Origin of the sequence: Aquibacillus sediminis, from assembly GCF_005870085.1 — a bacterium.
GTDB classification, from domain to species: Bacteria; Bacillota; Bacilli; order Bacillales; family Amphibacillaceae; genus Aquibacillus_E; species Aquibacillus_E sediminis.
On the sequence record NZ_SZNM01000012.1, the window covers coordinates 57,672 to 112,084 of the forward strand.

The 54,413-nt window shown below is 36.5% G+C and carries 61 protein-coding genes, 1 pseudogene and 1 riboswitch (1 of these 63 only partly in view); of the genes and pseudogenes, 11 read left to right on the forward strand and 51 right to left on the reverse strand.

The window, feature by feature from the left end:
* The 8 genes from FCI53_RS12475 to FCI53_RS12510 all read right to left on the reverse strand — a co-directional run.
* Positions 1–622 carry the 5' end (the start) of a DEAD/DEAH box helicase gene (locus tag FCI53_RS12475; RefSeq protein WP_138419360.1) on the reverse strand. Its footprint begins 2,573 nt before the window's first position, so only the first 622 of its 3,195 coding nucleotides appear in the window; its start codon is at positions 620–622; the stop codon falls past the left edge of the window.
* A gap of 393 nt (positions 623–1,015) precedes the next feature.
* Positions 1,016–1,747 carry an ABC transporter ATP-binding protein gene (locus FCI53_RS12480; protein WP_138419362.1) on the reverse strand — a complete coding sequence of 244 codons (732 nt, stop codon included), beginning with the start codon at positions 1,745–1,747 and terminating at the stop codon, positions 1,016–1,018.
* A 3-nt stretch (positions 1,748–1,750) separates the two neighbouring features.
* Positions 1,751–2,512, reverse strand: coding sequence for an ABC transporter permease (locus FCI53_RS12485; protein WP_138419455.1), 762 nt, complete (start codon positions 2,510–2,512; stop codon positions 1,751–1,753).
* Positions 2,513–2,578: 66 nt separating this feature from the next.
* Positions 2,579–2,872, reverse strand: a complete 294-nt coding sequence (locus tag FCI53_RS12490; protein WP_138419364.1) for a thiamine-binding protein — start codon at positions 2,870–2,872, stop codon at positions 2,579–2,581.
* 15 nt (positions 2,873–2,887) lie between these two features.
* Positions 2,888–3,925 carry an ABC transporter substrate-binding protein gene (locus FCI53_RS12495; RefSeq protein ID WP_138419365.1) on the reverse strand — a complete coding sequence of 346 codons (1,038 nt, stop codon included), beginning with the start codon at positions 3,923–3,925 and terminating at the stop codon, positions 2,888–2,890.
* Positions 3,926–4,072: 147 nt separating this feature from the next.
* A riboswitch (TPP riboswitch) is annotated at positions 4,073–4,182 on the reverse strand.
* Positions 4,183–4,398: 216 nt separating this feature from the next.
* Entirely contained in the window at positions 4,399–4,809 is a 411-nt protein-coding gene (locus tag FCI53_RS12500) for a DoxX family protein (RefSeq protein WP_138419367.1), read from the reverse strand.
* Between the two features lie 280 nt (positions 4,810–5,089).
* Positions 5,090–5,638 (reverse strand): NADPH-dependent FMN reductase, encoded by a 549-nt coding sequence (locus tag FCI53_RS12505; protein ID WP_425457179.1) that lies wholly within the window; start codon positions 5,636–5,638, stop codon positions 5,090–5,092.
* 63 nt (positions 5,639–5,701) lie between these two features.
* Positions 5,702–6,766: an LLM class flavin-dependent oxidoreductase gene (locus FCI53_RS12510; protein WP_138419375.1), complete on the reverse strand. Its 1,065-nt coding sequence runs from the start codon at positions 6,764–6,766 to the stop codon at positions 5,702–5,704.
* 220 nt (positions 6,767–6,986) lie between these two features.
* Between FCI53_RS12510 and FCI53_RS12515 the strand changes: the two genes are divergently transcribed.
* Positions 6,987–7,322, forward strand: coding sequence for a winged helix-turn-helix transcriptional regulator (locus FCI53_RS12515; protein ID WP_138419377.1), 336 nt, complete (start codon positions 6,987–6,989; stop codon positions 7,320–7,322).
* 67 nt (positions 7,323–7,389) lie between these two features.
* On the opposite strand, the pseudogene FCI53_RS12520 reads toward FCI53_RS12515, so the two are convergent.
* The 4 genes and pseudogenes from FCI53_RS12520 to FCI53_RS12535 all read right to left on the reverse strand — a co-directional run.
* Positions 7,390–8,391: pseudogene (locus FCI53_RS12520) on the reverse strand (MFS transporter); the annotation flags it as partial.
* Positions 8,392–8,403: 12 nt separating this feature from the next.
* A complete protein-coding gene (locus FCI53_RS12525) occupies positions 8,404–8,592 on the reverse strand; it encodes an MFS transporter (RefSeq protein ID WP_138419381.1) in 189 nt (62 codons plus the stop codon).
* Between the two features lie 267 nt (positions 8,593–8,859).
* Positions 8,860–10,032 (reverse strand): MFS transporter, encoded by a 1,173-nt coding sequence (locus FCI53_RS12530; protein WP_138419383.1) that lies wholly within the window; start codon positions 10,030–10,032, stop codon positions 8,860–8,862.
* Between the two features lie 125 nt (positions 10,033–10,157).
* Positions 10,158–10,742 carry a hypothetical protein gene (locus tag FCI53_RS12535; protein ID WP_138419385.1) on the reverse strand — a complete coding sequence of 195 codons (585 nt, stop codon included), beginning with the start codon at positions 10,740–10,742 and terminating at the stop codon, positions 10,158–10,160.
* Positions 10,743–10,918: 176 nt separating this feature from the next.
* Between FCI53_RS12535 and FCI53_RS12540 the strand changes: the two genes are divergently transcribed.
* Genes FCI53_RS12540 through FCI53_RS21460 form a run of 4 tightly spaced genes read left to right on the forward strand, consistent with a single transcriptional unit; the run spans position 10,919 to position 14,936 of the window.
* On the forward strand, positions 10,919–12,463 hold the full coding sequence (locus FCI53_RS12540; protein ID WP_138419387.1) for a spore germination protein: 1,545 nt from the start codon (positions 10,919–10,921) through the stop codon (positions 12,461–12,463).
* Positions 12,460–13,569: a GerAB/ArcD/ProY family transporter gene (locus FCI53_RS12545; RefSeq protein ID WP_138419389.1), complete on the forward strand. Its 1,110-nt coding sequence runs from the start codon at positions 12,460–12,462 to the stop codon at positions 13,567–13,569. Before FCI53_RS12540 ends, FCI53_RS12545 begins: the two co-directional genes overlap by 4 nt.
* Position 13,570: 1 nt before the next feature.
* The gene (locus FCI53_RS12550; RefSeq protein ID WP_138419391.1) at positions 13,571–14,761 is read left to right on the forward strand and encodes a Ger(x)C family spore germination protein; all 1,191 of its coding nucleotides are present in this window, start codon (positions 13,571–13,573) and stop codon (positions 14,759–14,761) included.
* Position 14,762: 1 nt separating this feature from the next.
* On the forward strand, positions 14,763–14,936 hold the full coding sequence (locus FCI53_RS21460; protein WP_171038163.1) for a hypothetical protein: 174 nt from the start codon (positions 14,763–14,765) through the stop codon (positions 14,934–14,936).
* A gap of 75 nt (positions 14,937–15,011) precedes the next feature.
* Here the strand turns inward: FCI53_RS21460 and FCI53_RS12555 are convergent, their stop codons facing one another.
* A complete protein-coding gene (locus FCI53_RS12555) occupies positions 15,012–16,976 on the reverse strand; it encodes an NAD(P)/FAD-dependent oxidoreductase (RefSeq protein ID WP_138419393.1) in 1,965 nt (654 codons plus the stop codon).
* Positions 16,977–17,829: 853 nt separating this feature from the next.
* Between FCI53_RS12555 and FCI53_RS12560 the strand changes: the two genes are divergently transcribed.
* From FCI53_RS12560 to FCI53_RS12570, 3 genes are all read left to right on the forward strand, one after another.
* Positions 17,830–18,594, forward strand: coding sequence for an SDR family NAD(P)-dependent oxidoreductase (locus FCI53_RS12560; RefSeq protein ID WP_138419395.1), 765 nt, complete (start codon positions 17,830–17,832; stop codon positions 18,592–18,594).
* A 110-nt stretch (positions 18,595–18,704) separates the two neighbouring features.
* Positions 18,705–18,914 carry a hypothetical protein gene (locus FCI53_RS12565; RefSeq protein ID WP_138419397.1) on the forward strand — a complete coding sequence of 70 codons (210 nt, stop codon included), beginning with the start codon at positions 18,705–18,707 and terminating at the stop codon, positions 18,912–18,914.
* Positions 18,915–19,258: 344 nt separating this feature from the next.
* Complete coding sequence (locus FCI53_RS12570; protein ID WP_138419399.1) at positions 19,259–20,485, forward strand: DUF438 domain-containing protein; 1,227 nt, start codon at positions 19,259–19,261, stop codon at positions 20,483–20,485.
* Positions 20,486–20,575: 90 nt separating this feature from the next.
* Here the strand turns inward: FCI53_RS12570 and FCI53_RS12575 are convergent, their stop codons facing one another.
* The 3 genes from FCI53_RS12575 to FCI53_RS12585 all read right to left on the reverse strand — a co-directional run bounded on the left by FCI53_RS12575 (position 20,576) and on the right by FCI53_RS12585 (position 22,736).
* Positions 20,576–21,061 (reverse strand): pyridoxamine 5'-phosphate oxidase family protein, encoded by a 486-nt coding sequence (locus FCI53_RS12575; protein ID WP_138419401.1) that lies wholly within the window; start codon positions 21,059–21,061, stop codon positions 20,576–20,578.
* Between the two features lie 73 nt (positions 21,062–21,134).
* Entirely contained in the window at positions 21,135–22,109 is a 975-nt protein-coding gene (gene bioB / locus FCI53_RS12580; protein WP_138419403.1) for a biotin synthase BioB, read from the reverse strand.
* A gap of 42 nt (positions 22,110–22,151) precedes the next feature.
* Complete coding sequence (locus tag FCI53_RS12585; RefSeq protein WP_138419405.1) at positions 22,152–22,736, reverse strand: biotin transporter BioY; 585 nt, start codon at positions 22,734–22,736, stop codon at positions 22,152–22,154.
* A 358-nt stretch (positions 22,737–23,094) separates the two neighbouring features.
* On the opposite strand from FCI53_RS12585, the gene FCI53_RS12590 reads away from it, so the two are divergent.
* A complete protein-coding gene (locus tag FCI53_RS12590) occupies positions 23,095–23,742 on the forward strand; it encodes a hypothetical protein (protein WP_138419407.1) in 648 nt (215 codons plus the stop codon).
* Between the two features lie 854 nt (positions 23,743–24,596).
* The gene (locus FCI53_RS12595) at positions 24,597–25,853 is read left to right on the forward strand and encodes an endo-1,4-beta-xylanase (RefSeq protein ID WP_138419409.1); all 1,257 of its coding nucleotides are present in this window, start codon (positions 24,597–24,599) and stop codon (positions 25,851–25,853) included.
* 677 nt (positions 25,854–26,530) lie between these two features.
* On the opposite strand, the gene FCI53_RS12600 is transcribed toward FCI53_RS12595, so the two are convergent.
* From FCI53_RS12600 to FCI53_RS12650, 11 genes are all read right to left on the reverse strand, one after another.
* Positions 26,531–27,040: a carbonic anhydrase gene (locus tag FCI53_RS12600; RefSeq protein WP_138419411.1), complete on the reverse strand. Its 510-nt coding sequence runs from the start codon at positions 27,038–27,040 to the stop codon at positions 26,531–26,533.
* Positions 27,041–27,097: 57 nt separating this feature from the next.
* Complete coding sequence (locus FCI53_RS12605) at positions 27,098–29,716, reverse strand: DUF2309 domain-containing protein (RefSeq protein ID WP_138419413.1); 2,619 nt, start codon at positions 29,714–29,716, stop codon at positions 27,098–27,100.
* Positions 29,717–29,737: 21 nt separating this feature from the next.
* Complete coding sequence (locus tag FCI53_RS12610; protein ID WP_138419415.1) at positions 29,738–31,255, reverse strand: NADH dehydrogenase subunit 5; 1,518 nt, start codon at positions 31,253–31,255, stop codon at positions 29,738–29,740.
* Between the two features lie 1,025 nt (positions 31,256–32,280).
* Positions 32,281–32,460, reverse strand: a complete 180-nt coding sequence (locus FCI53_RS12615) for a hypothetical protein (protein WP_138419417.1) — start codon at positions 32,458–32,460, stop codon at positions 32,281–32,283.
* Positions 32,461–32,571: 111 nt separating this feature from the next.
* Positions 32,572–33,108 (reverse strand): hypothetical protein, encoded by a 537-nt coding sequence (locus FCI53_RS12620; RefSeq protein ID WP_138419419.1) that lies wholly within the window; start codon positions 33,106–33,108, stop codon positions 32,572–32,574.
* Positions 33,109–33,226: 118 nt separating this feature from the next.
* Entirely contained in the window at positions 33,227–33,760 is a 534-nt protein-coding gene (locus tag FCI53_RS12625) for a hypothetical protein (protein WP_138419421.1), read from the reverse strand.
* A 106-nt stretch (positions 33,761–33,866) separates the two neighbouring features.
* Positions 33,867–34,142 (reverse strand): hypothetical protein, encoded by a 276-nt coding sequence (locus FCI53_RS12630; RefSeq protein ID WP_138419423.1) that lies wholly within the window; start codon positions 34,140–34,142, stop codon positions 33,867–33,869.
* A gap of 324 nt (positions 34,143–34,466) precedes the next feature.
* The gene (locus FCI53_RS12635; protein ID WP_138419425.1) at positions 34,467–34,799 is read right to left on the reverse strand and encodes a MerR family transcriptional regulator; all 333 of its coding nucleotides are present in this window, start codon (positions 34,797–34,799) and stop codon (positions 34,467–34,469) included.
* 102 nt (positions 34,800–34,901) lie between these two features.
* The gene (locus FCI53_RS12640) at positions 34,902–35,351 is read right to left on the reverse strand and encodes a hypothetical protein (RefSeq protein ID WP_138419427.1); all 450 of its coding nucleotides are present in this window, start codon (positions 35,349–35,351) and stop codon (positions 34,902–34,904) included.
* A 110-nt stretch (positions 35,352–35,461) separates the two neighbouring features.
* Positions 35,462–35,644: a DUF5320 domain-containing protein gene (locus FCI53_RS12645; protein WP_138419430.1), complete on the reverse strand. Its 183-nt coding sequence runs from the start codon at positions 35,642–35,644 to the stop codon at positions 35,462–35,464.
* Positions 35,645–36,253: 609 nt separating this feature from the next.
* Positions 36,254–36,811 (reverse strand): hypothetical protein, encoded by a 558-nt coding sequence (locus tag FCI53_RS12650; RefSeq protein WP_138419432.1) that lies wholly within the window; start codon positions 36,809–36,811, stop codon positions 36,254–36,256.
* Positions 36,812–37,133: 322 nt separating this feature from the next.
* Between FCI53_RS12650 and FCI53_RS12655 the strand changes: the two genes are divergently transcribed.
* The gene (locus FCI53_RS12655) at positions 37,134–37,610 is read left to right on the forward strand and encodes a spore coat protein (protein ID WP_138419456.1); all 477 of its coding nucleotides are present in this window, start codon (positions 37,134–37,136) and stop codon (positions 37,608–37,610) included.
* Between the two features lie 570 nt (positions 37,611–38,180).
* Here the strand turns inward: FCI53_RS12655 and FCI53_RS12660 are convergent.
* From FCI53_RS12660 to FCI53_RS21695, 24 genes are all read right to left on the reverse strand, one after another.
* On the reverse strand, positions 38,181–38,741 hold the full coding sequence (locus tag FCI53_RS12660) for a hypothetical protein (RefSeq protein WP_138419433.1): 561 nt from the start codon (positions 38,739–38,741) through the stop codon (positions 38,181–38,183).
* A gap of 137 nt (positions 38,742–38,878) precedes the next feature.
* Complete coding sequence (locus tag FCI53_RS12665) at positions 38,879–39,565, reverse strand: hypothetical protein (RefSeq protein ID WP_138419434.1); 687 nt, start codon at positions 39,563–39,565, stop codon at positions 38,879–38,881.
* A 419-nt stretch (positions 39,566–39,984) separates the two neighbouring features.
* Positions 39,985–40,200: a hypothetical protein gene (locus tag FCI53_RS21905; protein ID WP_246050098.1), complete on the reverse strand. Its 216-nt coding sequence runs from the start codon at positions 40,198–40,200 to the stop codon at positions 39,985–39,987.
* Positions 40,197–40,460, reverse strand: a complete 264-nt coding sequence (locus FCI53_RS12675) for a hypothetical protein (protein ID WP_138419435.1) — start codon at positions 40,458–40,460, stop codon at positions 40,197–40,199. Before FCI53_RS12675 ends, FCI53_RS21905 begins: the two co-directional genes overlap by 4 nt.
* Before the next feature lie 385 nt (positions 40,461–40,845).
* Positions 40,846–41,271: a hypothetical protein gene (locus FCI53_RS12680; RefSeq protein WP_138419436.1), complete on the reverse strand. Its 426-nt coding sequence runs from the start codon at positions 41,269–41,271 to the stop codon at positions 40,846–40,848.
* 1,144 nt (positions 41,272–42,415) lie between these two features.
* Positions 42,416–42,904 carry a hypothetical protein gene (locus tag FCI53_RS12685; RefSeq protein ID WP_138419437.1) on the reverse strand — a complete coding sequence of 163 codons (489 nt, stop codon included), beginning with the start codon at positions 42,902–42,904 and terminating at the stop codon, positions 42,416–42,418.
* Positions 42,905–43,066: 162 nt separating this feature from the next.
* Positions 43,067–43,264: a hypothetical protein gene (locus FCI53_RS12690; protein WP_138419438.1), complete on the reverse strand. Its 198-nt coding sequence runs from the start codon at positions 43,262–43,264 to the stop codon at positions 43,067–43,069.
* Positions 43,265–43,300: 36 nt separating this feature from the next.
* A complete protein-coding gene (locus FCI53_RS12695) occupies positions 43,301–43,537 on the reverse strand; it encodes a hypothetical protein (protein ID WP_138419439.1) in 237 nt (78 codons plus the stop codon).
* Positions 43,538–43,852: 315 nt separating this feature from the next.
* A complete protein-coding gene (locus FCI53_RS12700) occupies positions 43,853–44,155 on the reverse strand; it encodes a hypothetical protein (protein ID WP_138419440.1) in 303 nt (100 codons plus the stop codon).
* A gap of 127 nt (positions 44,156–44,282) precedes the next feature.
* Positions 44,283–45,041, reverse strand: coding sequence for a hypothetical protein (locus tag FCI53_RS12705; RefSeq protein WP_138419441.1), 759 nt, complete (start codon positions 45,039–45,041; stop codon positions 44,283–44,285).
* 170 nt (positions 45,042–45,211) lie between these two features.
* A complete protein-coding gene (locus FCI53_RS12710; RefSeq protein ID WP_138419442.1) occupies positions 45,212–46,312 on the reverse strand; it encodes a TDT family transporter in 1,101 nt (366 codons plus the stop codon).
* A 200-nt stretch (positions 46,313–46,512) separates the two neighbouring features.
* Positions 46,513–47,106 (reverse strand): DUF421 domain-containing protein, encoded by a 594-nt coding sequence (locus FCI53_RS12715; RefSeq protein ID WP_138419443.1) that lies wholly within the window; start codon positions 47,104–47,106, stop codon positions 46,513–46,515.
* Positions 47,107–47,677: 571 nt separating this feature from the next.
* Positions 47,678–48,931 carry an aminopeptidase gene (locus FCI53_RS12720; RefSeq protein ID WP_138419444.1) on the reverse strand — a complete coding sequence of 418 codons (1,254 nt, stop codon included), beginning with the start codon at positions 48,929–48,931 and terminating at the stop codon, positions 47,678–47,680.
* A gap of 154 nt (positions 48,932–49,085) precedes the next feature.
* Entirely contained in the window at positions 49,086–49,343 is a 258-nt protein-coding gene (locus FCI53_RS12725; protein ID WP_138419445.1) for a hypothetical protein, read from the reverse strand.
* A 468-nt stretch (positions 49,344–49,811) separates the two neighbouring features.
* Positions 49,812–50,336 (reverse strand): hypothetical protein, encoded by a 525-nt coding sequence (locus FCI53_RS12730; RefSeq protein ID WP_138419446.1) that lies wholly within the window; start codon positions 50,334–50,336, stop codon positions 49,812–49,814.
* Positions 50,337–50,462: 126 nt separating this feature from the next.
* Positions 50,463–50,642, reverse strand: coding sequence for a hypothetical protein (locus FCI53_RS12735; RefSeq protein ID WP_138419447.1), 180 nt, complete (start codon positions 50,640–50,642; stop codon positions 50,463–50,465).
* A 277-nt stretch (positions 50,643–50,919) separates the two neighbouring features.
* Complete coding sequence (locus tag FCI53_RS21465; protein ID WP_171038164.1) at positions 50,920–51,090, reverse strand: hypothetical protein; 171 nt, start codon at positions 51,088–51,090, stop codon at positions 50,920–50,922.
* Between the two features lie 105 nt (positions 51,091–51,195).
* On the reverse strand, positions 51,196–51,342 hold the full coding sequence (locus FCI53_RS21470; protein WP_171038165.1) for a hypothetical protein: 147 nt from the start codon (positions 51,340–51,342) through the stop codon (positions 51,196–51,198).
* Positions 51,343–51,441: 99 nt separating this feature from the next.
* A complete protein-coding gene (locus FCI53_RS12740; RefSeq protein ID WP_138419448.1) occupies positions 51,442–51,639 on the reverse strand; it encodes a hypothetical protein in 198 nt (65 codons plus the stop codon).
* Positions 51,640–51,696: 57 nt separating this feature from the next.
* Positions 51,697–51,972, reverse strand: coding sequence for a hypothetical protein (locus FCI53_RS12745; RefSeq protein WP_138419449.1), 276 nt, complete (start codon positions 51,970–51,972; stop codon positions 51,697–51,699).
* A 547-nt stretch (positions 51,973–52,519) separates the two neighbouring features.
* Complete coding sequence (locus FCI53_RS12750) at positions 52,520–52,804, reverse strand: hypothetical protein (protein WP_138419450.1); 285 nt, start codon at positions 52,802–52,804, stop codon at positions 52,520–52,522.
* A 519-nt stretch (positions 52,805–53,323) separates the two neighbouring features.
* Positions 53,324–53,776, reverse strand: coding sequence for an RDD family protein (locus FCI53_RS12755; protein WP_138419451.1), 453 nt, complete (start codon positions 53,774–53,776; stop codon positions 53,324–53,326).
* A gap of 107 nt (positions 53,777–53,883) precedes the next feature.
* Positions 53,884–54,060, reverse strand: a complete 177-nt coding sequence (locus FCI53_RS21475; protein ID WP_171038166.1) for a hypothetical protein — start codon at positions 54,058–54,060, stop codon at positions 53,884–53,886.
* Positions 54,061–54,207: 147 nt separating this feature from the next.
* On the reverse strand, positions 54,208–54,413 hold a 206-nt coding region (locus FCI53_RS21695; protein ID WP_210238498.1), incomplete at its 5' end, for a hypothetical protein.

Here is a 54,413-nt window from a genome sequence, read left to right on the forward strand (position 1 = left end):
GCTTGAGAATGGCATCCGTCGCTTCGTCAAAACAGTGTATTGCCGGATCGTATACAAACCCAGATGTAACCTCATGCTTGTTACCCTCTTTTACATTTTCAAGAAAGGCACGAATAGCTAGGGCTGGATGTGTTGCTACCTGGAGTTCGATGCCAAGCATAGCCTGTTTCTTATCGTTGGTATCAACTTTACAGATAAACGTGATCGGCAAAACTTGTCTGTTTTCAAAATGGCTTTGCTGACCACTTCCAGCAGTAGTTGGCTGCTCGAATAATTGCAGAATTCCTTCTGAAAGACCTCCGCTTGTGGTACGATCGCGTGGCTCTACCTGTTGATGCTTGTCTTCTTGCTGATACTGCCAAGCAATTAATACCGCTGCAACATGCTGGCAATCTCTTTGATAAGAAGCGAGCGTTGGGCAGCTGCATGTCGCCGTAAAGCCTTTAGGATGTTTCTCGATTTGGACATGGAAGTCTTCTATCCCTTTCACCGTAGCTTGTAAATAATCTGTTGTGATGTGCTCTAGCGTTACATTGCCTTTACGATAAAAGGCGTCCCCTTTTTTATAGGAGACAGCCCCGCATCGTTCTTGGATCATTTTTTTCGTTATTTTTAGTTGCATGAGGCCCTCTCCTATCTATGGAAAATTCTATGATGATACATATACAATCCGTCGGTCCCAATGAAAAGTCTCTATTAAATCTGGACATTTAGCGGAATCACCAACTGCTTTCTATCGCAAGGCGGTCTCTCATTCCACTATTCTCGCTTTTTATGCCCTTTTTGGCAGTTAGGCGGTTCCTCATTCCGTTATTAGCCTGATTCGAGGCTGTTTTCACTTAATTTTAGTGCATTAGCGGAATCAGAGACCACTTCGTCCATATTTTTACTGCTTTTTGAGCCGTTAGCGGAATCATGAACCGCTTGTATATTAACTTTAACACATTTGAGCACTTACTAGGAGAGACTAGATTTATCAAAATAAGGAAGCACGAGATTCGTCCCCGTGCTTCCTTTATGTCTGTAGTTCTTGGTAGATTTGTTTTTTCCATTGTAGCATCTCTTCTGATAATAAGAGTGCTTGGTCGCGTGGGCGTTCAAATGGGATGGTAAATTCCCGTTTTACTGTGGCTGGATTGCTTGATAACACGATAATGCGATCGGATAAATGGATGGCCTCTTCGATATTATGGGTAACAAATAACACCGATTTGCGGTTCTGTTCCCAGATCGATAACAGCCATTGTTGCATTTCTAATCTTGTAAATTCATCCAATGCCGAAAATGGTTCATCCAAACAAATGAAATCTTGTGGACTCAATAATGCACGAACAAACGCGACACGCTGGCGCATACCACCTGACAAATGATGGGGATAAGCATCTTCATAACCAGCTAGACCTGCTTTTTCCAGCATCATTCGAGCTTGTGGTCGATCAGGTTTCGCAAAAATCTCTGCACCAAGCACCACATTGTCAAGTACCGTTCGCCACGGCAAGAGTGATGGGCTTTGTGGGGTATAACTAATTGCTCCCCTTTTTCCATTAATTTTGTTCCCGTCTAAATAAAAGTTGCCAGCATCCGGTCCAAACAATCCACCAATTAAATGAAACAGGGTACTTTTTCCGCTTCCAGATGGTCCGAGCAACGAGACAAACTCCCCCTCTTGGACGGTAAATGAAATATTATCCAACACCTTTTTGCCTGAAAAAGATTTCGTCACACCTTCGACTACTAATTCACTCATGCCTCATTCCCCCTCTGTTGCACGCCATTTAATCAGTAACTTTTCCAACGCGATAATCAAACCGAAAAAGACTAAACATAGAATCATGATAAAGACAATCGCAACAAACACACGATCAGTACGAAACGAGGATTGTGCCAATGTCATATAGACCCCGATCCCTTGATTCGCTCCAAGCCACTCAGAAATCACCGCGCCCATTACGCTGTACGTTGCTGAAATTTTCAACCCTGAAAAGATCGATGGCAATGCATGTGGTAACTCTAATTTTCGAAAAATTTGCCCCTTAGTAGCACCAGCCATCCGCATATAATGAAGTAACTCTTGATTTGTTTGCCGAAATCCATCCAAGGTAGCTACCGCAATTGGAAAGAAGCAAACGAGTGTGATAATTAAGACTTTCGGCAATACACCAAAACCAAACCAAATCACAAGCAATGGCGCGAGGACAATGATCGGAATGTTCTGCGATAAAATTAATAATGGATAAAAGGCCTGCCTTACGGTTGGTAGTAAATGAAGAATAACCGCAATCAACAATCCAACACTAACCCCAATCACAAAGCCGATCACCGATAATTTTGTCGTTGAAAAAAGATGGTGCTGATAGTTTGCCCAACTCGTCACCCCTTCACGCGCAATTTCCGTCGGGGATGGCAGTAACCATGTTGGGATATCTAGTAATCGACTACTAATTTCCCATAGAATCAGTAAAAGGATGATGACCAGAACTGGCCGCCATCCTTGTGCTAGCATGTTTTTCATCTGTACAAGGGTGCTGCTGTTCAAAGCCAACACCCCTCACCTCCAATCGCCTCTTTATTTTATCGTTTAGCGATACTTCTCCGTTAACACATCCATCGATGCATCACCATCCGGCTTGTAGTAAACCTTCACTTGCGAAATGATGCTAGCACTACCGAGGTCCGCCATTTTTTGATTCATTTTTTCAATCACTGCAAATAAATCTGATAACTCCCCTTCCATGGTTGTTTCTAATGGGTGGACTTCGTATTTGACACCAGCTTGCTCGATCACATCAATCGCTGCATCCACATACGGAATCACGTCTTCCCCATTCTTTGTTTTCGGGATAATTTGAATACTTACAAGTGCGTTGGCCATCTTATTCACCTCTCGTTACTTTTCTGGTAAAAATTCATTCGTAAATGCTTTTTCTGCATCTAGTTCACGTTCTAACAAGTCATTTTCATACATCCAGTCTGCATAGTTTTCCCAAACTGCTAGATCTTGCATTCCCCATTGTTCTGCATCATCTTGGTATTTCGGTGACAGCCATTGTTGACTTGCTTTAACTAATTCCGGGTCCAAATCAGGTACAGCTTCAATTAAGATATCGGCAGCTTCTTCTGGGTTTTCGATCGCGTCGTTATACCCCTTAGTAACAGCAGCCATAAACGCTTCGACTGTGCCGGGATTGTCAGCAATCATTGTTTCATTCGTTGTAATAACAGGTGTGTAATAATCTAGTTTTTCTGAGTAATCGGTCAAGTATTGCATATTCAAATCAATTCCACGTAATTCCGCTTCTACACCGGTCCAACCATAGAAGATCCAAGCAAAGTCAACATCACGTTCAACGGCCGTGAAAAAATCTGTGTTGCCCATATTAACAATGTTCACTTCTTCTACATCTGCGTCTTCTTGTTTCATGATCGAGTCAATCACTGCTTTTTCCACTGGTGCACCCCAACCGCCGTATGTTTTTCCTTCATAATCAGCTGGTGTCGTAATCTCTTTATCTGCAGGGGAAGCAAACCCTGAGGTGTTCTGTTGAATTACCGCCGCAATCGACACGATCGGAATATCTTGAATGCGCGCTTCCGTCACACTTTCCTGTGCACCGATGCCAAAGTCCGATTGTCCAGATGCTACCATCGGATCCGCACCAGCCTCACCTGGCATCGAAATTTCCACATCTAAGCCTTGTTCTTCAAAATATCCTTGTGCTTGTGCCACATATAAACCAGTGTGATTCGTATTTGGTGTCCAATCGAGCACCATGGACACTTCTGTTAAATTCTCTGATTCTTGTGCGTTTTCTCCTGATTCTTGCGTGCTTGTGTTGTCTTGATTTGCTTCGTTCTCTTCGTTATTCCCGCATGCTGCTAACACCGTTAGTAGCAATAAGAGTGATACAGCTAGTAATTTTTTCATGTTCATCCTCCTCGTTTTATGTATTGATTGTTGGAACATACCGATTAAAATGTAGATTAGCTGCAGTGTTTGCTAGCAATCTATCACCTACATTTTCTATACACTAAAAAATGCGCCCCAGGCCTAAGCCAGAGCGCATACATCGTCAATTACGGTATATATGTTCCCTACGCTGGCATCAACCAGATCAGGTTCCAAGGGTCTGTATCTTTCGGATACGATCTCAACCAGCAACACTGGTCCCCCTACATTGAAACAGTTATTCTATTGTTTTACATTGTGTATATGGACCACTATGCCACAAACCGACAGAAAATTCAAGTGAAGAGGGTACACGAACCAGCTAAGACGCGGGCTCTCTCGGTCAATTCACACCAATCAGGCGGGCGAATCTACCATGATGCAGACCATAGAAAAAAGAAGCACGAGAACCGTTTTCATGCTTCGACGATCTCCGTGCTTCGAATCCTACTTCACGCAGCAGCTTCATTTTTTGTTTCTTTTCCTTTAGAAAGGATTTCATCAACAGCATATGCTTTTGAACCATTAATAGAAATAAATACCGCCATTGCCATTAATGCTAGGTCTAGTTCATATCCATCTAAAAATCCTGCAGCCAATTTTACTTTTATAATAGCTCCAACCATAATAAGTGCTAACAACGCCGATACAAATCTGCTAAACAAGCCAACAATTAACGCGATTCCACCAACGAGTTCCACTAGTGCAACGCCATAAGCTAAAAATCCTGGCAAACCAATACTTGCGAACCAGCCGGCAGTATTCTCAATTCCACCTTGAAACTTATCTAATCCATGGACAAAGAATATTAAACCTAATACGACCCTTAAAATTAACGTACCAATTTCAACTTTATTTATCATTTCAATTTCCCCCAATATCTATAATATTAAATGAGACGTCGTCCCCTTTGGCAAAGATTGTCAAAGGGGACAAATAACTAAGTTAGTCGCAACCCTTTTATTCTTTTAAAAAATAATATTTTCATATAGAAAAACCTTAAGTCACACTAATTATACCGCCTCACCAATTACAGTAAAACGTTCGTTTACATCACACAAATAAGCACAAACCTTAAAAAAAGAGTCCTACTCAATACAAATCTCACCTACATTACATCTACTATTCATAAACGATTCGTATTTAACGTAACGTTTTTAATGCTCCGCTCCAAGCAATTGTCTCATCAAGCATTGCATTTACGTTATCAAGATGTAGTTCTTGCGGGTTAAACTTACTCATTTCCTCAAAATCTGTGAAAAGTGATAAAGTTGGATGTGCACGAACATCGGCTACTTTTACTTCTCCTAGAATACCGCGTAAGTGTTCTGCTGCACGTGCTCCACCAGTGGAACCATAGCTAACAATCCCAGCCGCTTTGTTATACCAAGCTTCACGGGCGAAATCGATAGCGTTCTTTAACGCACCACTAATACTGTGATTGTATTCTTGAACAATAAATACAAACCCATCAAGGCTAGCTAGTTTCTCATTCCAAGCAGCTATACCTGGTTCCGTCCCATCTGTTGTTCCTAAAAATGGAAGATTATAATCGGTAATATCTACGATTTCATAATTAGCATCTCCACGTTTGTCAGCAATTCCTTTTACCCATTCTCCTACTTGCGGGCTTACACGTCCCTCACGAGTACTTCCTAAAATAATGCCAATGTTTAATTTTTCAGTTGTCATTGTTTCTTCCTCCTTTGATTGTTTACCAAATAAATTTTTAATAAAACCCAATTTTCACACCGCCTATGATTTACTTGTTTCTCTTCGTAAGACTGGAGCAACCTCTGTCGCTAACAACTCCATACTTTTTGCTACTTTGTCAAAAGGTTGGGCCCCTATATCTAACTGGGCCAAGAAGCGTTGGTGCCCAAAAAGTTCGTGTTGCTCGAGGATCTTCTCTGTGACTTGCTGCGGACTTCCTACAAGTAATGCAGTATCTGGGGCAGTCACCTGATCAAATTCAGTCCTTGACATCCTTCTTCCCATTCCACGCTGACGGTTTACATACCACCAATAATTCGCGTAATAAGGATAAAACTCATCCTTCGCTTGTTGGGTTGTCTCAGCTATATAAGCATGACCGGTTACACCGACCTTTAACTGCTCTGGTGCATGTCCAGCGTCTATTCCAGCTTGATGGTAATAATCAACAAGTGGCTTAAACCGCTTTGGATTTCCACCTAGGATCGCTAATGCCATTCCAACGCCAAACCTTCCAGCACGGCTAGCACTCTCAGGACTCCCCCCAACACCTAACCAAATTGGTAATTCTTCTTGCACTGGTCTTGGGGCAATGTCAGCATTCTTTAAAGAAGGACGGTACTTCCCTGACCATGTGACGGTTTCCTTTTGAGTCAGTTTCAATAGGAGCTCCAAATGTTCTTCAAACAATGCATCATAATCGTCTGTACGATAGCCAAAAAGAGGAAATGATTCAATAAATGCTCCTCTTCCTGCCAGTATTTCTGCGCGACCATCCGAAAGTAAATCCAATGTAGCAAAATCTTCAAATAAACGAACAGGATCAAGCGTACTTAAAACACTTGTTGTACTTGTTAATCTAATTTGTTTTGTCGCCTGTGCAATTGCCGCTAAGATGACAGCTGGAGAGGAAGCAGCATAATCGAGTCGATGATGTTCTCCTACACCAAATATGTCTAGCCCTGCTTCATCGGCAAGTTTTGCGGCTTGAATGATTTCTTTTACTCTTTCTTTAGCCGTCAATGTCTTTCCAGTTAAGGGGTCAGGACCAATATCGGCTAGTGTATACACTCCGATCTCTATACCGGCACGTTCTTTTTTTGCCAAATGGATTCCTCCTTCTTATACAGCCAACTCTAGTTTGTTTCATGATTCCATATTCTCTATCTCCTTTCTTTCATTTGGTGCAAATAATCTTTTTACATTAAGTTACTTTATGTAAGTTAGTATATTTATATTATTAAATATTGTCAAGTAAATAAGTATTAATTTGTTATAAAACGACTATTTTGTGGTACAATAGAATCAAGAAAGAGGTGAATGTAAAATGAAACAGCCTACAATTTGCCCAAAATTTGAAAAGGCAATTTCGCTGTTAAGTCAGAGATGGACAGCATTAGTTATTTATCAATTGCTATCAGGCCCACAAAGGTTTAATGAAATTCAATCCTCTATTGGTATAAGCGGAAAAGTATTATCCGATCGTTTGAAGGATTTAGAGTCCCAAGGAGTGATCAAACGTGAGGTTATACCAGATACCCCCGTCATTATTGAGTATTCTTTAACGGAAAAAGGTCAATCCATGGAACCCATCATAAGAGCAATTGAAAACTGGTCTCAGGTTTGGTATAAAGAAGAAACACCTTCATCTGATACCCCATAAAAAAAAGGTACCAGGTACTTTAAATAGACAACTGTCGTTTTAAAGTACCTGGTACCTTTATTGATTTTTAAGTTGCATTTCCACGCTTTGTTCTTACTATAAGAATAAATAAACCACACACAATGGCACTTATCCCCATTGCCAAAAATGCCACATTATAATTACTACCGAAAGCGGTAATTAAATAGCCAGTCACAATAGGAGATAAAAAACCGCCAAACGTTGAGCCCATATTAATAATGGCGATCGACGAACCAATTATTTTTTGTTCAATCAATTTATGCGGCCAGCTAAATAACGTGACGTAAACCGCATTTGATGAAAGGGTAAATAGAAACATCATACTAACAGCCATCACTAAATGATCGGTCATCGCAAACATGATACATGCTAGTGCACATATAACAATAGCAATTAAAGCAAACCGCTTATCATTCCCTTTAAACACCTTTTTAACCAAGAAGCTCGAGCTTAATGCACCAACACTCATTAAAATGGAATTGATACTTAAAATAATACTAATTGCTTTTAAGTCAAATCCAAAATTAGCCTCATACAGTGATGGCAACCAAGAAAGGTATCCGTATAGAACTACATTTAAAAATAATAGTGCGGCAAATAAAATAAATACATTTACATCTTTAAATACCTTTTTTAATGGGACATTATCCTTCTGTTTCTCCTGTTCTTGCTTCGAATCCTTTTTCTCTTTTGGAAAGAAGATCATAATCATAAGGATAGAAATAGCATATAATGCAGCTAACCCGTAATAAGCATAACGCCAGTCCAAGTTAATTAACGTGGTACCTAATGTAAAGGCAAGGATGCCACCAATACCAGAGGTTGACAAAATTAATGACTGAACAAACATCTTTTGTTTGGGCTCAAATTTATTGGCAACAACTTTCGTTGAGCTTGTTGGTACACCAGCATGACCAAGCCCTGCAACTAGTCGGATAATCATTAACAAGACTAATGAACTAACGAAGCCAAAGAAAAATGTTGCAACTAGAATAGTACCGATCGAAAGGATTAACACCTTTTTGGGCCCAATTTTGTCCGAGAGCCATCCACTTGGAAATTACATGACGGTATATCCTATGAAAAACATACTCATAAGTAGCCCTGATTGGCTAGCATTTATACTCAATTCTTCTTCAATTGGAATAATTGCTGTAGAAATCATACTTTTGTCCATGTAGGTCAATGCATAGCCAAACATGATGGATATGATTAGCATGATGTTATTCTTTGGTTTGGATTGCTCCATCAATTCCGCACCTCTTTCGTTTACAACCGCGCCACTCGTTATAATTTCACTTTTCCTTGTTCAAATTATTAATCCTTAACAAAAGTATTCCACCATATAAACTAAAATATGATTGGTTCATACATTTCACCTGTATGTCGCACCACATAAAAAAACCCTCCAAAACATGGTAAAATGTTTTGGAGGGTTTTTATTAGGCTGTTTCTAACTAATTGTTATTTTGCTCAAAACTTGGATATACTAACTTTTTCTATCTCCCAATGCTTGCTATGTTTGAGGGACAGTGCTTCTATCCTCAACCTTCTCTTGACTACGCATCGAAATTAGCGATGTTACGAGGGAAGCAAGGATTAATATTCCACCAATCACTGTTGTTTGTTCAACAGATGTTTGTTCGATCACAACTCCACCAATTAATGACCCAATTGCTACACCAAAGTGCAAGGAAGAGTTGTTTAAGCTTTGCTGAATGTCAGAGGTCTTTGGTGCCGTCTCAATCAGATAGCTTTGCATCGCTGGCGAGATGGCCCAGCTTAACATCCCCCAAATGACAACCATGGTAAGGAATATGACGAGATAGGTTGTTGTGTATGGAATAGCAAACATGACGACAGTAAATATAATAATCGAGATCAGAATGGTTCGCTTCGATCCGAACAGGTCAGCTAATGTTCCGCCAATTCCACCACCACTAACAGCAGCAATCCCGAATACGAAATAAATAATACTTACCCATGTGCCTTCAAGCCCAGTCGTTTCTTGTAGAAAAGGTTTTAAATACGCATAAAGGGCCGTGTGCCCCGCCATATATAGAAAGGTGGTCAGTTGTGCAAATACTATTTTTTTATTCTTTAATGTCGCGAGCTGTTCTCGGAGCGGAACCTGAGGCTTCGGCTCCACCTTGTCCATCATAAAGAAAATCCCAATAATCGAAATAGCGGTTAATACCGTGATCATCACAAAAGGGCCTCGCCAACCAAATGCATTCCCGATCGTTAGCCCAATTGGGATTCCTAATACAAGTGAACCACTAACTCCCATCGAAACAATTCCAATCGCTCTTGCCCGATATTTCGGCTCCACAATTGTTGGTGCTAACACCAGACATAGAATGATTAATAAAGCACCGCTTGTCGCAGTTATTATCCGACCTATAAAAAGAATCGTATAGTTTGGGCTGAACACCGTCACTATATTACCAAACAAAAAGATAAATAATGAAACGATCGTCAATCGTTTACGCTCTATTTTCGCCGTAGCAATTAATAGAACGGGAGACGCTACTGCAAATATGAAAGCAAAAACCGTAATTAGATAGCCTGCTTTAGCAAGGCTAACACCTAAATCTTCTGCGATTAAATCTAGTATCCCACTTATAATTAATTCAACCATCCCAATCACAAAGGAAATGGTCATTAAAAAGTAGACTCGTTTATCCATTCGATGACGTCCTTTCTATGAAGTTCTATTATTAATAGTAACCCTGTTATTTTTGGAAAACAAGCTTAAAAAATAGGAAAATAGACAGGAATCACATCTTAATTACTATCTATTAAACTGGATCACTAGACATCAAATCCAAGATTTACAATTTTCCAGTCGTTTCCTAGTTGTTCAAACGTTATATTGAGAAAAGTTGGTGGACTCACAGGTTCGCCATCTTCATCAGAGTAAAATTGTCTAATATGAACACGACATGTTTCCGTTTCATGGTCATAGTGATACCCTTGTATGACCCAATCATCAAATGTCTTATTACTTTGTGAATCGTGTAGAAGCCATTCAACGTCGTTACGATCTATGTTGACATATAATTTGTTGTCTTTCTCCACAAGCTCTACATCATCTGACAATATTGGCTTTAATTTCTCTTTGTCTCCAGTTGTTTGCACCTGTATAAATTTCCTTGATTGATGACTTATTACAGGAAAAAGTTCTTTTTCTTGAGTAAAGCTATCCACCTTATTTGTTAATTCCATATTATTTTGGGTTAATTCTTTGATTTGGTTTTCTTTCTCATTTAATCTTTCCGTTAATTCCTGAATTTCATTGTTAAACTCACTTTCCTTTTCGCTTATAACATCTTGATTTTGCGTACAAGCCGTCATAAAAACTAGGAAAATGATCATTAAATTTAACATCCCCCTCATCTTCTTCCCCTCCATTCTTTATAAATGATGTGCGACCTTTCCAGCTTGCTGTTATACTTCATAGTTTACCATAGCTTGTTGTGGTAGTTATGTGCAAAGGCTAACACCATTCCTAGTATAACAAAGCTCCTTATCGGGAATAATTGGAGCAACATAATGATTATTGAGGAGTTCGTATGAATAAGCGTTCAAAATTCAAAAGTGAAAATAGCAAGGCATCATCACCTCAGCAAGACGATTCATTCACCATCGAGATTGGAACTAATTTAGATAAGAATTTAACTAGTTTGAAGACAATGCTAGGGGAACCCACTGACTTAATCATTAGGGAAATAACCATTGGGCCAAACCAAGAAAAAATAGCCATGATTTATATGAGTGGGATGACGGACAATCAGCTCGTGCATAACAATATTTTAAAAACAGTATTATCCAGCCAACCACAAGCTGATGCTGACTTGTTAGACTATTTCTACCAAGAAATTATAGCGATTGCAGATATAACGAAGACAAACTCATTAGATGATGTTTCCTATGCGATTTTATCTGGTGATACTGCTATCTATGTAGATGGAACGAATACGGTATTACTGATGGGAACGGCAGGTGGAGAGGATCGAGCGGTTGAAGAGCCGCAATCTGAACGATTAATTCGCGGGCCTAGAGCTGGATTTATCGAAAATATTGGGACGAACCTATCGTTAATACGACAAGATATTAAAGATCCTAATCTTCGTTTTAAAACACATGAAATTGGTCGACGATCGAAGCAAAAGTTAGTCGTTAGTTATATCGAAGGAATTATCCATCCTGATCTAGTTGACGAAATCAATCGTCGATTAGCAAGTATTGATACCGATTATGCGGTTAGTTCAGGGGAAGTGGAACAGTGGATTCAGGATAGTTTTTTATCCCCGTTTCCACAACTCGTTGATACGGAACGGCCAGATCGAGCGGTTGAAGCACTTTTAAAAGGAAAAGTCGTTATTTTAGTTGATGGGACCCCATTCGTTTTAATTACACCTGTCACCTTAACGGAAACCTTTCATTCATTAGAAGATGACAATCAACGCTGGATTGTCGGCACCTCGTTAAGGTTTTTGCGTTACTTGTCTGCATTTATCGCCATTTTTTTACCGAGTTTGTATATCGCTATTGTATCCTATCACCCAGAAATGCTGCCAGCGAAGCTCGTGTTCTCGATTGCTGCTGCACGGGAGGGGGTTCCCTTTCCGGCATTTGTGGAAGCCCTCATGATGGCGATCACCTTTGAAATCTTACACGAGGCTGGGGTAAGGTTGCCAAAAATTATTGGTGCAACGATTGGAATTGTTGGTGGGCTAGTCATCGGTGAGTCTGCCGTAAGTGCGGGAATTGTAAGTCCAATCATGGTGATTATTACAGCTCTAACAGCAATTGCATCGTTTACCGCCCCACACTATAGTATGGCGATTAGTTTACGGTTACTTCGATTCACTTTTATGATCGCTGCTGCTTTCCTTGGTTTGTATGGCATTATTCTTGTGTATATAATGGTCAACATTCATATCGTTAATTTAAAAAGTGTCGGTATCCCGTATTCGGTACCTTTTGCTCCTGTAATAGGAAAAGACTGGAAAGACATGATTATTCGTGCCCCTTTAATGATGCTGATGAAGCGCCCTGCCTACTTGAACACAAAAGATGATACAGCCGCTAAGAAGAGGAGGCAATCAAAATGAACTTAAACAACCGTTATCGTTATGAAACAATTGAAGAACGAGATATTTTGATTGCCGTTCCCTCTTTAGTGATTGCGATAGGGATCCTTTATATGCCAAGAAGTTTAGCAGATACCACTATAGGTCTTGATGCCATCTATCCCCTATTGTTTGGCGGAGGAATTACTGTTCTATTCATCTGGTTAGTAGGACGAATAGCTAGTCGCTTTCCTGAGCAGTCTTTTTTAACCTATGCATCGAAATTGACAACGAAGCCAATCGCAATTGCCATCTCCTTTCTGTTTGCATTGCACGGCATATTAATTACTTCGTTTGAGTTACGAGGGATTGCTGAAATCTCTCATTTATATTTATTTGAACAAACCCCCATCGAGATAATCGGTCTCACTTTTTTGTTAGTGGTGGTTTATGCCGTATCAGGATCGCGAGCAGCTATTTTTCGTCTTAATGCACTTTTTTTGCCGATTATCATGGTGGCTGTACTTTTTTTGCTTCTATTTAGCTTTGGATTTACCAGGTATGATAACTCCATTCCTATTTTCCAAACAGATTTACAAGGCTATTGGATGGCTACCCATCGTAGTATTCTATCGGTTAGCGGATTCGGTGTATTCGGGTATTTATTATTTTACATATCGCTAGTACGCTCTCCTAAACAAGCACCAAAGAAGGCTGTGTTTGGCATGATATGGGTGGTAGTCCTTCATCTAATGATTGTGGTCATCACGGTCTTAGTATTTGGGAATATCACAACTGAGAATCTAACGTTTCCAGTGATCGAACTTGCGCGGACTATTGAGGTTCCTGGTGGATTTTTCAATCGGTTTGCCTCACTATTTTTCATCATATGGACGATGGCAATTTTTAATACATGTGCCATGGCTTTTGATGTAGCCGTATTAGCATTACAATCCATTTTTAAAAACATCGATAAAAAAAAGATTGTATTTGTGCTGTCTCCAATTATTTTCTTTCTAACTGGCTTGCCTAAAAATCAAGATGAGCTTGGGATGGTAGGTAGAGTAATAGGTTATTTCGGATTAGGATTGGTGGCAAGTGTGACGATCCTATTCCTATTGTTATATAAAATAAGAGGAGTGAAATAGCATGTTCATTCCCAAAAGAGGTTCCCTCGTTCCGCTTTTTTGTGCATTATTGTTGTTAACTGGCTGTTGGGACAGTGTGGAAGTGGAGGAACGTGCCTTTATTTATGGAGCAACAGTTGATTTAAGTGATCAGCAAACAGAACAAAATCAGCAACTAATCTTGACCGATCAAGTTGTCGTACCTAGTGGTATTGGAACTTCTACAACTGAAGGAGGACAGGAGCAAGCATATCGAAATATTTCGATAACAGGGGAAAATATAAACCATATGAATACCCAACTTTCCAAAAAGGCAAATCGCACCTTGTTTGCTCAACATTTAGAGGTACTTATTTTCTCAGAAGAAGTTACCAAACAACCAGAGGTATTCGAAAACTCCCTTGACGTATTTACCCGTGGACAAGAAATGCGACGAGGGATGAAAGTAGCGGTAGCCAACGGGAAGGCCAGTGCATTACTTGACATAAAACCCGAACATATCAAACTTCCTTCACAGTACATTGAAACATTATTAGAAAACCAACGAAGTTCTGAGGTAGCCAAACCTCTGCGACTCGACGATCTCCATAAATACTTATTCTTAGATTTTAGTTTTGTTATTCCTTATCTATCTATTTCAGATGACAAAAATATTGAGCATAATGGTGTTGCCGTTTTCAATGGAAACGAACGAGTAGTCGTTGGCAGACTGGATGGTGAGTTAACGAAAGGGCGAAATTTCCTGACAGGTGAGGCTGAATTTGGTACGATGATGATTCCCGTGGACGATTCTAAGTCCGATTCTAAGTCCGTCGTTCAATTTACTGAGGTAAATAGCGACCTGCAACTCGTCAATAATGATAAAAACAATTTACAATTTGAAATAAAAATGGATGTAGCAGGAAATATAACGGAAACATCTAGTAAAACAAATCCATTTGAAAATCTAGATACCTATTCCAAGGCATTGGAAAAAAGTATTAAGCAACTAACGGAAAGAACAATCGAGCAAGCCCAAAACGAATTACAAACAGACATTTTTAAATTAAATGTTTATCTACGCGGTAACCATTATAAGTTATGGCAGTCCATCAAGGATGACTGGGATACAGGAGAAAATTACTTCTCGAAAAGCGACATCGACGTGAAGGTTAATGGCACTGTGGAGCATTCTGGAAATACAATCTATTCAACAGATAAGGAGCAGAACTAGGATGTGGAACATCATCGTAGAACGTTTACCAGATACGTTATCTATTGTATGTATCGTACTAGCTTTCGTCATTCCATACAGTATTAACAAAATCAACCAAACCTTACACAAATACGGCGACCCACCTTGGAAACAACAAGGAAAACAAGAAGAACAGAGGAAGCAACAAAACTAGGGAGTGGGACATGGGGACAGGTTTGTTGTCCCAGTTATAGGTGGGACAACAAACCTGTCCCTCTGTCCCATTTCCTTAACGAGGGGTGACGATTGATTCGAGAATATAAGCTGTTTCGAAACCGTCACGGGTTGCATCACCAAGGGAGGCATAGCCTGCTGCATCTCCAAGTACAAACACATTTTCCACCTTGTTCCGTAAGGCGTATTCTAATGGGTTATACGCCTCTACCCCCATCGCTACAATGATGTATTCCGATTCAAGTTCCGAATGGGTTCCAGTAGCTGGGTCCTCTACAAGCACACCGGTTGGAAGTACGTTTACTATCTGATGATCGGTCACAATCTCTACACCTAGACGCTCGAGTTTATTAAGTAGTCGTAACCTCGTTTCAGGTTTAATCCTTTTACTAACTTTTGTCGGAACTTCTACAAGGGTGACATCATTTCCAGCTTCGGCAAGGCGGCGTGCAGTTCCATGACAGATCATACCGCTACCGATCACGGTAACTTTATTACCTTCGAATACTTTTTCCTGTAATTTCACATCTTCATACGTATAGACATGCTCTAACGCGATCCCTTCTACGTGCGGGAGTTTTGGTCGACCTCCTGTTGTCAATAAAACTGCATATGGCTTGACCGAGCAAATCGTTTCAACCGTCGCCTCTGTATTCATACGAACATCGATATTCAACCGGTTCATTTCGCTTATCAGGTAATCGATGTGCCAATTCATTTTCTTTTTATAGTTTGGGTCTGTCACAAGATGCAATTGGCCACCAAGCTTATGGCTTTTTTCAAAAACTGTGACATCGTACCCTTTTAATGCTAGTGTTCGTGTCGCTTCCATCCCAGCTGGCCCACCGCCAACAACTACAATTTGTTGCTTCTCATCAGCAGGCAGTCGCTCAATTTTCTTAAATTCTAGCTCACGACCTGCCCTAGCATTGATCGAACACTTAACATGTAAATGGTTCGTAACAGAATGGATACAGTGCAGGCAGTTAATACATTTTCTTATTTCAGCTATTCGCCCTTGTTTCGTTTTGTTGACCCAGTCGGGATCTGCAATGACACCCCTTCCGATCGCTACAAAATCCGCTCTTTGCTCAGCTAAAATCGTTTCTGTAAATTGAGGTTCACGAATGGAGCCTACCGTGATCACTGGAATGGCGACTTGTTTTTTTATCTCTTCTGCCATATAAACTTTCCAGCCTTGTTCAAATAGTGGTGACTCAATGATTGTGTCCATTGAATCATAGGTTCCACAACTAATGTGTAAGCCGTCTACTCCTAGTTTTTCTAAATAACAGGCAATCTGCTTGCCTAACTGTAAATCAATGCCACCTTCTACAAACTCATCCACACTGAGACGCACTGTCACAGGAAAGTCTTTGCCACACTTTGCTTTGATCCCATGAATGATTTCCTCCACAAATCGCATCCGATTGTCAAAATTCCCACCGAATTCATCTGTGCGTCGGTTGGCCTCAGGGCTTAAGAACTGGTTAATTAAATACCCATGTGCACCGTGGATTTCAACTCCATCTACCCCGCTCTGTTTACACCTTACTGCACTTTGAACAAATTTAGTTACTAACTCTTTCACCTCTGTTGTTGTTAAAGCACGAGGCTCCTCACCTACTGCTTGACTAGCGACATTACTTGGGGCAACAATTTGCTTCCCATTTATTAAAGAAGCATTAGACTGTCTACCTGCATGATGGAGTTGCACAAACATCTTCGCACCATATTTATGCACCGCATTAGCTAAACGGTGGATCCCCGGCATGAACCGATCCTCATCAAGTCTTAATTGTCTAGCAAAACCTCTCCCGTATTCACTGTCGATACAAGTGAATTCCGTCACAATTAATCCCGTTCCACCTTTGGCCCGTTCTTCGTAATAAGCAATCAAGTGATCGGTAACTTCTCCATCAACACCAGCAAGATTAGTCCCCATAGCCGGCATGACAATCCTGTTTTTCAGTGTTACCTCACCTATTTGTCCTTGTTTAAATATATTGTCGTAACGCATTTCCTTCCTCCTCTTACTTTTTTGTGAATACATTCACAAAAAATGTCAGTAAAAACACCGATTACATTTATTATAATAGGATGTGACTACTATTTCCAATTTTGAGTGGGACATGGGGACAGGGCGCTTGTCCCAGTTAAGCGTGGGACAACAAACCTGTCCCTCTGTCCCGGTTTTAACAATGTTTGCATTTGTGATGTTTGTGTTTGTGGTGATTACAGCAGTGGTGGTTTTGTTTTTTGTGTGAAGAGTGATGGCATGAAGGTTTACAGCAGTTACAATAGTGAGGTTTAGAACAACGACTGTATTTATTTAAGTCTGGTTTAGAACAATTATGCTTGCAACACTTGCCATGTTTCTTGGATTCATCTCGCTTTTTACATTTTGGATAAGCACAGGAACACTTATGACCTTTCCCATCATGATCATGATGGTGATGATCGTGATGTTCGTAGTCTGTAAAATAGGAGTCATCTTTCCATTTATCAGGTTCAAAGTAATCAAACAGGTGCGTCTTTTTAAATGAGTGATCCCTCTTATTTCTATTCAGCTTAGACATCTCATTCACCTCCTTTCAAATTAACTAGAATAGTATATGAATTTTGTACTAGCATGTTGATAGGTGCTTCACATCATTCCGTTTAGGAGTCTAGTAACTTTTATGTTCACACCAATTTTTACAAAGAAATGAATCTACTATTTTATTGTGAGTTTTATCTATTTGCTATAGATTTGTTTTGTTAATTCTACTTTCAAATGCCTCGTCACATCAGCAAATTCTAAAAAATGTGTTCGTTTCATATATATGTAACATGGGAAGATTTATTGTAAATCCCTTAAAGGAGGCTAACGGATGAATGATAAGGTTGTATTGATTACTGGTGGTGCGGGTGGTATTGGCAAAGCAACGGCACAACAGTTTTTGGACAACGGGGCTAAAGTTGTTTTAGTAGACATTAACCAGGAAGCATTGGATAACACTAAGCATGCGTTACGTGCTGACAAAGACCGGATCCATGTTGTGCAAGCAAATGTGACTGATGAAGAGGATGTAAAACAGTATGTAAAAGAAACCATCGATCGGTTTGGTAAAATTGATATTTTCTTTAATAATGCAGGTGTCAACGGACCGTTTGAAATGATTAAGGATTTGGAAAAAGAAAAATTTGAGCAAATTCTTAACATTAACGTAACTGGAGTCTTCCTTGGTTTGAAACATGTGATTAAGCAAATGGAGGCTCAAGGGTATGGTAGCATTATAAACACAGCATCCAACGCGGCCTATATTGGTTCGGCAGGCATGGCTGGCTACATTGCGTCCAAACATGCTGTTGCTGGGATTACCAAGACAGCTGCACTTGAAGCAGCAAGTAATGGCATTCGTGTCAACGCCGTTGCACCAGCAGCGATTGATACACAGATGCTTGCAGACATCCAGAACAATATTACACCTGGTCAACCAGAGAAATCTGGTGAAGCCATTAAACAAGGAATCCCTGCTGGACGGTTTGGTGCACCAGATGAAGTAGCGCAGGTTGTCCTGTTCCTAGCATCTGACCAAGCCTCATTCGTCAATGGATCACTATATAATGTCGATGGTGGTATGCAGGCAGATTAATGGGACACGGGGACAGGGCACTTGTCCCATTTAAGTGTGGGACAACAAACCTGTCCCTCTGTCCCGTTCAAGAATGAATCTATTTATGATAGATTACATTTAGGGAGGTGTTGAAAATAGATAAATCGTTTAACAAGCAACAAATAATGGGTGCTTATTTCATATGGGTGGGTTTATTAGTTGTTGAAGTATTATGGTTTCTTACATTAACGAATCACCCTCATGGGACTGATGACATTTTATTTAGATTAGTAGTAATTGCTGTTACCATTGCCATTGGTGCTGTTGGATTAAATTTAATGGAGAAATGGAGAAAATAGTTTCTTTATACATACGGGTGGCGCTAGCTAAGAGAAGAACGCTCTAAGTTTTTTCATACTCAGAGCGTTTTTTCTATTCGCATTAGCATATGTTTTATCTAGTTAAGTTTCAAAATTTCATAGCATTCTTTCTAAATGATGACGGCACCGCTCAGGCATCAAACCATTCCCTCTTCAAGACGTTGCCAATATTAAAACCATCCCCCGTGTCATACATCACACTCCTAACCTTTTATATAAAGTAAAATGAGAATACTATGAGTGAGGATTCTTTTTTACTTCCTCTCTATGTTCAACCATTAACAATTTCCATTCAAAATACAAAATCACAATGAGGTGAAAAAATGGTTCAAATACATTTAGATATCAAACTAATCCGTACGATAAAAGAACTTTTACTTCGCTTGCAAGATGGGGAGTCCGAACACCTTGTAAAAGAAGATGTTGCCCAACACATGCAGCAGGTAAACACTTTAGACATTGCGCTGAACATGCAAGAAATTCTCTATCGTGACAATGACATAACAACAAGCGCGATCAAGCAATTTTTTAACATCTACCATTCTTTATATGGTCAAGCGATTCATGACATTGCTGTTGCTAATGCAGATCATCCAAGTCATCCTATTCAAATCTTGAAAAAGGAAAATGAGGTATTCGAAAGCCTATTAACTCGCATCAATCGCCATGTTGACGCTATTGAAAAAGATCAACAACAACCAACAGATCCACTATTAGAGGAAATGCAACAATTAGGATCATTGTATAGTCATTATAATCGGAAAGAAAAGCTCTATTTCCCAATACTCGAGCGTTATGGCATCTATACGCTTTCCCGAACGATGTGGGCAGACGATGATCGCATACGTACGTTGTATAAAGGGACGAAAAGAATGATGGAAAAAATTCCAGATGTGAATTTTCGATACGTCAAAGAAGCTTTTGAGGATTTAGAACAGGCATGTAAAGACATGATTTTTCAAGAAGAATATTTTCTACTTCCTATCACACAGTCTATTTTCAAAGAAGCCGATTGGTTAGCGATTGCTAAAGAAAGTAACGTATTTGGGTATGCCGTTGAGGAACCACAACTAGATTGGATCCCTGAACCTGAATCTGAAGGAGCTACCAAAGACGAAAACGACACAAGAGATACAGAACATCTGCGATTTGGCGGTGGTTACTTAACGATCAATGAAGCCAACCATATTTTGAACAATTTGCCACTAGAAATCACATTTGTGGATAAAAATGGCATCTTTAAATATTTCAATGAATTGGTAGAATCATCTGAGATGATGTTCATCCGCACCCCAACATCGATTGGACGAAACGTCGCCATGTGCCACCCACCTAAGAGTATGAAAAAAGTCATGCACCTTATCCATGACTTAAAGGAAAAAAGACGAGACTCCGAATCGATGTGGTTCAAAAAGAAAGATCAATTTGTTCATGTGACGTATAAAGGATTGTTCGATGAAAATGACGAGTACTTGGGCATATTGGAGTATGTGCAAGATATTCAACCTTTCATGGACTTACCGCGTGAGGTGAAAAGGGAATTGAGTTAAAGTTCTATGGGTTCAGGCCCTCCTCGTGGACGTTTGTCCATATGGAGTGCCTGAACCCATGTTCTATAACGACTTATGGCAGGCACGACATTAGTCCAATTCAATCGTTTCATTAATGTCTGTCGCTTTAGAATTTTGTCCTGTCATGCGTTTATAGTAAAAGGCAACCTTCTTGATGAAATTTCCTTCTTCCCAATACTCGGCTGCCTCCACTTTTACCTTTATCAAAATAACGTTCGGATCATCATAAGAAGTTTGCATAATTGTCTCATGTGCTTTGCTCCACAATTGCTTTTTCTTGTCTAAATCTTCAACGATTTCCGCTTTTCCACGGACGGAAACATAGGATTTACCTACATATGCTACATTCACATCTTGGTCCTGTACAATTTCATCATACTTATTCGTCTCTTTTTTCGTGAAAAACCATAAGTCACCATCAAACTCTACTTGTTGTGTTCTCATCGGACGAGAAACAAGTCCTTCTTCCGTAGCCGTAGTTAACATGGCCGTGTTCACATCTTTAATTAACTCTCTTAAAGTTTTGATTTCTTCTTGTTTCATCTTGTTGGACATTTCGATCACCTCTTTTATGGCTATATACTCCCCCTCTATACAAACTTTTATTCAAGTCACAACTGCCACCACGTTAATAATCAACCTTGAAGCCCAGATCTTCAATCATTTTATGATCCACTGTGCTTTCTTGACCAACTGTTGTTAAATAATCACCGACGAAAACGGAATTGGCTGGATACAGTCCTAATGGTTGAAGGCTTCTTAAGTTCACTTCCCTACCACCGGAGATTCTGATCTCTTTTGTTGGATTAATAAACCGGAATAATGCGAGCACCTTCAAACAATAGCGTGGATCTAACTCCTCCGTTCCTTCCAATGGTGTGCCATCAATCGCATGCAAAAAATTCACCGGAATCGAGTCTGCATCGAGAACTTTCAGGCTTCTAGCCATATCGATGACATCTTCTTGCGTTTCCTTCATCCCTATAATCACACCAGAGCACGGAGAAATCCCAGCATTTTTGGCCGTATCTACTGTTTCCACACGATCGTCATATGTATGGGACGTTGTGATATTGGGATGATGGGCTTTGGATGTATTGATATTATGATTGTAACGATCCACACCAGCGTCTTTTAATTGCTGGGCTTGTTCCGGTTTCAAGATCCCCATACAAGCACATACTTTCAAGTCATATCTCTCCTTAATCTCCTTTACCGAAGATGCGACGGTATCAACCTCGCGCTTACTCGGCCCTCTACCACTAGCAACGATACAATAGGTTCCCGCATTAAGTCTGTCTGCTTCAGCCGCACCACCTAATAAGGATGTTCGATTGACCATTGTATATTTTTCCACAGGTGCCGTCGATAAAGAAGATTGTGCACAATACCCACAGTTTTCAGGACAAAGACCTGATTTCGCATTAATAATCATATTTAACTTCACTTTATTTCCGAAATATTGATACCTTATTTTATAGGCAGGTTGTAGTAAAAGTAAAAGTTCATCATCTGGGCAGTTTAAAATCGAAAGAGCTTCCTCATCGGTCAGTTCTTCTCCTGCAATGATCCTGTCTGCTAGATCAAACCAATGATCGAACATGTTTCATTCTCCCTTCCTTTTAACCGTTTAGTCGTGCCTCTATCAAGCAGGTGTTTCCCCGTTTAATTGGTTCGATGGTGATCGGTAAACTTTCCCGCGAATTCGGTATGCTAATCCACCGGCCAAAATGGAGAAAATAATATCTTTCGGTAACGGAGCTACCATCCATAACCAAGCCACCGCATAACTAAATCCTTCGGGTGCACCAAACCATAACTGGTACGCAACATACATCCAAGTCGTACCAAAAACGTAATTAATGCTCATCCCTATCAAAGATGCAACCATGAAACTAGCTCGAGTAGCTTTTATCTCTATTATTTTCCCAACAATGTAGGCTACTAGAATATTAGATACGATAAACCCAAATGTTGGGCTAACAATAGTAGACGCACCACCTGAAAATTGGGCAAAAACAGGTACACCAGCTAGTCCAACTAATGCGTAAACCGTCATGGAAATGGCACCTAATCTGCTTCCTAGTAAAAGTCCGGATAGAATACTGAAAAAAGTAGTCAATGTAATTGGAACTCCTCCGACCACTATGAACGCGGTAATATTTGCCCCAATTGCCATTAATGCAGCAAACAATGCTGCCATTGTGATATCCAATGGTGTTAATTTCATAACGTTACTAACCCTCCTTCATTTAAAACACCCTCGGATCAAATGCAAGTGTTTTTTGAATTTTTTATAAATATAGAATATTCCATTCCTGATTTATTGTCAACCAATAAAAAAAATGGTTTACGATATTATGTGTGAAAAATCCTTGTACAAAAATGATTAGGTTCCTCGTTCAAGAATGATGAATTAAAATGAACTAAATAGTTGGGCAAAACCTCCCCGTAGACAGTTATCCATACGGAGTGCCTCTCCCTTGTTGTTTGATGCAATTGAAACGTTACGATGGTGAAAGTTCTTTATGGTAAAATGGTTTATTAGAATATTGGTAACAGACAACGGAAAATGAGGTGTGCTTCATATGGGTGATGATTTATATGTACAATTTCTATTTCTAGTCTTTGCTGGAATTTTCCTAGGGTTATCCTTGTTTTATTCTGCATATAGAATCCAAAAGAAAAGAGGCGTGGTGACAGAATCGAACATAGGCTATGTCCTTATGTTATTGATTTCGTCTCTACAACTTTTACAAGCGCTAAGATTAGAGGTAAATCCAGTTATTTGGTATGGGATCTTCATAGGTATTCTGGTTATAAGTTTGATTTCTAGATTTTATTTTAATGGCAGAGATGTCACGTTCTATGAAACTACCAAAGAGTCCGTTGTGTCACTATTAGATGAAGAACTAACCAACCTTTCGATTCCATTTGAAATCAAGGACGATAATTTGGTGGACGAAACGATCGTTGACCTCTACCAAGATCAAGTAAAGATAAAAGTAGTGGCTGGCATGTGGGGCGACAAAAACAAAACGATTACAGTCTCATTCAAAAAATGGTGGAGATTACCACTAGTAGAGGAAATCCAGTATCGAATCATCGATGTGTATCGTCAACAAAGAGAAGGAAAACTGTTTTGGAAGCAGATGGTTTGGAACGGTGTTGTCGGACTTGGAATTTTTGTGGCAATGGGGTATTTTGCATGGAGTATGTATCCGGAGTTGAGTTGAAAAATAAGGAGACAGGCACCAGCACCTGTCCCTTATAGAAATGAAAGTGATAGGCACCAATATTTAATTGATAATTTTAACAAAGAGATACATTGCTCCGATAATGAAAATGGTATAAAGAAAGGTCTTCCAATTGACGCCTTTCGTAATTTGCTCACGAACTCGATTAAATACACCAAAAGCAAACCCAATCAACAGAATAATAACCAAACAATAAACAAATGGATCCCTTACATCTCCAAAAAAGTTAAGCCTAACGCAATCAAGGTTTCTCATGCATAGCTAGCTTAAAATAACGACTCTACTATACACGATTAATCCAAAAAACTAATCGATCGTTCATACTACAACAGTCAACGTTTTTCCAGGATTTTAATTAGTCTTATGATCCAATAAAGAAATATCCACGGGAGAACAAACGTAGTAGCCCATTCAAATATATTAAGATATGACAAGTCTATTCCAACTAACGCTAATAGGTACCATAGTAAAAATAAAATAGCTAGAGAAATAATCAATTTCATACCCAATTTTGACTTCCCTCCTTAAAAAAATTGCACCCTAGAAACATATACATGATCGGGCGTAAAAATACGTAAATCGCGTATAAAAACATGAATCACACGCGGTTGTGCTCAAAATCCAATAAACCACGCTACCACCCACCTGCTTACTTCTATAAAACAAGGCATTATCCTTTTTAAGAGTAAGCATCCCCCGTTCGTTGAATCCATCAATTCCTTTACTAAAAGTAACAAGCACCTAGTTAGTTTAACGATTAGATAAAGTTTGATATAATTTACTTCGAAAACGTTTTCCTGGAAAGATTATCAAACTAACATGGAGGTAAAAGAATGGGACGAACAAATCAATTAGCCCACCGTATGGCTAGGAAGACAATGAAACTAGTGGATGTAACAGGAAATCCTGTTTCAAGAAAAGAAGTAACGTTTACACAAACCAACCATCAGTTTTTGTTTGGTAGCGGCATGTTTGATGCCATAGAAGTAGCCAATAGAAATGTACCACCAAACAGACTACCATTTTTGGAAGACAAACTAGATAAGTTCCTGGATATATTTAATTTCGCTACACTCCCTTTTTACTGGGGGGAATTTCCCAACTACCAGGAAGCATTTGAACCTGAAAAAGGTAAACCACGTACAACCGAATTAAAGGCTGCTGCCCAATTGTTAAAAGATCGTAACGTCACAGTCAAAGGTCACCCACTTGTATGGCACACCGCAACCGCGCCATGGCTTCTCGACATGAGCAATGAAGAAATCCTGAAAGCACAGTTTGCTAGAATTGAACGAGAAGTGACTGACTTCAAAGGATTAATCGATATGTGGGATGTCATCAATGAAGTCGTGATCATGCCTATTTATGACAAATACGATAATGGGATTACTAGAATTGCCAAGGATTTGGGCCGTGTTGGCATCATTAAAGAAATGTTTGCGAAGACAAGGGAAGCCAATCCTGGCGCCACGCTGTTATTGAATGATTTTAATACATCAACGAACTATGACATTTTAATTGACGGGTGTCTCAATGCAGGTATTCCAATCGATAAAATCGGTATTCAGTCCCACCAACATCAAGGCTATTGGGGTCGTGAAAAATTAGAAGAAGTGTTAGAACGATTCTCCAAATTTGGCCTACCGATTCATTTTACTGAAAACACCTTGTTATCTGGACAACTGATGCCACCTGAAATTGTCGACCTTAACGATTATAAAGTAACAGATTGGCCATCAACGCCTGAAGGGGAAGAACGCCAGGCTAAACAAGTCGAAGAAATGTACACCATCCTATTTCAACATCCGTTAGTAGAAGCCATCTCAAGTTGGGAATTCAGTGATGATGGCGCTTGGATTAATGCGCCTTCCGGATTTGTCCGAAGAGATAATAGTCCAAAACCATCTTATGACGTACTAAAGAAACTGATCAAAGGAGATTGGTTAACAAACGTGACATGTGAGACAGATGACGATGGAATGGTCTCATTTGAAGGATTCCTTGGTGAGTATGAACTTCGTTGTGGAGATAAGAAAGGAAGCTTCCAATTAGATAAAGATGGTGAAATGGTTCGGATGGTCATCAAATAAGAGGAAATAGAATCTTTCCATTTAGTATGAATGGAAAAAAGTTACCGGTTCCTCTAATTCATTCCTTATAAAAAAGAGTCATAGCACTAGCATACTATTGGTTATGTTGGTTTGTAAGGGAAATGTCACTCAGTGGGGATTTATGTTCTATCCCCACTGGTGTTAGTTGGATCATTCGGGGAGGGAAAGCAAAAGGTAACGTCTCATTTCATGTTTTGATGCGGGAACCTTACGGACAGTTACACCGGGATGATAGTAAAAAAAGTCTAATCCTCCGAGGAATTAGACTTTTAGTGGTACGTAATCACGCCTGTTTATGGGTACTATTTTCTAAATGGAAGCGGGCCCTCACTCCACTATTTAACAAAATACCCTCGTTTTGAAGTGCGATGCGGTTTCTCATTCCGCTATTTGCCATTTTATTAACCTTTTATACCACTTTTAGACTGATTAGCGGAATCACGAACCGCTTACACCCGGATTAAAGCTATTTTCCTTGAATTAGCGGAACCACAAACCGGTTCATCTTACAATCCGGTCCCGCATTCCGTTATTTAACAAGGTACCCCATTTCAAGGTGCGACTAGGTCTTTATTTCGCCTTTCTTCATCTTACCTATTACGTCGTAGTGTATCGTTATTGCGTCCAAGCAACATTCTTTTAGAAATCAGCCTACATCACTTACTTTCAATCCATTCTTTACTTGGCACCTCATCAATGGCGTATTTTCCTTCATGATGATTTACCATTAAACCTCGAACTTTTACATAGGAAGGTACGAATAGGTGATGACGAATGATCGAAACACTCTTTTCGATTTGTTCACTGGCATTTCCTTCCCCATTGAGCCACTCCCCGACAGTATCAAAAGGGAATTTTGGTATGCAATTTTTAAAAACATAATCCAATGTTTGTATCCCATCTTTCATGGAATCAAGCTGCCTTTGTAGATGAACGGAAGCAGTGCTGTTTTCACTTTTCCCAACAACAAAAATGTCCTCTACATTGTACTGTTCCATAGCAATAATAATCGATCTCATGATTTCTCCATAAGGATGTGTGAGGATAGGACCATAGGTTTGTATCGTCAACATGTTTTCAGGTTTCACATTCGTCACTTCTTGAAGATTTAGCTCCAACCCGTTTTCCATGTTTGTTAAAAATATTGCCTTTTTACCAAAATCCATAAAGTACACTCCTTCGCTATGTTTAAAAGTCCTCGGTTGAATGAAAATTAGGTGCAATTACCAATTAATCCAGCGTCCATCCGGGTCAATACTAGCAAGACGAACCCAACCATTTTGAACTTTTTCTTTAAATGCAGAATCAATACTTAATAGCCGTTTTATATTTTCTGTCGGTGCTTGAATCACAATAAGCAAACGAAGAGGAGCATGATATGCCTCATGATCGGATTGCATGACAGATTGCCAAGGTAGCCCGGCTAACAGATCACTTGCATTTCCCTGCATTACCCCAAGACCTGCTGTAACGGTTTGTGTTGCTTTATTTCCACTCCCATAATAATGAGGTGCTACCGTTGAAGCGTAATATTGTAGATTAATCCATTGGCTCACCGTTCCTGGTCCGGCAATGATGTTAGCTAGGAGGTCACCACTTTCACCTTGTTTCCAATCATAGTTATGAAGGAAGGCTCTCCCTTCCAAGTCACAATGCTCGGTTAGTTCACGTTGGCCAATAATAAAAGAGGCATTACGAGCTAATCCCCATTCAGGACGGATCTCACTCCAATCTTCTGCAAATCGGTGTGCCTCAGCCTGTGGATTTTTTAGGTTCGATTGGACATTCGGTAATTGGCCTAGACGCTCTTCATTTGCATTTCGGCTAACGTTTGGCATAACAGCTTCGATCCGATCAAATGCTTCTTGAGCTGCTTCTGTAAGTTCAGGAACATAAACCCACTCTAATTCATCCACCGTTGTGTTATGCTCAGCGGCTGCGAAAACAGTATCCTCTGGGATTTCAATTCCTTCAGAAGAAAGCCCTTGTCTTACTTCTGGCAGGTTACATAAAGTAGCTAAAACTCTTGCATTGAATCCACCAGCTGCTCCACCACAGGCACCACATTCAAGAGAGGCTGCATAAGGATTGTTAATACTTTGACTCCCATGTCCGCATATGACGACTAATGGGGCGAATTTGTTTAATCCCATCAATTTCAATGCTTGGTGCGCATAATTGACTTTTTCTTGTTCAGAAAAACCAACCGGTAACTCCCCGTCTGTATGGTGCACATCATGTAGCGTTAGTTTTGTATCCGGTTTGTGCAACCACGTCTTACGAAGGTTACGAATGAAACGATCTGCCTTTCTTGGCACAAAGCTACGTGCTACCATTTGCAAACTAAGCCAAGGTCCGCTCAGCTCAGGTAAAAGTAAGCTCGCTAGTACATTCTGTTTCATCTTTTTAAATGTATAGCTTATCGAATGAACCGTCTGCTTCCGTTGTTGGTAGGATGTTAATTCCGTTTCATCGGCGAATTCCTTTATTTTGTGCTGTGGCTTTAAGATGACCGGTAAGGAAGCATGACTGTGATTACTTCCTAGTTCACTAGTTGCAATCGGTACTCCAAAGAAACCAGCAATCCCGATCGTTTCAAACGGTCCTTCTTGTTCAAGTTGACGACGAAAAGGCTCTGATCGTACATCAATACAAAATGCTAATTGAGCTAATGCCGATTTTTCACTGTTAGTCTCCTGTTGTTTAGAAATAAGTTGCTGCCTTAATTGATAGGCATGTGTTTGTTCCCAAGCTTCTAACCAAATTTTCCTACGTGTCATCTCATCAAAGCTGTAGGCAAATGATAAATAATTGTTTTGTTCAGCAGCCGACATTTGGTCCCATTCCTCCATGGTAAGCTCTCCCCAGTGGATCCAAGCTGCTAAAAGAGGAGTGATCGAAACTTTTTTCTCTGATAACTGATGTGGCAATGGAAGGGAAGGCTTTAGGAGCGCCCACTCCATCGAAATTCGAACTGCTAAATATTCTGTTAAGAGTGTATCTGCACCGTTCGATTGTTGGGAATGCCAAAGCATCATTCCTGCCCACCCAGGTAAAGAAAGCAGATGACCTTCCAGATAAGCCTGGATTTGTGACCCTGAAATATTTAGTGCAGATAATGCTTGTTTTAAACCGTTGTGTGCATCTTGTGGCCAATCTTTTAGTCGTTGGCGCTGCTTTTTACTAAGTGATGGATCATATGGAATAAGACGCTGCCATGCACGATAAAAACCTTCGTCACGGTTTGGCATCGACCAACCTGCCTGGGAGTCATCAAGAAATAATTTACACCACTTGATAACATGATAATCAAGAATTGCACTCAATCTTTCACCATCTTCATTCTCTACATGCGAACTTAATGGCATGGAAAATTTCTCGATTCGATCCGGATAAAGCCCACTAATTTCCTTTCCTACTTTTTCCAATTCATCTGATGCTAACAGGTCGGAAGGTAGTGGCTCTAGTGTTAGGGCAGCACGACAAAATCGCTCCGCAACATCCCGTGGGATATGAAACGAATGGGTATCAAGCCAACGTTCTAGCCCTTTTTTCACAAAGTCTTCATCAATCTCCCCTTTCTTCTTTGCCGAAAGGATCATGGAAGTACTTGGGTATAGATCCACATCATTCGTATGTTTTAACCTTTTGGCAACTTGATCAAAAGGTTGGTTTTCAAGTCCCATCCACGGATGACGTGCTGCAAACGTAGAAATAGGCCAAAGAGGTGCAATCACCCGGCTAGCAGATTCAACGAACACGTTTATATCACTTTCTTGAAAATCATGATTGAGATCTTTGTTTTTCACATTTTCTTTTGTTAATACAGATGTTAGGCCCATTGATGAATTACCTCCTTATGATCAAAATTGTTTCAGGTAGTTTGGATGACTTTCTACTGACTTTGTTTTTGCTTCCCCTAACCGGACTAACCAAAGATAGAAAACAGCGAAGGAAGCAGAAGAAGAAGAACGATTATGCGCAACCCACCTACCGATCGCACTACCAAATACTAAGAGACATATGACAATAATGACAACGGACATCGGAGGTTGAACACTATGATATGCAGTTGTATACAACCACTCATAGAAAAGGTTATGAATGATAACATAAACGGCTGCCACTCCTCCTATAAAGGATAAGCCAATCATTCGATTCATCTTCCCCTCTCCAAAAGCTACGAGCTGTGTCCAAGCAACGGACAAGGACCATCCTAAGATTAGCGCACTAATCCACTGATACCCATCTCCAGGAGCCATGAACAAATAAGTCCCACCTACAAGGATACCTAAAGCCCGACCAGCTAGGATGCCTAAATAGGATGATTTCTCCTTAACGCGAGGCAATGCTTCGTAACGACGTACTGCCGAACCAGCTTGCAGGAACAGGGTAGCCTTGAACAAACCATGTAGTAGAAGGTGAATAATGGCTGGTATATATGCACCTAATGCACACTGAATGAGCATAAATCCCATTTGTCCAATCGTGGAACCTACTAACTGACGTTTATAGTCAACCTGGACTAAACTAATTCCAGAGCCTATTAATACAGAAATACTTGCCAGAATTAGTAACACAATCGAAGCTAGACCACCATCAAAAAGGGGCGAAAGTCTAGTTAGCATAATCCCACCTGCATTTACTAACCCTGCGTGCATAATCGCAGAAACAGGTGTCGGAGCAACAACAGATTCAATTAACCACCTTTGGAAAGGCCACTGTGCTGCTGGAATGATTACCGCTAGTACAATCAATAAATTAATCCCTGTTCTCTCCCATGCTTCAAATTGGGCTAGATTTTCATTTGTTAGAGCGAACGATAACTGCCATTGACCTGTGATTTGATTAAGCCAAATCATCGCAAATAATAATGAAAACCAACTCAAGGCAAATAGGATCCCGGTAATCTTAGCTGCATGACTCGCTACTTTCCATCCACTGTTTAATCTGATCAGCATGGTTAAACCGACTAGCGTTGCTCCCCAAGTGATCACCATCAAGCGAAGGTCACCACTTAACCATACAATCGAAGCAGCACCTGTAATGAATGTGAATAGCGCGAAATACTTACGATAAGCGCGATCCCCCATCAAGTAACGAACAGAAAATCGTTGAATGATTAAACCGATTAAAAGGACAAAGAAAGCCATTAGCCAAGCTAAGGTATCTAGGTACCAAGGACCAACCACTTCATTCACACTCGTATTAACGAGAGCAACTAGAGAAACCAACGGCGGTAACGCAGCGATCGCAATATGAATGCGAACATAACTCAATGGTACCCGCGGAGATAAAAACAAGAGACCACTTAACGCAGCAGTTATAAGTGCAATAAAAAATAAAGTAATCATTGGTGATGATAATAGTGAAACGAACATAGTTATTCTCCCTTCTGGAGCGTTTTAAAAGTATCTTTTAAGCCAAGTATTCTGGTCGATTTAACAAGATTTTTTTCTAATAAAAAAACCGACAACTTCAAGGTTCAATGATTATATAAAAATCACTGAACCCTGAAAATTGCCGGTTTCATTTCAACTAACTTTAACGAAGTTTTTTGAAAAGCTACCTTTTTTAGGTCATAGAATATATGTCTATTATTCACTTCTAAGTAAAAAGCCAGCAGCTCTCATTCTATACACTAGAATATAAAGTTTACCGATGGATTTTCCTTCTTATATGGTTCATGCTTTTTCATTCAGTCAATATTAGGAAAATATTAACAGAATGCTAAAGCCCATATCGGTTAGAAGTTAACATAAACAATTGTCAGTTATTAAGTTACTATATAAGATATAACTAATTTAGGAAATTGTCAAGATGTGGGTAATGGAGAATGGAGTTGGTCACCTCATGCGGATAAATCTGCAGTCCTTGAGTGCATTCGTCTATACAGCTACTCAGAAAATTTTACATAAAATTCAAACAATTAATTTTTAATGCACGCCCCCCATTAGTTGGACAGCTAGAAATTTTAAAAACAGTAAGCATAGAAGTGAACCTCCTATACTTGCTGTTAGTTATTTGATTGAATTGTTAATTCCTCATTATTTTAACATTTCCTTCAATTATTGAAACAATCTAATCCAATGATACCAAGCAATGAGCTAATTAGATCCATTAACCATTATGTTCTTATTCAACAAAAAAACTTTCTCCAATTTCTTAAGAATAGCTTCATATGTAATACTCTCTCTATCAAGATCGTGATTATGTAATGCACCTATATGTCGTTTCCATTCAGAACTATGTACAAAAATAATTTTAAAGGTTCGCGCAACAGAAGGCTTTAACAATCCAGTCTCCTTCCATTATTCAATAACAACATTAAATTTATTTCTTGGTTGCTGACTAGTTAATGATAGTAACTGAAAAATCATATAACCAGTGTTTACGCCGACTGATGCTAATAAATATTTTCGCTATTATCTAACCTATCCATGAGTTTGTCTAATTTTTTTGAAATTCTTATAAGTAATACGATGATATGAATGAAAAAACCAATTACAATTCCAACTATTGGTGCGAAAATTCCAGCAAAAAAAATTGCGATTATGGTTGGTAATATGTATCCAAGAGCTATCATACTATTTTCCTCCTTTAAATTCATGAAAACTTAAACACTCTAATGCAAATATCTACAAAAGAAGCATTACCGTTCTTGCGGTAATGCATTCTTTACTTTAAGTTAAAAAAATCACAAGAAATTTCTTTGTTTATTGTATAGAATTTCATCCAGAGAATTATATGCAATATAAGAAACATCACTTAATTCTCTCTCTACAACCGTATAATAAATTCTTGTTCCTTTATTAGTTGTAAATCTATTTAGTGTTCTTTCATTATTCACTTCACTTGATTTATAAGCTATGTCATCTATTTCTTCATCCATCACAATTCCCATTAAACAATAATAAAGGACATCACCGTCAACAATTATAGGAACTTCCGAAGTACTAAAGCCTTCCACATTATCATTAACTGAAAATAACCGCCCCGAACTGTCATCTAATCTCCATCCAAATATACCTTTATAAGCAAAATTAAAGCTAATTTCTCCCTTTTTCTCCTCCATAAAAACCATGGCTGTTTTGCTGTCCAGCATTTCAGTTAGAAAAATATTATCCCACCCATTTTTTTCAACTGTCTCCTCAATAGAAGAAGAAAATATTCCAGTCCAATTTATGATAAATAAGATAAATAGTATAAATATAAATAGCTTTACTCTTCGCATATGACTCCCCTTATGTATATTAACTTGCTATGTAGTATTGTACTTTTATCAAAAATAACGATCCTTTGTTAGATTAACGCCTTTGTTTGTTGAACAAGCAATTTTATTAAAAAGTTGCTTATTTCACCTCTGACTCAATGGTTGTAAATATCCTTGAATAAACATCTTTTATATTGGTTTCATTTTCAGTATCATTGTATAATCCATAGCCCCAATAATTAAAAGTATCTTTTTCTTCACTTATAATACCTGTTGCATATGTTTGGTCTTCCATATTAGGGGCTTCTTCATAGGTCATATCATCATATATAAATGGGATATATGATTTCTTTGATTCAATGAAGAAGACAGGTATTTTCAATTCCTTATACTCTTGTGCAAATTTGTTTTCCCCAGCTTGATCCAGATAGTGTTTCATAATGAAAACAGCATCGTACTCATTAGAAACCTTTGCAACATTTGATTCTAACTCGGTTAACGTTATGCTCTTAAAATTCACATTCTCCTCACGTACTTCAGGTATTTTACCTATTACACCAATAATCAAATCACTCCCTTCGTAAATAGGGGAGTCAACCTCATCTTCTGCTTTGCACCCCACTAATAGTGAGAATAAAATTAAGAATCCTGTAAAAAAATATTTACTATTCATTGAAAAACCCCTTTTATTCAAGTCCTAATTTATATAGCTAACTTCATCTACATAACTGCTTCAGCTGAATCCTTCTTGAGAATTAGAACCCGTTTATAGAAAATGTTTAATGATTTGAGGCAAAACCGAATTTAATTCCTTTTATTAACCAAACAATTGCTGAAACAACTAACGGCAATACGATACTCCATGAACTTAAAGAAACAGAAGAATGATATAATCCCGAAAAAACAATATCCGTAATCATTGTTAATACGAGTGTCACTAATGGCGCTAACCACCACTTGTTTGTTTTTAAATATACTATAAGTGCAGGTACAATCGTGATGATAGGGACTATGATTAACTGCCATATAAAACCGTCAATTACAAAGTCGCCCATGTAAAACCCCTCCTTCAAAATATGTATCCCGTTTGTCTAAGAGTAGTGTTATGATTTTACTTGTTTTTAATTTCTTCTAATAAAGAAATTACCTTTTCATTTTGCTCTATTATCGTATCGTTTTGTTTTCTAAGTCTCGTAAAGTCGAATAAAAATACTATTAAAATTACTGCGATAAAAATAAGCATTCCGTTCACCTCGTATACTTTTTTGCACTTAATATTGTCTCAAAAATAATACTTAATTAACTTTTTCTCCCTTTAACAAAATAAATGCTGTATCTCTTATTCCAGATATGCATTCCGTTTGTTTAATAAGGTTTTATTATTGTCCAACCTTTACTGGTCCAGTTTCAATTAACCATTTATCAATGGCTTTAACTGAGAAATAGAACTCATTCCCAATCTTTATATATGGAATGAGGCTTTTTGTTACATCTTCACTAATAAGTAATTGAGTTTCCTCATCTGTAATTCCAAGATAGTCTCCTAATTCCGATTGCGTTAATAATGGTTCTTTTTTTGTCGTTTCCGTATAATTTTTTTCATTAACCATTTGCTCTCCATTATTATGTAATCCACTTGAAATTAACCAGCTGCCAATGACAATAGCAATCGCTAATGAGAAAATTGACATAGCAATTAAATTATTTTTCATTTTGAAATCCCCTTCAAATTCTGTACGATAAGTTCCGCACTCATGACTAATTGTTGAAGTAGCAATTGCCTTGTTCCGCTATCGGCCCAGTTACTTGATAGTTTAAAAAATTTGTTTCTCTTCCATTTTTATTCTTCTTTGTTTTATTCCTTCAGTTTCCTCTCGTGTTGAAAGAAATTCCTCAACCTCTTCTATATCTGAAGATTTGAAAACGAACTGCTCCGAATCAAAAACAACAAATACAGGAAATTCATCAAAATCTAAAGTTTTAACATAATCATCATTTTCCCCAGGATATGACCAAAGATATGAACCGTAATAGAGTGTACTCAAACTCTTATCACTTAATAATTCATTGAAGTCCACATCATAGTAGTCTTGAACTTCTTGAAATCCCCCAAATTTTTTATCTTCTCCAGCAACAGCGTATAACATATAGAAATCAGCGTGCGGAGAGATGACATCATTCAAATTTTCTTTCTCTGACATGTTATTGCAACCCATCATCACAAAAACTAATAACAAACCTATTAAAAATTGTCTCAATTCCAAAATCCCTTCTCCTACATTTAGCTCCGCAATCTAACAGCTGTTAACGGAATAAGTTTATAGCTTTTATTAACTTGTTTTCTAAAAGTAGTAGGCCAATAGCTTATTGACTTTTATCTATTCTTAATAGCACTTATTTCTTTTTCTAAACTTTCAACTCTGCTTTTCAAATCCTGTTTAGTTTCCTTTCTAGAACGGACATATTTTGTAAATAATACGATTCCAACTACTGCCGCAATTAAAATTACAATATTGGCTAGAAGAACTAATACAGGTAAAATCTGTTCAAATGTCACTAATGAGTCCCCCTTATTTAAATCCTTTAAAATAATACAAAAAAGATTCAGTTTTGCATTCGTCACTTATTTATTAACCTGCCTCTTCACTTTAAGTACAGTTACTCAGAATCAATCTTATCATAAAATTCCAACAATTTATTTAAAAAGAGAGGTTCGTCTCTAATAACTTAACGTTCCCCTTGTTGTGGTAATGTAATGCTCCTTTTACTTTAGGTACACTACCTCACAGACATCAGTGCTTAAAAAATAACATCATAGCATTTATCCCGAGCCATGATGTTAATCTTTAAAAGCATTACTAATTTTGGATTAATTCTAATTTTCCTTAATCAATGATAAACTGTTCATTCATTAATATATCTAGTCCTATTAGTCCAATGATTCCCCAATCATCTAAATTTCCAAAGTCTAACTTCATATCTGAGATTTCATAATTGCCTAGCTTGATAAACTCAACTGGTTTACGAAAAGAATAATCCTCATCGCCAATTCCTTAAGAGCTTACAAGAGGATCTCCATTTTCAAAGTATATGCCTATCTCATCAACAATATCAGATGAAATAACCAAATAACATCTGTAATGATATTTAGATTAATTTGTAGTTACTATTTTATATAAATTTCAACATTGTCCTTATATTTAATTAAAAGGTTATCGTACAGCTCATTTAGTTTATTTTGATACTCCGCGTCGTCTAATTGATTTGGTGTTCCTAATTCATTTTCTATATATTTTTTAGTGTATTCTCGTCTTTTTGTTGTTTTTTCAATATAAAATTCGGCATAGTCTTCTGGAGACATATCAAGTTTGTCTGCTTGTTTTTTATAAAAATTGAGTATTGGGTTTTCTTTTCCTTTTGGAGGTTCAGCGGGAAAGATGTATCCCTCTAAGGCTTCATCTACCTTGTCTGAAATGTCAATCTGCCTTTTCATTGCTTCTTGAACCATAATTTCTTCTTTAACATAATTTCGTACGATTAGTTTTAAATTTCCATCTTCTATACTATGTAGTGACTTAATTTCACCTACAGTAATTTCCTTGTTATTCACAATTGCAGCAGATTCATCGTTACTGTATTTGTCTTGATTACATCCAGCTAAAAACAGAATAGCTACTATGAAAATTAAGAATAATAACTTCTTGATATTCCCACCACCAATCATAAAAATACTTTCTACTTTTCAACAATCCAGTCCATTACTTCAACAAGAAAAGGCGAATACCCTTGTTCAGCATTCGCCACCTAAGTATAAAAAAGATTATCTTGATTGTTGAAGATCATTTTATTTTTCACTTTAAATCAACGGTCAGTCAGAATAAATACATTTTTTAAAATTGCTTTATTTTTTGTTAGTAAGCCAAGACTGTTATAAGAGCCTATTTTTCATAGGACAAAAAACATTCACTAAACCCATTGAATATTAAGTATAGAGACTATATTTTATTGGAGGAGATTAAATGTATCATCAACAATATTATCAGCCGATGCAACAATATAATACACTCGCATGGCATGAAACATTAGAGCTACACGAATTAGTAGCATTTTCGTCAATAGGCTTGATGAAACTAAAAAATGCTTTGGTTGAGATTCAATGTCCAACTCTAAAATCTATATATATACAAACTATTAAAGAATTAGAGATGAATATAAAAGAGTTATTACAATTTTATCCTTCAACTCCTCGTAATGAGGATGATACTAGAGAAATGGATAAAGCTTTTTATGCTGGAGATCTTTTAGCATTCTCTAAAACTGCTGTAAGAAATTACGCTGTTGCCATTACAGAAACTGCAACACCTGAATTAAGAAACGTATTAGCGAAACAAATACAACTAGCAATTAATTGCCATGCAAGAATCTTTAATTATATGTATGAGAGAAGTTATTACCCTTCATATAATTTACCTAAACTTTTAAATAATGATGTTAACCTCGCCCAAAAAGCTTTATCTATGTAATTTTAGTTTTTTTCAACCGAGGTTAAGTATTCATTATCTATGCAGTATCAAAAGAGAGTGGAACGGTACATCCTCACCCCACTCTCTTTTATACGATACCGATTTTTTTCACTTACATGCTATTTTCCAGGACTGTTTCTCAACTAATTTTATCATACAATTCTAACAATTTAATTAGAAAGAGAGGAACGTCACCAATAATTTGACGTTCCTCTTGTTGTGGTAATGCACCCGTTTATGAAATAAGCTAAAGGCTATTTTTTATATCTTTTTACAAATTGTATAAACCAATATAATGCTACCCAAGGCAGTATATAACGAGTTACCCATTCAAAAAAATTGATAATAATAGCGATACCATCATAATTTAATAAATTTAGAACAATAAAAATTAAAACTAATCCAATTGTACCGTACAATGAATATTTCATAAAAACCCCTTCCCACTTCAATGTCTACTTCTTCCAAAATCCTACTCATTACTTCAACAAGAACAGGCGAATATCCTTATTATACAATCGCAATCCGTTAGCGAAAGAGTCATCTCAAAATACTTTTTTAAACTTTATTTCAATGTACATCTATTACCTTTCCATTTTCATCAATCAATTCATACTCGATATTAGCAGCATTTGAATAACTATCCCCGATTGGAATGAGAAATACGTCTCCTTCCAATGACGCATTATAATTTTTAACGCTATTATTATTTGTTAGTTTCACGATTACCTCTTTTATGTTTTCAGGGCTATTGACCTTTCCATTCAAATACTTATCTCCTGTATCAACATGAGTAAATTCCTGTACTCTAACTGGAGGTTCTGCTTTTCCTAAAGCCATTGAAACTTCTCCATTTCCTTCTTCTCGCTTATATTTATCATTTTTGATTTCATACGGAATTATAAGAACTCTGTCAGCTTGTTCATTGTCATCATGTTTACTTAGTGATACGGCAATTTCCTCTTTAGGTCTGTCTATTAAAATCTCATGTGTCCAATCACTTTCCACGGCATTTAAGGCTGCTTCTAACGATGAATAATATTCTTTAGATTCTTGTGATTCACACGCTGATAACACTAATAAGATAATTATAAAGAGTATCATTACGGATAATAGTTGGTTACTTTTCACTGTATCACTCCTTTTCAATAAGACTAAGGTAATAATGGCTTATCGCGTGCGCTATCCTGCTCCTTTACTTAATGCGGGCAATGCCAAAAAATAACATCACAGTCCTTGGTAAGACCTTACTATTTCTGATGTTGCTATCAATCATTAAAAATTAAGTTAATTTCTCTTTCAAACTCATATATCCCCTCTTGCATTTGTTCAATCACACGGATCCAATCTTTGTTGTGGATCGTGCCTTCACGGTATGTATCAAAATATTCATCCTTCGTTGGGGGTGTTTGTTCACCTTTAACTACTCCATATTGTGTATCGACCATATTAGATTTAGGAATGTGTATACCTTTTATGTTTTCTGCCAATGCATCAACCCAAACGTCATTAACTTTTTTCATCATAGTAAACTGTTCTAGCTTTTCATCTGTCAGCTCAATCACTTCCACTTCTTCATCCTCTGGTGTCATTCGTCTGATAAAATAATGAAAGTCACTCGCTAAATACACTGGATAAGGGTGAATATTATAATCAGATGTGTCTATTTTATTAAACGAACGTGCCATGTCTACCATCTTACCACCGTGTTTTCTCATTTGTTCATACTTATCTTTCATGTTTTCTAATTGTGTCATTGTTATTTCTTCTTCTGCTATAACTTCATCTAACATATAACCATTAATGATGGTTGATGAAGAAAATTTCGACATATGATTCAACAATTCCAACGAAAGATAATCTTCATAATTTTTATTTTCCAAATACTGTATCGTAGAAAAAATAACGATCACTACTACTGCGATAAGCATACCAATTGTTTTTTTATGTTTCATTTAACCACCTTCCCACTGAGAAAAGTATTGAAAAACCAGTATTTGATAAAGGGAATTACAGCTACTCAGAATGAGCTTATCATAAAATTCCAACAATTGAGTTAAAAAGAGAGGAACGCCTCCAATAATTTGATGTTCCTCTTGTTGTGGTAATTCAGCCGTTAATTTAAGTTAAGTTCTTCACAAGTTCAAACATATTAAAATAGAAACCTACTATAAGCTACTATTAGAATTACTTCCAGAAGTTTTATTTTATTATTACTTGCATGTTCTCAAAATCTATAATTAAGTTAGACTTCGTCATAAAATCGACTCCTAGAATACCATTAAATCCATATGTTTCTTTTGTGATGCTTAGCTGTAGTTAAAATGAATCCATTCTATAGTGCATCTATTTCTAAATCATATACAGTTTGTTCTTAGCAAAGTTCACTTTCGCCACCAACACCGTACATTCTTTTAGGTCTACCATTTTTACGGTCTATGGTAAGTCCCACTCCTTCCACTTCATCAGTATCAAAAATGGTTGTTGAGCCCCCTGTATCCAAAAGAACATTTTCCAAAAATATTGTATTACCTTTATATACAAGAGAAACAGAGACTATTGGCAAACCTTCCTGCATACTAATTTTCATTGGAGTCGTCTCCTAACCCCTATAAATTTTTGTTCCTCAACTTCAAGTGTTTCAATGTCAGTATGGAAAATATAATATTCACGTGAGGGTTCGGCTAGATGTAGCTTTTTGTATTCTTTCCATGCAGTTGTTGAATCGGGGAAGTTTGAAATAACTGATAGTTCGTCAGGATATCGAATGGAATTGTCTGAGTATGCAGAGATGGCTTCTACTAGGACCCACTGCTCTGGAAATTGTTTACGAACCTGTTCCCATTTCATTTTTATGGCACCTCCATTGATTCTTTATAGCAAGTATATCACCTTTTATTTAATAGAGATAATCTCTTGGTCTGAAACACTTCCATTACTTTATATATAATTCCTACCACTCTTATTGAATGTTAGTATTTATGTATCCTAAATTATCAGATATACTTTTAAATACATCTATCAATTCTTTAATTTGTTAGCCGATCAATACCAAACTTACAGCAATTACTAATAAAATTATAACTTTTGAATAATTCCTTGCTTCCCATGTTAATCCTCTTATTTATAATTGGGTTTATTCCGTTCTACTGCCACTTTAACACAATAAGGGCTTTATCCCTTGTACCAGATAAGCATCCCAATAGTTTAAGTACACTTTTTCACAAAGCCTATTTTAATTTAATGTCTTCTTTGTAAATTCTTCATTGCTAAAGTTTTCTAATATATTCTCTGTTCTAGTTGCCTTTCTGACCTTTCCGTCCTCAAAATATTCAACAATTACTTTTCTTCGGTCTTCAAATAAGTAGTCAATTGTTATTCCCTTAATACCACCAAATTCAGTTTCTGTTATTTGTAGTATCTTACTGTTTTCAGGAACAAACTTTTCAAAAGGTTTTATGTCATATGTTTTTACATTTGCACTAATTACTTTATTTGGTCTAAGTTTATCCGCTAAACTAAACACATCTTTATACATGCTTTTTTCATTACTAATATCGACAAGTTCCTTTTCATCTTCTGTTAATTCTTCATTCTGATTGGTTGTGGCATTAGTACAACCAAATAATATTAAGATAAGAAGAAATATAATACTTACCAATATATTTTTTCTCACTATACCATCCTTTCATTATTTTTGCTTAGGGAAATAATTTCTTTCTAGTCCTTGTTGTAGCATTCTGCCATTTAGCTCAAGAGCGATTGCTTTATTGCTATCGCTTCCGTTAGCATAATAAACATTTTCTTATTTTAGACTTATTGTTTCTCCAATTAAAATTTGTTTTACAATGGGAAATTCCCCAGATAATATTCCTTCTATCGTTTCCTCTGTCATTTCAGCACCATCTTTACTAACTGCAATAACTGCTACTGCAGATGTATTACTATTAGCTGGTAATTTTCCTATTACATTTTTACTAATAAGTGCGTCTTGTATATATGAAGGAAAAACGAATGTGTAATAGTAATCTTCATCCGAATAATTGCTAATTTCGTAATCTAGTTCCAGTTGAAATTCTTTTTCCGATTCAGTTACTTTACTTTCAGATTTTGTTACCTCATAGGCTTTATCTTCACTGCAAGCAGTTAGTACAATACAAATTAAAAGAATTAGTGAAAATAAAATATTCCTCTTTGCAAGTTACTCCCCTCCACAAATCTTTTATGAAACTTTTATATTTCAAAAAAACAGATATTTTCTAGTAATGCACCCTATAGCGGAAGATGCAATGCCTAATATTGAACTTTAACAATAGCTCTTTTTGTATAGTTTCATTTATTTTAATTTGTACGTTCAATGGTATCTAAATAATGATTATCTATAACCGCCATTTGGGTTGTTTTATTTGATACAACAAATTCCAAATGCACTAATTGTTTCTGTTTCACCTTTTTTAGTATTGGGTGTAAAGAAATGTACTTAAAAAATAATAGCTAGTAAACACAAAACAAATAAAATTATTGCTAAAATAAACTGCATAACAGCACGTTGTATATCTTCCTCTTGTTCAGCCTTCTTAATTTTTTTAATGTATTTTTTGAACTGTGAAAAAAATGTAATTAATAAGAAAATTAAGAAAAATATTTCGAAATTAGTCAATTAATTCACACTCTCCATTCAATATCGCTACTAGTTAATTCGGATTTCCAATTATTGTTGAACTGACCTCGTGTTAGCTGTTGATCGCCTTGTTCAACTCTTTGCATCCGTTACTTTAAGTATGTTAGTTCCCATACAATGAAAATTAAAGTTCTAAATTTTGAATTGTTCTGTTCAAATTTTCAGGGTCTTTATAATAACCTTCGTGAATTTTTCCAATTTGTTCAAACCTTTGATGTAATTCAGATATTTTACTAATGTTTTGAGGGGAATTTATATCCATCTCTATAAGTTCTTCTACATCTACGCTATCAATATATTCTTTGAGTTCTGTGAAATCAACACGACTATCCTCATACTTAAATGCCAAGTAATTCACCCACGTCTTAGCACCTCTGATATAAGTGGACGCGCGATGCACCTCATCCAAAAATACCTCTTTATTGTCTTGATTATCTAAGGCATCTTCTAAATATTCTGAAGTACCTCGGGAGTGTTGAAAGAAATAATACCCAGCTTCCACAATACTTCTACCTTCCTTTTGAATATCTCTAATCTCATCGTCAACAAACACACCAGCAAAGACAACAGTAATTAGTATAAAAAATTTTATGACCCTACTTTTCTTCCACATAAGTAACTCCACCTTTGGATTAGACCGATGATTTTATAATAACAATCTACTCTACCAATTTTATTTTCACCACAGTTCTACTCTTTTTTGATATAACCTGCTCCGATGGCAAAATAAGCGTTCATCTTTGTTCCCAAAACGCTACCTTTAGTTCAATATCAGCTAATCTATATCCTTTTTTAACTTGATTTCCCTGTATATAGAAATCGCAAAATAACAAGAAAGTAAAGCAAAGGTTACATACTTTGAAGAGTTATAATAGGCTAAATCATAGCCATTGAAATAACAATAAGCGATAAAGCTAACATGAAGTATTCCAACAATAAGAAATAACTTTTCGAAGAATTTTAATACTTTCATAGCAACCCCCTTTTTTGGATAAGCACCCTAGCTAATTTATTCTTTCATCAGATAGTCGATAAAACTCCCTGCAATCATTCCCATAAATACATTTAGTATTGGAAAAGGTTCAATTTGTTGTGAAAATATTACTCCGATAACTCCAAATATAATTGTGTTTTTAACTTTCGAAATTGGTGTAATAAAAGGAATTACTCTTAAACTTTCAAACATAAAAGGTGCAAAGTAAAGCGACACAATCGCAAGAATTAACAAAATAAACAACAAATCCATAAAATCCCCCTCCCTTAGACATCTTAGTTGTACAATATTACGACTATTCATTCTGCCATTTACTACAGTAAAAAGAGCACATCTCCTCTTTCCCGTTTGTTTAAGTGTAACCTTTTACATACATAGCGGAGTATCTCTTCAAGTGTTGACATCAACTTTTTATCAGTTTTATATACTACACCGCTTCTCTCACCTAATGGCGGTACCAAATAGGTAGCTTCTTTATCTTTTACAAACCGACCAAGACAAATCATCATTTGCAAAGTTGCGTCTTATTATGAGATGTAATAGTTTAATAATGAATCATATTCTATTTCATCCAAAAAACTTATTAAAATAAATTGAAATTAAAGACCAGTTAGGCAAGTATAATAAAAACGGCATTAGTAAATAAAAAATTGTATTGATATCAAATCTGAATTTCTTAGGTAATATAAATAAAACAATCAAAAAATACGCTGGGAAAATCATAAATGAAACAAGCCGACTATTCATTAAGAGGTCTTTAGGGTCTGTTCCCACCAAAACCATCACAAAGAGAAAACAATATTCTAATAATAGAAATAATCCAACAGACCACCAAAACCACTTTGGTTGCGCCCAATTTGTATCAGGCAAAAAACTCCCCCTCCTGATTATCTTCTGCTCACCTACCATAGTAATTCATGTCACATTATCTTCTTCAACTAATGCCACCGTTAGCATAATAAACAAAATAATATTTCATGAATTAAATTTCTTACTATTACTGGTGTTGTTTAAATTGTTTTAATGGAACTAAAACAATAGCTTCTACTTGACCAACAAAATCATCATCTCTTTTATATAACACAGAAAATGTAACTGCGTAAGTTGTCTGGTCCAAATCTAATATTTCATCATTTACTTTCTCTAACTTCCCATTTTTTAACAAATAAAAATCAATAGGATAACTAAAATCATTCCCTAGATTTTGAAATTCATCACTGTCTTCCCTACTTTTTTTATTAGTATTTAGAACTATCTTTTCTCCCTTATCATATATATCATTAATTCTAACCCCATATTTATCTCCTTTAGGTAGAACGGCAAATACTGAATCCCAAGGCAACTGTTCAATAGTTACTAAAGCATCTAAGATGGTTCCATTTCGATCATCTTTTTCTGTTACCTTATCAATCTTAGAAACATTTAAATTGTTACCAGCACCCTTTCCTGCTTGGTATATATCGTAAATGCCCTTTTTATTTTTTATAGCCATTTCCCAAATGAAATTTTCAATCTTACTGTCAGACGATAAATAAAACCTCATTGTTCCTCCCCAATGTGTTACAAAATGTAATAGTTCGGGGTCCTCTATTTCTAAATTATTTAGTAGTGATTCACTCATCTTCTCACCAGAAAATTCTTGAACTCTTTCACTCATTTCAATTGTGATTGTGTCCTTGGCTTTCATAGTGACGCTAAAAATTACAGCTATTACTAACAATACACCTATTAAAGTAAAAACAAACTTTTTATTCATGTTCTCTCACCACCGTTAACAAACTTCTATCAATAACCAAATCGAAACAGAAAGCCTTCTTGAAGTATTGCCCCTGTTTGATTAAGTGTAATGATTAACACATATTAGCACCAGCATTTTAAAAGCACATCCACATTTGATTATGAATATAAGAGTTACCTGAGTCTATATTATAAACTTTCGTATTCAATAGGTTTCGGTTTATTTAATTTTCTAAGTCTAAAATTCTCAAATTGAACTTTTATGCTTAATAATAATTCACTAATTCCCAAAATAAAAATCACCCATATACCTGTTTCAACAATAAAATTTTGAACCCTATTTTGCATATTTATATTAGTCGCTACTATGAATGTAAATGTATAGAACATGCCGAAAGTAAATACCCTACTCCATTGTGATACATCATATATTAAAATTCCTTTACTAACCCCATAACTTTTTATACGACTAATTAACCTTATAGTTTCGATCAGTTCAACTGATAAAAATATAATTAATGTAAAAAACCAAATAAATATAATTATTTGGTGGTTTATACTGCTTGAAAATAAACATGCTAGCCCAGTAATCGAGGTAGCACCATGGATGATGCAATTTGTATTTTTCCAATCATCTTTGATCGAAAACGAATTAAAATTGCGTAAATAACGGTCCATAATCAAATAAGCTGCTATGACATAAAAGCAGATCCCCATTGTAATCATTGAAACATTAACCCATTTGGGTACTTCGTTATATACAGTATTCATTAGTAGAACGATTGATTGTGTGCTAACAGTCGTTAAAAATATAACACCATGAACCTCTTTTTTTAGGTTCTGCCTGCTTATATCACGTAGTGCAACAAAACAAACGCCAATATACATTAACCAAAATACAAAATTAATGAATAATAGGATTTGTGAAACAATAGCCAATTCCAAAAACTGTCGATGAACTAAAATACCACATATTGATGTTCCTGCTATCCATGTACCTATTCCAAACCTATTAATGGGGTTGTTAAGGTGAATTTCTGTAAACTTTCTTTTAGTACAAGAAATTAAGTAAGATGTGGCAAATGCCATCCATAAAGCTAAGTTGATTGTACATAGGGTCTTAGTGTATTCCTCAATATTATTTGACCCGAAATAGTTGCTAATTACCCCTTGTGTTATTATACCTAATGCCATTACAGTAGCCATAGAGGATGTTTTAATATACATTTTATTTACAATTACAAAACCTAGAACAAATGAGTAAGTTAAAAAAAATAAAGCAATATACAACAAATTAATCACCATCAATTGCATTAATAATTTAAAATTATAACATTCTTAGCAATGAAAGTTCGCTTTTAACACCTTGTAATAATATAAGTATTTTTTCTCTTTGTTCCTCTTCTTTTCTTAGGGATTTGTGATATAACGTTTATTGACCAACTAACTAGAAAGCACCCCAACAAAAAATGTCGGGGCGCTACAGAAAGCTAATGCAGTTTTTCAGGGTTTGGTGTGGACTTACTTTGATTGATTTCCTCAAATAGATTTGGGTTAAAATTGATTGAGGGTTGCTCAGGAGGAAAAGAGTATCCTAACTGGGACATAAGCTTTTTAAATTCACCAACAGTCAGTGGTTCAGCATCTGGTATCAACTCATAACCTAGCTGCCCATTAGGCTCTATAGTTGCTGTTTTTACATCCGAGATTTTTTTAACGCCGGATTGTCGTAATTGCATTTCCAACTTATCTACTGTCATACGTAGCTTTCTTAATGTATCAACTTGAAGTTGTCCATTTTGTATTACGATCTTTGATTTTCCTGTGATGAGTTTCTCAATAAAATTTATTTTCATTGTTAAATATTCCATTGCCATAAGAAACAAAATAAAAATACCGGAAGCGACAATAGTATTAAAAACATTTTGGTTAACGACTGGTTGTATAATGATTGACCCTACTGAAATCAAAACTACAGTGGTAGCTATTGTAAGTTGAGAAACTGACTTTCTTCCTACAAACCTCAATAATAAAAAGCCTACTGTGACCATTATTATTGCTTTCCAAATAATATTTACATCCATAATATACCTCCTAACATTCTAAAGTTATTATTACAAGTAACTACTGTTCTATTCAAAAGTCTTACCCCCTTTATCATTCAGCATATCCGATACCTATAGTAAAAGGAAACAAAACAGAGCATAGAAACTTATTTAAGTTTTACTAATACTAATATGAGTTCAAATTCAGTATTAAAGGCACCATAAAAGTAGTACATAATAATTTATAAAAAATAATGTGCTATCAAAGAGAGAATATATGATAGTAATTGTACAATCTCGGATAAGCCGACTTCACCTAGCTTCATACACATTCTGACTACTACCATTACGTGCATGTAGGAGGATTAGATAACTCGTTTCAGTCCAACATGACGGCTTTCATTCCGAGTTTTGATTAATCAGTTGTAATTGCTTTTTAGCAATTCTCCTATTTCGTGCCTTGGCAATTATAAGGAAACGTTTCGCACATTCTTTCACAAACATAACCCATAATCTTCATTTGTTACAGGAATGCTGCCCAGTTTGTTTAACTAGCACTAAGAATAATCCACCAGAAATCCGTTTTCTCTGTTTTTAAGTTGTAGACGATTTAGAATTCGAAATCCCCGTCCTTCATTAGCAGGACTTCAGTTCCACCTTCTTTAATGCCCACTACTTTCATATCATCGGTACCAAAGGTCACATTGACTAACAAAAGTGAAGTATTCAGACCCGCTGCCTTCAACTCTTCCTCAGATTGATCAATGCCATTTTGAATATTGGAGGGAGATGCATTTCCGATTCCAATATGACAGGCCGTATTTTCATCAAACAAGGTATTGTAAAAAAGAGTATCTGCCTGAGCAAGAGGAGATTTATTAGAGACTAAGGCAATTTCACCTAGATAATGTGAACCTTCGTCTGTTTCGATCAGATTTTGTAACACTTCTTGTCCCTTTGCGGCATAATAGTCGGTAATCTGTCCATCTTTAAAAATTAGATAAAATTCCTCGATGACACTTCCGCCATAGATAAGCGGTTTCGTACCTACCAATTTGCCAGTCACCTTATTTTTGTGGGGAGCAGTAAATATTTCTTCCGTAGGAATGTTCGGAAAGAAAGGTATTTCATTTTTATCTATGACACCACCACCGATATAAAGATGATTTTTAGGTAGACCAACTAATAAATCCGTTCCACGGCTATTGGTAAAATGCAAGGCGTCAAATTGGCGATCGTTTAAAAACGTTTTCCGGGACTCGAAGGATCGGTCATGATCTTTCCAGTCTTTGATAGGATTTGTTCCATCTACCCGCGCTCCACGTAAGATGGCTAGCCATAACGATTGCACGGCTTCTTCTTTACTTACGTGAGGAAATACTTTCGTGGCCCATGCGAAGGACGGAACAGTTAGAAGACACCAGCGTACCTCGTGGGACCTAATCTTTGCATAATAATCCTCCAACTTGGTGCGGGAGGCCTTTTGAAATCGGCTGATCCGTTCTGGGGAAACACCCTTAAAGACATCGAAGTTTTCAGAAATAATATGGATGTAAGCAGCACCTGCATCGTCCCACTCCTTAAAACGGGCAGCCTGCCAATCAGGAAAGTGATCGATGACACGATCTGCTGCATGTAAGTAAAATGCTTTGGTAGACTGTTCATCTGTCCAATCTATAAATACATTTGAAGCTCCTGCCTCGTAGGCTATCGTTTGAATTAGACGTGCAAACGTAGCATTTTGTATATCACTATGAATAATCAATAACTGATTTTTTTGCAGATTTATACCAGCTCGTACAGCAAGTTCTGCATACTTTTTTAACTGTGCTTCACTTATAAATTCATATATTCCTTTAATCATTTAATATCTCCCTAGTGTTGTTCTTGTATAATTTTTACTACAGAACCCTGACCTGCTTAAACTAACCTGCACCGTTTCTTGAATAAAAACAAAACGACCAGACTCGTCACTAATCGTAAGTCATGTTATATATTCGCTTCCGTTAGCAAAAAATTTATTTGCTGGTGCTGGTTCTTGTGATTTTTTTCGGGATAAAATATGCTATTGAAGCAGAAAGAAAGGCAAAAAATAGTGTAAGGAAAAAATTACTATTACTACCTTTAATAATAACTTCTTGAGATAGGTTAGCACTCGCATTCCAAGCCTCTGTTATATCTGGTGTATAAAAAAATGTAAGAAGCATTCCAGATAGAGCCTGTAATAATGAAAATAATAATACAAAGCTGATGGCAAAGATAATATATTTTTTCAATATTGACCCCCCCTATTATTATAGCGTCTCTATTTTACTACGAACTTGTTAGATAGAAGTTTCACTATTCCAATAACCTGCCCAATTGTTAAAGAAAGAGCATTGCCGTTGTTGTGGTAATGCATCCAAGATAGTTTAAGTAACTTCTTTCACAAGACTGATAATTAATTGAAAGCTAATAAATCTAAATTCTCTTCTGTAATCATAATCTATTAATATCTCTAAGATTATTTATTTTTATCCCAATCATAGGGCTTCTTTGCCCAATTCCATAAAGTATTAATCAAAAATACAATGACTGAAATTCCAATATTATCTACCCACTGGACTTCTTCTGAAAATAAAATGTCGCTAATTGTGAATCCGACAAAAAATATCAATCCATATATCATGCTATCTCTGAACATATTATCCCCCAAAACAAGACATCAAAGATACAACGTACGCATCTGCATTATATAAACTATATTAAAACGGATTAGAATTACTCTTTAGGAAAGGGGTTATAACTTCTTTTTCAGCAATTTCTAACTTTTTCTTAATTTCGGTTGGACTATCGTAGAAATTAAAATTTAGTTCCTTTTGATAATTAGTAAGGGTATCTATAACCGTTTTTATATCTTCTGCATCGGAACTATGTAGTGTTTCATCGTTAATTTTTATTAATAGGTTATGTATATATACGTTTAAGTCAGTGTGAAACCTTTCCAAATCATTTGGAATAGATACATCATCAAACAACTTTATGTTAGCAAAATTTAAAGTTAATGCGGTTGTTAGATCGATTTCACTAAATTCATTTGTATCATTTAGCGAGGAATTTAACTCGATTTTTATACTTTCTTGATTTTTGACAAATTCTCTTAACAAGTTCTGTTCATTTTGGACAAGGGTTTCTTCTGCTTGATTAAACTTTACTACAAAAAACGTAGCAAATATTACTAATAATACATTGGCTATACAACTAGTAATCAATAACTTTTTGTACTTCAATTTTTCCCCTTCTTTTCTTTGAATTTTCTAATTACCAATTAAAATATAAAACGTCAAACCGACATAACGGCCCTTTACCAAAATAAGAGTGCCGTATCGACAACTCCCATTTGTTGAAGATTGAGTTTAAGAATTGGTAACAAGAACAACTAAGCTACCACCGATTTCAAATGGATTCTTTATATTTCCTTCAACCACATTCCCTTTGAAAACTATCTCCAAATCGATAGGTTCATAATCCTCTTTAAGATCATTAGGTATTGAAAACTCCTTTGTTTCATTTGATTTAATCTTAAATTCTTCCATATATTCGACTACTGTTTCTCTTTCACTATTACTGTTTAATATCTTGGATTTTTAAACTTTATTAAATCACTAACATTATATTCCTTATTAAAAATTTCTTCTTCCTCTTTAGTCAAATGAATTTCAAAATTAGAGTTAAAAGCGTTTCTAATCTCCTCTTCTTTTAAACCTTTGGAGTAAAAAAACAGTTTCCAATTATACCTGGCAAAGTTTTCGCTTTCATTATTTTGTTCATAACCATCTCCAGACCGAAACCTATCATGATCATCAATTGAATTCAAAGCTTTGTAGGATTGTCTAATCCGTGTGTTTCAACATCATTGTACTCTTCATCGCTTAATGGTGAAACAATTGCATCAACTTTGCTTTCTTGTTCTTGTCTACTATTACAAGCCGTTAAGAATAAAATTAAAACCGAAATGAAAAATAAAGCCAAAAATTTTTTCATTTACTATCCCTCCTCCTTCCTACAAAAGAAATTTGACATAAAAAACTAAAACTTATGCGACTATCCTGCTTCTATAACTGAAAAAGGGTGCAATTCCTACCACTCTTACTGAATGTTAGTATTTATGTATCCTAAATTATCAGAGATACTTTTTAATACTTCTATCAATTCTTTAATTTGATAGCCAATAAATACCAAACTTACAGCAATTACTAATAAAATTATAATTTTGAATAACTCCTTGCTCTCCATGATAATCCTCCTCGTATAATTGGGTTTAGTCCGTTCTACTGCCACTTTAAAACAATAAGACCTGTATCCCTTGTACCAGATAAGCCCCCTTGAAAGTTATCACTTTTTTACTAAGTCAATAAGGTAGTGAATTTGTGCAATTAAATATGAAAGGAGAAATACTAATACTGTGCCACCACCTAATATTATTTTTTCTAATACGTGTGCACCTTCAACATGAAACATGCTTTCACAAATAATATAAATAGCAAGACTCGCTGCCAAAGTACCAAAAAAAATACTAATATACTTCCCCATAAAAATATCCCCCCTTAGTACTTCCTTTAGCTGTTGCTCACCTTTTGTTGAAGATGTTTAATAATTTGAGGCAACACCGAATTTAATTCCTTTTATTAACCAAACAATTGCTGTAACAACTAACGGCAATACGATACTCCATGAACTTAAAGAAACAGAAGAATGATATAACCCCGAAAAAACAATATCCGTAATCATTGTTAATATGAGTGTCACTAATGGTGCTAACCACCACTTGTTTGTTTTAAAATATACTATAAGTGCAGGTACAATCGTGATGATAGGGACTATGATTAACTGCCATATAAACCCGTCAATTACAAAGTCGCCCATATAAACCCACCCCTTCAAAATATTAATTAACTTAATCCTAACAAATATATTTCATGAGCTTTTTTACTACATTTTGAACTGCTCCATACCTACAAAAGAAGTATTACCGTTGTTGTGGTAATGCCACCGTTACTTAAATATCGTCAAATTTAACTATTTTTATGAATTGCTTTAGGCAGGTTCGGAATTAATTCCATGCATTAAATATGAGTCTAATTAATTTCCCTATTATTTTGAATGGCAACAGTATTATCTCAGGTACAAGGTACAACACATCGTACACAAAGTCCTTGAACCCATATTTACCCTTCCCTTTGCGGTCTCTTCGCTTCATTTCCCATCATCCTATCATTAACTGAACTGGTGTTTGAATTTATTTTTTATACTTCTCGTTATACTCCTCGAAAACTTCAGTTGTAATCTTTTTATTGAACTCTTTCCGTTTTCCATAACATTCAACTCTATCCCTTTATCAGAGATGAATTTGATTGTTTTTTCATCATCTTGATATTTCGTTATTGGCAGCTCAACTTCCATTGCCTCGACTTCAGAATAAAAATGTAGACGCGTTATCAGAGGCTTCATCGTAGCCTTTTTGAACTTTTTCAGCTATCAATGGATACTTATTAGAGGATCTTAATTCCTCCGCCAACTTCATTTGTTGATACAAAATATCGTTTAATTCATCTTCATTTACGGTTTTTGTTTCCGTTGCGACTTCTTTGTTTTTCTCAAAAGAATTCGCCTTACTATGGACAATCATGTTCGGTATATTCACCAATGCAAAAATTAAAACAATCACCCCCACTATTATGCTAACAATCTTCTTCATAACTCACTCCAGCTAGTGCTAATTGTTTTTTTAATACTTCCAAATCATTAGCTTCATAGGCTTCTAAAGCTGAATCATATGAACTTAAACCACATCGTAACTTTGCAAGAGTTGTATAAACATATCTTGTTTTAGTTGGTCGCTTAGTAAAAATCCACCGTTTACTAAAAGAATAAATGTTGAAATAATAATTATTAATCAACGCAAATTTATTCCCCCATTTACAATAATTTTCACACTAGTCTAATCAACTAAAGCTCACCTTTAGTTTAAATTCTCCATAGCCATCTAAATAATTTCATAAAACTATCAATAATCCATTGATTTTTTTGAATAATTAAATAACTTACTATAATAGAGACAAAGAAAGAAACAGTCGGTAAATTAGTATATAAAATACCTGTTACCAATTGGTATAAAATAATTGATGTAATTAGAAGAGACATTATATAAGCTATACCTCTTTTCATATTGCACCCACTTCTACTAAATTTATATATATTGTGAATAAGCTCCCCGTTAGCTGAACTGTTCTTCTGGAGATTTCTGACAAGCATTCTTTGTCACATAAGTACCAGCAATAAAATCATGAATAGCACGTTTATCTTCCCTGATACCAACCATAAAAGCACTTATAATAATACCAATCCCTAACGTAAGAGCATAAACAATCGAAGCCACTCTCTCTCTTAATAGCATTGTTCTATATCCTACATTACCACCATCAATACCGACAATCCGATTTCTTACCACTCGCCTCCCTAAAGTGTATCCACACCAAATAATAGGTAATATAATGCCATACAAGAATCCTGATAAATCAATAAGACGATAATTATAAACATCTGTAAACAAATACAAGTCTCCGTATAGAGGTATTGAAATGAGAGCTATCGACACAGATATAATAATAATATCTAAAATTCGTGCAGTTACCCTATTCCAAAAACCAGCTGGATTATTAACTCTGATAAAAAACTCCCCCTCTAGAATTGCTTTGAATGTATTTTTTCAACAAACTGCCCTTTACTTCAACAAAGGAAAGCAAGTACCTTTGTTCAGTATTCGCACCCTTTACTTTAAAAGATAAATACTAAGGTGGATAAAACTAATGCAATAATTGCAAAAAGAAATCGAACAAATACATTTCTTATTTCTTCTTCTGCTTCTGCTTTCCTCATATCTCTTCTGTATTCAAACCAACTATAGATGGTAAAAATGAAAAGATAAATTATCAATAGAAGTTGTAATAGCAAAAATAAGCCTCCTTAACAATGATTTCACATAAAAACCCAAGAACCTTATTAAAGATTACTGCCCTTTACTTCAAGAAGTAGCATTACCACTCTTTCGGTAATCCCACTCGTTTGTTTAAAAATTACTTAATTTAGGGTTACAATTTTTCATAACCACAACAAAAACGCGGATACACCCAGAACGAAAATTGTAGTTATAAGTAATAATGTGAAATGTTCTTTTTTTTCGTTAACTAACATTTCAATAAGTTTGACAGCATTAGATAAACCTAAAGAAAGAAGCATACCAAAAAGTAATAAATTTGGAGAATCATTTAAAGTATTCGAACCTACTAACCCCGAAATAGATATAA

Excerpts from the sequence above, each read along its gene's own strand:
- FCI53_RS12535 (WP_138419385.1), bottom strand. The coding sequence starts at position 10,742 with ATGAGGGGGATGTTAAATTTAATGATCATTTTCCTAGTTTTTATGACG.
- FCI53_RS12715 (WP_138419443.1), bottom strand. The coding sequence starts at position 47,106 with ATGGATGTAAATATTATTTGGAAAGCAATAATAATGGTCACAGTAGGC.
- FCI53_RS12620 (WP_138419419.1), bottom strand. The coding sequence starts at position 33,108 with ATGCGAAGAGTAAAGCTATTTATATTTATACTATTTATCTTATTTATC.
- bioB (WP_138419403.1), bottom strand. The coding sequence starts at position 22,109 with ATGTTCGATCATTGGTTTGATCTAGCAGACAGGATCATTGCAGGAGAA.
- FCI53_RS12525 (WP_138419381.1), bottom strand. The coding sequence starts at position 8,592 with ATGGAGCAATCCAAACCAAAGAATAACATCATGCTAATCATATCCATC.
- FCI53_RS12650 (WP_138419432.1), bottom strand. The coding sequence starts at position 36,811 with ATGATTGGTGGTGGGAATATCAAGAAGTTATTATTCTTAATTTTCATA.
- FCI53_RS12485 (WP_138419455.1), bottom strand. The coding sequence starts at position 2,512 with ATGAAAAACATGCTAGCACAAGGATGGCGGCCAGTTCTGGTCATCATC.
- FCI53_RS12605 (WP_138419413.1), bottom strand. The coding sequence starts at position 29,716 with ATGGGCCTAACATCTGTATTAACAAAAGAAAATGTGAAAAACAAAGAT.
- FCI53_RS12515 (WP_138419377.1), top strand. The coding sequence starts at position 6,987 with ATGAAACAGCCTACAATTTGCCCAAAATTTGAAAAGGCAATTTCGCTG.
- FCI53_RS12570 (WP_138419399.1), top strand. The coding sequence starts at position 19,259 with ATGGTTCAAATACATTTAGATATCAAACTAATCCGTACGATAAAAGAA.
- FCI53_RS12745 (WP_138419449.1), bottom strand. The coding sequence starts at position 51,972 with ATGGGCGACTTTGTAATTGACGGGTTTATATGGCAGTTAATCATAGTC.
- FCI53_RS12530 (WP_138419383.1), bottom strand. The coding sequence starts at position 10,032 with ATGGATAAACGAGTCTACTTTTTAATGACCATTTCCTTTGTGATTGGG.
- FCI53_RS12540 (WP_138419387.1), top strand. The coding sequence starts at position 10,919 with ATGAATAAGCGTTCAAAATTCAAAAGTGAAAATAGCAAGGCATCATCA.
- FCI53_RS12635 (WP_138419425.1), bottom strand. The coding sequence starts at position 34,799 with ATGAAAAATAATTTAATTGCTATGTCAATTTTCTCATTAGCGATTGCT.
- FCI53_RS12555 (WP_138419393.1), bottom strand. The coding sequence starts at position 16,976 with ATGCGTTACGACAATATATTTAAACAAGGACAAATAGGTGAGGTAACA.
- FCI53_RS12585 (WP_138419405.1), bottom strand. The coding sequence starts at position 22,736 with ATGAAATTAACACCATTGGATATCACAATGGCAGCATTGTTTGCTGCA.
- FCI53_RS12690 (WP_138419438.1), bottom strand. The coding sequence starts at position 43,264 with ATGAAAGTATTAAAATTCTTCGAAAAGTTATTTCTTATTGTTGGAATA.
- FCI53_RS21465 (WP_171038164.1), bottom strand. The coding sequence starts at position 51,090 with ATGAAAAAATTTTTGGCTTTATTTTTCATTTCGGTTTTAATTTTATTC.
- FCI53_RS12615 (WP_138419417.1), bottom strand. The coding sequence starts at position 32,460 with ATGATAGCTCTTGGATACATATTACCAACCATAATCGCAATTTTTTTT.
- FCI53_RS12740 (WP_138419448.1), bottom strand. The coding sequence starts at position 51,639 with ATGGGGAAGTATATTAGTATTTTTTTTGGTACTTTGGCAGCGAGTCTT.
- FCI53_RS12595 (WP_138419409.1), top strand. The coding sequence starts at position 24,597 with ATGGGACGAACAAATCAATTAGCCCACCGTATGGCTAGGAAGACAATG.
- FCI53_RS21470 (WP_171038165.1), bottom strand. The coding sequence starts at position 51,342 with ATGGAGAGCAAGGAGTTATTCAAAATTATAATTTTATTAGTAATTGCT.
- FCI53_RS12545 (WP_138419389.1), top strand. The coding sequence starts at position 12,460 with ATGAACTTAAACAACCGTTATCGTTATGAAACAATTGAAGAACGAGAT.
- FCI53_RS12610 (WP_138419415.1), bottom strand. The coding sequence starts at position 31,255 with ATGTTCGTTTCACTATTATCATCACCAATGATTACTTTATTTTTTATT.
- FCI53_RS12665 (WP_138419434.1), bottom strand. The coding sequence starts at position 39,565 with ATGAAACATAAAAAAACAATTGGTATGCTTATCGCAGTAGTAGTGATC.
- FCI53_RS12685 (WP_138419437.1), bottom strand. The coding sequence starts at position 42,904 with ATGTGGAAGAAAAGTAGGGTCATAAAATTTTTTATACTAATTACTGTT.
- FCI53_RS21905 (WP_246050098.1), bottom strand. The coding sequence starts at position 40,200 with ATGAAAATTAGTATGCAGGAAGGTTTGCCAATAGTCTCTGTTTCTCTT.
- FCI53_RS12675 (WP_138419435.1), bottom strand. The coding sequence starts at position 40,460 with ATGAAATGGGAACAGGTTCGTAAACAATTTCCAGAGCAGTGGGTCCTA.
- FCI53_RS12560 (WP_138419395.1), top strand. The coding sequence starts at position 17,830 with ATGAATGATAAGGTTGTATTGATTACTGGTGGTGCGGGTGGTATTGGC.
- FCI53_RS12750 (WP_138419450.1), bottom strand. The coding sequence starts at position 52,804 with ATGAAGAAGATTGTTAGCATAATAGTGGGGGTGATTGTTTTAATTTTT.
- FCI53_RS12480 (WP_138419362.1), bottom strand. The coding sequence starts at position 1,747 with ATGAGTGAATTAGTAGTCGAAGGTGTGACGAAATCTTTTTCAGGCAAA.
- FCI53_RS12705 (WP_138419441.1), bottom strand. The coding sequence starts at position 45,041 with ATGAATAAAAAGTTTGTTTTTACTTTAATAGGTGTATTGTTAGTAATA.
- FCI53_RS21460 (WP_171038163.1), top strand. The coding sequence starts at position 14,763 with ATGTGGAACATCATCGTAGAACGTTTACCAGATACGTTATCTATTGTA.
- FCI53_RS12575 (WP_138419401.1), bottom strand. The coding sequence starts at position 21,061 with ATGTCCAACAAGATGAAACAAGAAGAAATCAAAACTTTAAGAGAGTTA.
- FCI53_RS12490 (WP_138419364.1), bottom strand. The coding sequence starts at position 2,872 with ATGGCCAACGCACTTGTAAGTATTCAAATTATCCCGAAAACAAAGAAT.
- FCI53_RS12735 (WP_138419447.1), bottom strand. The coding sequence starts at position 50,642 with ATGGAAGAATTTAAGATTAAATCAAATGAAACAAAGGAGTTTTCAATA.
- FCI53_RS12505 (WP_425457179.1), bottom strand. The coding sequence starts at position 5,638 with ATGACAACTGAAAAATTAAACATTGGCATTATTTTAGGAAGTACTCGT.
- FCI53_RS12655 (WP_138419456.1), top strand. The coding sequence starts at position 37,134 with ATGCAACAATATAATACACTCGCATGGCATGAAACATTAGAGCTACAC.
- FCI53_RS12625 (WP_138419421.1), bottom strand. The coding sequence starts at position 33,760 with ATGAATAGTAAATATTTTTTTACAGGATTCTTAATTTTATTCTCACTA.
- FCI53_RS12630 (WP_138419423.1), bottom strand. The coding sequence starts at position 34,142 with ATGGGCGACTTTGTAATTGACGGTTTTATATGGCAGTTAATCATAGTC.
- FCI53_RS12590 (WP_138419407.1), top strand. The coding sequence starts at position 23,095 with ATGGGTGATGATTTATATGTACAATTTCTATTTCTAGTCTTTGCTGGA.
- FCI53_RS12720 (WP_138419444.1), bottom strand. The coding sequence starts at position 48,931 with ATGATTAAAGGAATATATGAATTTATAAGTGAAGCACAGTTAAAAAAG.
- FCI53_RS12695 (WP_138419439.1), bottom strand. The coding sequence starts at position 43,537 with ATGGATTTGTTGTTTATTTTGTTAATTCTTGCGATTGTGTCGCTTTAC.
- FCI53_RS12550 (WP_138419391.1), top strand. The coding sequence starts at position 13,571 with ATGTTCATTCCCAAAAGAGGTTCCCTCGTTCCGCTTTTTTGTGCATTA.
- FCI53_RS12500 (WP_138419367.1), bottom strand. The coding sequence starts at position 4,809 with ATGATAAATAAAGTTGAAATTGGTACGTTAATTTTAAGGGTCGTATTA.
- FCI53_RS12600 (WP_138419411.1), bottom strand. The coding sequence starts at position 27,040 with ATGGATTTTGGTAAAAAGGCAATATTTTTAACAAACATGGAAAACGGG.
- FCI53_RS12495 (WP_138419365.1), bottom strand. The coding sequence starts at position 3,925 with ATGAAAAAATTACTAGCTGTATCACTCTTATTGCTACTAACGGTGTTA.